The sequence below is a fragment of the Ciceribacter thiooxidans genome (assembly GCF_014126615.1).
GTDB classification, from domain to species: Bacteria; Pseudomonadota; Alphaproteobacteria; order Rhizobiales; family Rhizobiaceae; genus Allorhizobium; species Allorhizobium thiooxidans.
In genome coordinates this window covers 460061-517731 of record NZ_CP059897.1, presented here as the reverse complement: position 1 = coordinate 517731, position 57671 = coordinate 460061, and the positions used below count along the sequence as shown (strand labels likewise).

Genomic DNA, 57671 nt, shown 5'->3' with positions numbered 1-57671 from the left:
GCCGGTCTGGAGGCCGAACCCGGCCGGAAGATCGCCGCGCGAGGATTCGTAGTAACCGCCACCGAAGATCCGTCCGTAAAGGGACCGGTAGACGCGGAATTCTGCGCCGCCACGCAGCCCGGCGCGGATAAAGGCGTCGCGGTCGTCAACCGGCACATCCACATGAACGCCGGCCGTCAGGGCACCGCCAGCCCAGTCCAGCAGTGCATTGTATTGTAGCGAGGCGACGAAACTCGGCCTGTCGCCCGCCACCTCGGCACCGACCAAACCCGTGCCCTGACTGGTGAAATGGAATCCCTGATAGGCGAGCGCGCCGCCGAGCCCGGTCCAGAACCCGACCCTGGTCGCCGGATCGGTATATTCAACCTTGAGCGTGACCGGCCTTCTGTAACCGCTGAGGAAGGCAGCCAGGTCATCGAAGCTCGTCTGGATGTCGATGCAGCCCGAGCTGCCGCGTAACAGCCCGCCATGCAAGAAGAACGCGCTTCGTCCTTTGGCGTTGCCGCATGGTCCCTGCCTGACCGCGACGGGGTTGAGGTGCACCCGCCCTGCCCCCCAGTCGCCGGAATGAATGCTCTGCCCCTGGACCGTGACGTTCATGGCGCCGACGATGCCACTAAACAGAAGGTCCAATTGCTCCCCGGTTGAAAACTCGGTGATGCCCGGCGGCGACAAGGTATAGACGCCCTCGGGAATCGGCCCCTTGTCCTTGATGCCGGTGAAACGCCTATCATTCAGATAGGTGTCAACATCGGCATCTGCGCCGCAGGCTTTTGCATCCTCCTCGGTGATCTTGATCGGCCGACCGGAATCGCCGTCGTAGCGCATGATTTCCTCGCCATCGCCGTAAACGATCAGTTCCTCGCCGTCGAAGACCATTGTGACTTTCTTGAAGTCGGTCGCCTTCCGCTCGCCATCGGGAGCGCATCGGATGGTTTGTTCGCCGGCGGTCTGCTGCAGGGTATGCGTCAACTCGTGCGCCATCAGGCGACGGCCCTCAGCGGTTCCGGGGTTGTACTCGCCCTTGGCGAACGCAATGTCGTTTCCGAGGGTATACGCGCGCGCGCCGATGGCGGCCGCGGCCTGATCGACCTGCGGTCCCTCATGGACGCGCACATGGGACAGGTCCTGCCGGAAACGTGGTGCGAAGAAGCTGGCTTCGGCGGCGCTTAGCGCACGCCCGCCCGAAGAGACCGCCGTGGCCGCCGTGGCAGCGCCGGATGCGCCGGCCCCAGTCCTGCGCCCAGCCCCACCGCCTTCCCGCTGCACCGAAGCGGCGGTCAGTGGCGTGACGGCCCCTGCGGAGCCACCCATTGCGACCGTGCCTGCGACCCGGTCGGCCTCGCGCTCATAGGCGTCATCTGCCGGACCGACCACGGGCTTGCGCTGAAGCACCCCGGGCACCGCGCCGAGCGATCCGGGCAGCCGCATCTTGGATTCGGACCCAGTCGAGCCACCGCGGTTGCGTGCGGCGCGGGACATCGAGCGTCGGGCACGGAGAGCAGCGTGCAGGGACATCAGCCACCTCCTTTCGGGCGGGTGAGCGCTCCGGCGATCTTGTGGCCGGCCAGGCGCCCGAGCGCGGCAGGCCCGTGCCCCGCATGTTGCGGCACGGTCAAACGCAGGTGATCGGTACCACCCTGCCCGGCCAACGCGCCGGCATTGGCGCCAAGCTGCGCGACAAGGGCCGTCCTCAGTCCTTCGGCCAATGCGGCCGCGTCGCCTGCGCATACGCCATGAACGCGAAGCCGGTCGATGTTGAGAATGATCCGTGGCCCGGCAGTCATTGCAGCCACCCCGCGCGCTCGGCATCGGTCATCGACCGGCCGACCTTGTCGTATTCGAGCTGTGCCGCCTGCAGGATCTCAGCCATCGACAGTGCACAACCTCGGTCCGCCGCCAGGAAGGCCGCGCCGAGCGCGATGTTGCGAATCGATCCGCCGGCCAGGTTGAGCTGCGCCAGCTTGTCGTAATCCAGTTGCTCCCGAGGCTGGGCGTCGGGAAAGATCCGCGTCCAGATCGCACGGCGCTCGGCCAGGTTGGGAAAGCGGAAATCGACGATGAAGCGCAAGCGGCGCAGGAAGGCCTCGTCGATGTTGTCGCGCATGTTGGTGGTCAGGATGCAGAGCCCGCGATAGGCCTCGAGCCGCTGCAGCAGGTAGCTCACCTCGATATTGGCGTGACGGTCGTGGCTGTCCTTGACCTCGGACCGCCGACCGAACAGCGCATCAGCCTCGTCGAATTGCAGGATCACCCCGCCGTCCTCGGCCGCATCGAAGACGCGGCGCAGGTTCTTCTCGGTCTCGCCGACCCATTTCGACACCATCGCCGAAAGGTCGACGCGGTAGACATCGAGGTTGAGAGCATTGCCAATGACCTCACCCGCCATCGACTTGCCCGCGCCCGACGGGCCCGAAAACAGCGCCGAGACCCCGAGACCCTTGTTCTGGAGGCGCACGCCGAAGCCCCAGTCTTCATAGACCTGTGTGCGGTTGCGCACCTGGGCGATGATGCTTTCGAGCACATCCTTCTGTCGCCGCGGCAGGATCAGATCGTCCCACTCGGCGGACGAGGCCACACGATGGGCGAGGTCGTCCATTCGCGGCCGCGCGGCGCGGCGGCAGGCCTCCCAGGCACGAGCCGCCAGATGTTTCGGATCGCGATTGCTCTCCAGCGACATTTCGGCGGCGACGGCGCGCGCAGCTTCCGGAGCCACGCAAAAGGTGCCGGCAAGGCGCGGCAGGGCCGGGACGAGATCGGCGTCGTCATCTCCCAGAACGCTGTACCACACGTCAAGCTGCTCGGACGCCTTCAGGCGCGGCATCTCCAGGCGGAGCGCCAATCTGTGACCGACCCGCATCGGCTCGACCGACGCGATGGCCAGCGGCCCGCCATAGGTTTCGGCAAAAAGCTGAGCGGTCCGTGTCTCGCCCATGTCGTCGTGCACCAGCACCAGCCGCGCGGCACAAAGCGTCATATCCCGCGTCAGTCCGGCAGCGAAGTCCACCAATTCGGTGGGCATCTGTGGCAGAAGCTGGGAGTTCAGCGCATAGGTGATGGCGTTGATCCCGGCCGCGGCTTCGGCAAAGGCGCAAAGCTTGCCCTCGGGGTCACCTCCGGTCAGGTGCAACACCGGTGTGTCCAGCAGGGACAGACGGCAGCCGATCTCGCGGGCCAGCGTGGCGCGGTTGGGTGCCAAGGACAGGGGCCGGGGGATGCGGCGCAGCACGGCGGACGCCGCCGCCTCCAGCGACGGTGCACCGAGAAGGCGCAGCAGCACGGTGTCGGCAAGGCGCAGGCGCGCATCGACAAGCGAGCCATTGCCCTCGATCCGGACCAGTCCCGACCGGCGCAGTGGCGCTTCGGCCGACAGCCCCTGCCAATGCGCGCCCGGCAGACGCGTCAACGCCAGCGACAGTGTTGGAGCGGAGATCATAGGATCGTCAAGCAGTCGCGCGACGACCTCACGTCCGTCTGGCTCCAGGGTGACGTAGGCGCACAAGAGCAGGATATTGCGTCCGAACTCATCCAGCCGGAAGGTCTCGGCCAGCTCACAGGCAGCGGTGCGCGGCGGCTGCGTCTCGGCGACCGGGCCGTGTTCGAGCCAGGCCCGGACGACCGGGAAGGCGTCGGCCACGGACGCCATATGTTCGGCGCGGCTCACAGCGAAAGCTCCGGGCCGATGATCTGGCCATAGGTCGGGCTGCCCGCGGTGCTGTCGAGCGCAACCGGGCTTAAAAGCCCCTCGACGTCAGCCCGAACCAGATAGTCAGCACGCCGCAGGTTGGTGAAGGAGAACGTGAGCGAGGCAGCATCTGGCCCGCCCTCCGCCGGGTCGCGGCCGGGCAGAATGACCTGTGCCGGCGATGCCGGGTTGCGGGCATCGAGAAGCAACCGGACCGCCTGATCCGACCGGATCGACGGCGTAAACCCTATATCGACCGTACCGGTCGCCGTGGATCCACCGGGCGGCGCGGTGATCGCGCCGACGACAATGGCCGGGCTGATGGCGAAAGCCAGGGCGTTGGAACGTGCGCGCAGATGATCCGGCTGATCGGGGCTGAACTTTGGCGCGACCGCCTGAAGTCTGTGGACGCCAACGGCAAGCTCCGCTCCTGCGAACGTGGCCGCATTCAGCGGCACCGTCAGCGCCGTCTCCGATTGCTTCACCCCGCCCATAACAAGGCCGTCACCGTCCACTTCCAGCTCGAGCCCCGGCTCGGCCAGGCCCCTGCCCGCGACATGGAGAGCACCGCCCCAGACCGGCGGGATGATACTGCCAGGCGCGCTGCCCGCCGTATCGAGCCGAAGCGTTGAAATCGGCGAGACCCAGAGCCCTGGATGCGCGACCGGCGTCGGAACCGGTGGCATGTCGGAGGTCTCGATCACCACATGGCTGACCTCGTAGGAGAGCGACAGCGCATAGGGGACCTGATAGAAGATCGACCAGATCTTCGAGAAATCATCGATCGTCATCAGCTGGCGCGTCACCCGCAGCCGCGCCAACGCCGCTTCCAGATCGCTATCTTCCAGCTCGTCGTTGTCGTCGATGGCGTTGCGGATCGTGGTCTTGCTGAGCAGAGGCTCATGCTCCAGCGCCAGCATCACCTCGCCGAGCATCAGATCCGGCTCGAACGCATCGTGATTGCCGTAGAAGCTCATGACATAATGCAGATTCAGCGCCAGCTTGCTGGGGCCGCGCATCCGGCCGGCGGCGCCGCGCGTCGGTAGATGGTCGTTGGCATGCGCAGCATTGGGCTCGACCCGGTAGAGATGAAGATTGACCAGCGGCGCGGCGTCTTCGGCAAGCTTGGCCGTAGGCGCGCCCAATCGCACCTTGGCACTTGGCACCGCGGCATTGGCCGCCGACAGGATACGCCGGAGAAAGGCTGCACTGACGGCGGATATGGCCAGTGGATTGCTCATCGCCCACCTCTCCCGTCGAGAAAGTCATCCAGGCTGATTCCCCGGCCGTGGGTCGATGCCGGGGCCGGGTGCGTGGTCCGCGGCGGATCCACCACCACTTCGATCGTACCGATGCGGATCTCGACCTGGGGCGGTTGTCGTGGCTGTGCAGCTCGGGAGGCGTTCTCGCCTCGCGGGATCTGCCCTGCCTTCCTCGACGCGTTATCCTCGCGCGGAAGCAGCGGCGCGGGGGCTTCCGGCACCGCAACCACCGCAACAATTGACGATCGCGATGCCGGGTGAGCATCGGGAGCCACACGGGACGCAGCCGGTTCGGGGTCCGCCCGAGCCCGTTCGCCGGGTATGTCTGGAAGGGCGTCTCCAATGGTGACGGGAGGAATCACCGCCGCCGGAGCGGATCGCACAATGGGCGGCGAAACGGCGGCGTGCGAGACTGGGGATGCCTCGGCGGTCAAGACGGTTTGCGGCGATATCGCCACCGGCGGCGTGACCACCCGTGTCCTGGCAGGGGCGGCCGGGGCAACCGTTGCGGTGCGAGACGCAGGCACCATCCGGCGCGCCGGTGTTGCCGGCGCCGGCGTGGCCGGGGTGATGGGCGGCGCTGCGGAATGCGCCGAACTGGGAACCGTTTCTGCGGCGGACATGGTCGGACCCGGAACCGGAGCGGACACCCGCGCAGGAGGCACGGCCCCATCGGTGCGCGAGGTGCCGGCCGGGACCTCGGTGAAGATCGAAGACACCAGCCTATCGCTCTCGAAGGGATCGGACCTGTCACCCAGCGTCTCGAAGGGGGCCGGCCGGCGCGGCGCCAGGCGGGGCAGCGTGCCACGGGCGCGCGCGGCAAGGTTTGTCAGGAACGCGCTCATGCCAGTGCCTCTGCCACATAGAAGGCCCGCCTATGCTCCGGCAGGGCGAGGATTTCGGCCTCCGACCAATGAAAGACCCGTGCGATGTCCACGACGTCGCGCAGGATCTGCCGCGAGATCTGCCGCAGCTCGTGAGCAACGAAATGCACTGAATCGAACGCCACGGATTGCCTTGCGCCGCACTCCGGGCAGACGGTCTCCAGCCACACATCCGCACCGGGATCGATGGCTTCCAGTGCCTGGGCAAGCGCATCGAGCGGCAGATCCACCGCAGCGTCTTGAACCTGTGCCGCCAACATCCGCACGGCGGTTTCAGGCTGGGCTATGTTCTCGATCTCAAGAATGTCGCCGAGAGTGACCGGGCGCACGACTGCCTCATGGGCACCGATCGTCACCTTGCGAAAACCCGGCTCGGGCCACACCGCCTCGCCCGCCAGCCCGAACTTGGCGGGCTCGAGCGTGAGCTCGTAGATCTCGCCACATGCCTCGCAAAGCGGTTCGGCCCTCAGCGGGCCGGACCTCAGCCGCGCCCGGATCGCCAGGACCAACCGGTCGCGCGCGCCCATCGGCAGGGCCAAGAGGGTCTCGCGCGTGGCCTGCGGATAGGCGCCCTGCAGCAGCGCGACCGACCATTGAGCCGGCGACAGCACGCTCGCGCGGTCGGCGAGGTCGATCACCGCGCACGCGTCCAGCCGTGAGGGGGCTCCGAGGGTCATGGTCAGGCCGGAAGTTCAAAGCTGGGCTCTTCGGGTTCGGTCACATCTTCGTCCCGCTCCCATCCTTCGTTCTCCAGCTTCAGCGTCTGGATCGCAATGGCGCTGGCCGAGGCATCCATGTCGGAGAAGGCGGAAAACTCGGAGGGCCAGCATCGGTAGAGCTTGTAGGCCAGAACGATCTGGCCGGCCTCGTTGTAGATTTCGAGTATCAGGTCCTTGCGGAAATCCTTGAGCGACACCTCCGCCCCGAGACCTGCCCCATAATTCCACACCTTGTTGGCCCACTGCTCGAACTGCTTGGAATGGGTCACCCCACGCTCCAGCGTGATTGCCTCGTATTCGGTCTGGCCGGGCGACTTGCGGCTGGTCGAGGGATCACCGCCTTCGCGGTGCTTGACCACCTCAGTCGAGCGCTTGAGCCCGGAACACTTGCTGACGCCTGCAATGTAGTCTCCATCCGGCAAACGCAAACGGAACTTGTACGTCTTGTAGGGGTCGAAACGTTCGGCATTCGTGGTGAACTGTGGCATCTTTCTCCGCCCTCCCTTTAGGACGCGCTGCGGATCTGCTGGATCGAAATGATGACGAATTCGGCCGGCTGCAGCGGTGCAAAGCCGACGACGATGTTGACGATGCCGCGATTGATGTCGTCCTGCGTGGTCGTCGAGGCGTCACACTTTACGAAATAGGCCTCCTTGGGGCTTGCCCCCTGGAAGGCGCCCTGCCGGAAAAGCCGCTGCATGAACGAGCCCACCGATAGACGGATCTGCGCCCAGAGCGGCTCGTCATTACCCTCGAACACAACCCATTGCGTGCCACGGAACAGGCTTTCTTCGATGAAGAGCGCAAGGCGCCGGACGGACACGTATTTGTAGTCGTCCGACAGCACGTCCGAGCCTGCCAGCGTGCGTGCGCCCCAGACAACGCGGCCGATGTTTTGAAACGACCGCAGGCAATTGACGCCGATCGGGTTGAGAAGGCCATTCTCCTGGTCGGTCAGCTTCACGGTCAGTCCCTGGGTGTTGGACAGCGTCGCGGCCAGACCGGCAGGCGCCTTGAAGACTCCACGATTGACGTCGGTGCGCGAGATCACGCCCGCCACTGCGCCGCAGGGCGCGAAAGCATCGATCTGACCGCCGCGCAGCGGATCGCGTTTGAGAAGCCGCGGAAAATAGAGCGCGGCGTTGCGGGCATTGGTAAGCGGAAGCACCTGGTCCGTGGCGTCGAGCTGGGCATTCCTTGCCGTCGTCGCGGCCGTGTCTGGATTGGCGTCCCATTCGTTCGGCGGATCGACAATGTAAAGCGCGCGCCTCTCGGCGCAAAGCGCCGCCGCGGTTTCCCTGACGGCCTTGGGCAAGGTGGCCTCACGGGTATCCGGAGGAATGCAGAGCAGGTTGAAGATGTCCGCCTTGCGCAGCCCCTGCATGCCCGTCTTCAGCGCCGGGTCACCTTGATAGGTCGCGTCGGCCAGGGTCGTTCCGTCGTCGCCACCGGAAGCAGTGCCGGTGGCCGCATCCGCGGGCCGGCTGTTGGAAAAGGTCGGCGCAGGTGGCGCTTCGACGAGGTTACTCTGGGCAGCGAGGATCCGGTCGAACCGGCGCTGGCCCGCGTCGCTTCTCATCGACAGGGTGCGCAATACTTCCCGCGTATCCGTAGCCGTGTCCACGATTTCCAGATCGAAGATATCGTTCACGGTCAGTCCGTATTTTGCGGCAGCAGCAGCTGCACCCTCGGGATCGGCGACGTCGGGGTGCGAAATTCTCGCCGTCAGCGAGTTGCCCCAGCTACCCGGGCTCTTGGCTCGCAGGATCAGGGTGCCTACCGTCAGCCCCGAATAGCCGTCGCCACCGTTCTGTTCGAACAGCCGTAAGATCAGGCATTGCCCGCCGCCGTTGGCGAAGAAATCGTCCACGGCGTAGGAGACATTGCTGTCGGTCCATAGCCCACCGAAACGGCGATTGAACTCGCCCATGTTGAAACAGGGCGTCGGCTCGCCGACGCCTCCCTTCTTCGTTCGTCCCACGAAGGCGGTAGTCGAGGTCGGCACGCCGGCGACGGTTCGCACGCCAGAGTCGAGCTCTTGAATGTAGACGCCGGGATATGTTGGAGAGATGGGCATGCGCGGCTCCTGTTCCCAAACGGATCGTGAATGCAAGAAGCGGACTACGCATCGGGCGGCCCGTCCGGGCCGCCGAAACCGGATGACGTCAGATCAGACCGTAAGGCCGATCAGAACGGTGACCTTGGCGGGTTTGGCCGCCGATGTGTTGTGGACTGTCAGTGTGGTCAAATCACCCGCAAAGAGCTTGACTGCGTCTCCGAACAGGAGGATCGGGCCGCTCAGCGCGGAGGCATTCGCCCCGTCCGCCTTCACCGTCACCGAGCCGTCGAGGAGGTCGGACGAGATTGCGAGAAAGTCGACATTGTCGACCGTATCGACCTGTAGGGCGAGATCACGCGCGGCGCCTCCGACATCGAGATCGACGGAGACGGAAACGATTCCATCGCCCGTCGATGCGCCTTTGGTCTGGATGGCAGAACCTGACGTGCCGCCCGCGGTTAGGGACCAAGTGATTGTTTCAGACATGAAAGGCACCTCGAAGAAGAATGTTGCGCGATCAGTCGAAGAATCAAATGAGCAATCATAAATTGTGTCAGACAACGCAGACACGTTCAAAATTTTTGCGCTTTAAGGTCCAGCCGCTGGCTAGTGGTTATGGCAGTCGCCAGTCATTTACGCGCCGAACATCGAAACGTGGCGCTTGAGATACTTTCAGGCCGTAAGAGGTTAATTATAAAAATACATAACTATAGAAATGTCAACTGAGATATTTTTGGTTTCGTTACCGATCCATCCATTCAAAAATATCTTTTTACACAATGTAATTATGTCTAAATTTCATATAAATTCTAGGGCTGAATTGTATAAATAGGAGTTCTCCGGACTGACAAGGAAACGCATGTCGCGTGAGTCTTCGAATGAATCGCGCGACGTTCGTGATTTCTGTTGCTTCTTGCGAGATTAGGGTGCGCCAATCGACGGCAGCACTACATCGCTTCGCGGTCGGTTTTCCCGAGCGATTTGGTTAATGTCGGAGGATACATTATGCGGTTATCAGCTGGCGATACTACCTAGGCCATGCCTTGAGCCTTGATCTTTCCCTGACCAAGTCATCAGATTGGAGTGGTGAACGATCGTGTCCCAGGGCGTGGTGTAGCAGGGTATAGGTGGTCACCAGTGTTTTTCCGGTAGGGTCGGGTTGTTGAAGACCAACCTGATGGAAAGACCACCGATGACCGACGACATGATGAACCTGCGCTCACTCGTTGAGAAGAGCGCCGACGCCGATTTGCTGCGGGATATGATCGGCTTTGCTGCCGAGAAGCTGATGGCGCTGGAGGTCGGCACGAAGACCGGCGCGGGCTATGGCGAGAAGAATGGCTTCCGACTGGCCCAGCGCAACGGCTATCGCGACAGGGACTGGGAGACGCGTGCTGGCACCGTCGAGCTGCGCATTCCCAAGCTTCGCACAGGCAGCTACTTCCCGAGCTTTCTCGAACCGCGCCGCATGGCCGAGAAGGCCCTGGCGGCGGTGATCCAGGAAGCCTATATCCAGGGTGTATCGACCCGCTCCGTTGACGACCTGGTCAAGGCCATGGGCATGAGCGGCATCTCCAAGAGCCAGGTGTCCCGGCTCTGCGAGGAGATCGACGACAAGGTGAAGGCCTTTCTCGACAGGCCCATCGAAGGGGAATGGCCCTATCTGTGGATCGATGCTACCTATCTGAAGGTCCGGCGCGGCGGGCGCATCGTCTCTGTCGCGGTCATCATCGCGGTGGGTGTGAACACCGACGGCCGACGCGAAGTGCTTGGAATGGAGATCGGCACATCCGAGGCCGAAGCGATCTGGACGGAGTTCCTACGCAAGCTGACCAGGCGGGGATTGCGTGGCGTCAAGCTGGTCGTCTCGGATGCCCATGAAGGCATCAAGGCGGCTGTTTCCAAGGTGCTTTGCGCCACCTGGCAGCGTTGCAGGGTTCATTTCATGCGCAATGCCCTGGCCCATGCCGGAAAGAACGGACGCCGGGTCGTCTCCGCCTTCATCGCCACGGCATTTGCCCAGGATACACCGGAGGCCGCAAGTGCCCAATGGCGCAATGTCGCCGACCAGATCAGGCCGAAGGTCCCCAAACTCGCCAGTCTCATGGACAGCGCCGAGCAGGACGTGCTCGCCTATATGACCTTTCCCAGGCAGCACTGGGCCAAGCTTCGTTCGACAAACCCGATCGAACGCCTCAACGGTGAGATCAAGCGGCGCACAGAAGTCGTCGGCATCTTTCCCAACGATGATGCCATCGTCAGGCTGGTCGGTGCGCTGCTGCTCGAACAGAACGACGAATGGGCCGTCCAGCGTTCCCGCTACATGACACTGGAAACTATCGCCACGATGAGCGATGATCCTCTCATCAGCCTGCCAGCGGCAAGCTGATCCATTCCCGGCTCTGTCCGGAAGGCACGGCGACCGCCGAACCTACACCACGCCACGGGACACGATCGACTGTTGAGGTCAGACTCCGCCCAGCTCTCGGACGAGCTGCGGTTGGCTGTACTGCCGCAAGCGCCCGCGAGATAGCATTTGAAGTGTTGGAGGATGGCCACCTGTTACCCTGCGCAGCAATCCTTCCTACGAGTGTGTCGAATTCGATTACGGTTTCGCGCGGTAATGCTCCTGGGGAGTCGTACCTCCAGGTCTCTCCATTTTCATGATCTGCCCGTTCCTCGTGTCGTTCATGCAAAGAGCTGCAGCAGATCAGCTCTTTGCGCGGCATGCTTTTCGGGATTTTCGGCAATGAGCTTGCGCAGGTTCACGAGTTTCCATTGGACCGCCGGGAGTGCGGCTGCCTGCGGTAGGCCGATAGCGTCAAAATCCGGCGCCCCGTCATGAAGGCTCAGCAAAAACCTCTGCGTGTCCTTATCAGCAAGTCGGGCGCGGATATCCGCGATAAGCTGGTCTCTTGTCCTCGCGAGCTCATCGATTGTGACTGGGATGGTTGTCATCCCGACAAACTCCAAGGCGTAGGGTTCGTCCAGAGGACTAAGGCTCGGTGAGAGCAGTTCGTGCGCCGGACGCGGCGAACTGGCGACGTAAACGAGAAACGTACGGAACAGCGCGTCGGTCAGCCCCTCATGGTCGTAGAGCAGCTTGACGTCAAAGAGATCGCGTGGGTGCTGGCGATCCACCGCCGCGTGGAGCTTGCCGCCAAACAGATCTTCGAACGATACGACCTGGATAGACGCATACCCGAATTCATCTTCGACTGTGGGCGAGACAGCCCGTAGCTCGGGCTCGTGGACGACTCCACGTGTGACAGGCGAAGTTTCGATCTTGACGTCGGCGCCAGCGAGCCGAGCACGGATGCGGGTGGCGCCGCCACCGCCGCCGGCAATGCGGCGAGCGTCAAGCCCCGCAATGCCGCCGTTGGCGGCGGCGGTGATGCGGTCCAGTGCTTCATCGATCTCGGCCAGGCTCTCCGCGCGGTCCCGGACCGGCAAGTAAGTCAGGTCGATATCGACTGAAAGTCGCGGCATGTCGCGATAAAACAGATTGATCGCGGTTCCGCCCTTCAGCGCGAAGGCCTTCTCAGCTGCGATAAAGGGGAGAAGCCGCACCAACAGCGCGACCTGGGCGGCATAGGGTTCACGGGCCATCACCAGCTCCCGTTGAGGTTTCGACGAACTCCGATGGAACCATGATGCGATAGCGGGGGTGGATCTTGCCGCCCTTAACCAGAGCACGATCGCCAGCTCCAAGCTCAAAGTCATCGGGATTGAGGCGTTCGCGCCAAGAATGCTTATGGCGGTCGGCGAACACGAAGAACAGGCGTCTAACCTTGATCTTCCGGCAGCTCTGTAGCAGCGCCGTCAGGCGGCGCGGACTGAGCGTGGCCAACCCTTGAAATACCATGTCGAGATTGTGGAAGCTCTCATGGGCGGGGAGTTCGTCGAGGGCTTCCAGTAAGGCGCGCTCCGGTGACGACATTCGAAGCGCCCAGCCCCACGGCGTCGTAGGAGCGCTGGCAGATTTGTTCTCGATGAGGCCTAAACCTGGATCGGTGAACAGGGACGTGCCGCGGGTAATTAGGGGCGCGTCGAGTCTCAAGCGCGGTACCCATGACGGGATATCATCGCCATAGAGCCACACAGGGGCGGGAGCTCCCAAAGGCAAATAGTGGCGATATCCTTGCTCGCCGAGGGCAGTGATGCCACCGGCATGGATCTTGTAGCTCATGATGTGCTGGAGCGAGAGTAGGCAGGTCCGCCAGTCGAGCGGCGCTGGCTGCGGCGCCGGGCGACGGAAGACGCCGCGCTCGAGGCGCTCCAGCCAACCGCTGTCAACGTACTTTCGCGTGAGGAAGCGGCTGATGCCTCGGCTGTCTAGCCAAGGTGCGTCCGCGACGAAGCCCGCCGGGACTGCTTCCAAGACATTCTTTAGCTTGGCTTCTTTTGGTGTACTCATGGTACACAAGATAGCACAGATTCGAAGAGATGCACCACCTGTCTTTGCACATCTTGTGAAAAGAGTACCCGGAGGGCACAAATATTGGCTTTTTCAAAGAGGACGATTTGGCTGGGGGACCCAGCTTATTCCTTTTATCGTAGGGGGCTGGAATGCGTTCTTCCTCCTGTCGCGCTGGTATTCGCCTTGAGAGGATATGAACCTACGGCCCCCTATCAAACCGTAACCCAAGCTGTCCGCTTCGCTCACAGTTTGGGATCTTACGCCGGACGGATGACCACTTTGGGGCCGCAAGCTGAAGTTCCGCTGCCGGGGCATCACCAAGACAAGCGAACATCATTGTCTTTACCGCCAGTGCTCCGGGTTCGGTCCATAGAGGACATCGTCCTAAGCTAATGCTGAACTGTTTCTGCAACTGGTTCGGTTGGCGGTCTCGGCTCGAGGTCACTCGGGCAGAACAAGCGGCCGCAGTGCATCTATCAATGACGTAGGGCCATAGCGAACGTCACCGGCGTTCGGCGAAATTTCGACCAGACCACCCTTATTCTTGGCGTCGTTGGCCTTGATCAGCAGGTTGGCAAGGCTTGACGGCATGGTGCGTTCGAACATCGCCTGCCACTGCGACCGGGGCACCGCCCGAGCGCGCACGACCCGGCTCGAGAGTTGACTCACCACCGCCGCAACGTCGTTCGCGCTATATCTGTGCGGTCCCTCGGCATGAATAACCTCCAACTCCTTGCCGCTCTCGGGTCGCAGCAGGAGGTCGGCGGCAATCAGGCCAAGGTCATGGGCGGAGATCGTCGGCTGCGCCATGTCGACCGGATCCTGAAAGGTCGGCAAAATGCCGGAGGCGACAGCCATCGGGATGACGCGCCCCCAGTTGTGCATGTGCTCGGCCGACCGCAGCACAAGCAGCTGGGTTTCGAGTTGGGCGAGCCGCACCTCTAGGTCGCGGAACATGCTGGGCATCCCAATGTCATCGGCGACATGGGCTCCGTAATCGGAGATTGCCAGCACCTGCTTCGGGCGTGCCTGGGCCATCGCCTCGAACAGGCTTTCGATCGAGCGCCGGAGACCGTCAGCCGGGTCCTTTGCCCGTGGCGACACCGGCATGATGATTTGCACGGCGTTGGCACCGTCGATCGCCTTGGCTAGGGCGGCGGCATCATGCAAATCGGCGGTAATAATCTCGCAGCCGATGTCGCTCAGCCGCGCTGCTTTTGTCCTGTCGCGCAGGATTGCCCGGACTGGTATACCCGCCCGGCGCAGGGCCGATGACGTTGAATAGCCGACATTGCCGGCGGCTCCGATGATCGTAAACATGCTCCATCCCCCTGTTGCGATGTCCAAGAATTAGGGAAACAAACTGCCGGCATCGCACCCGTGGTAATGGTTGCGGCGAGGAAAGCGTCGTGATCGGCCTTGCCCAATCCAGGCCAGCCGGATGCTTACGCCTCAACCTGACTCTCGGCAATGCAATCGAATAGCGGCTTCTCGTGATGACCGCTCTTGGCGCATAGTTGCTTCCGCTGAAAGCGACGGCCCCGCTCGGCGCGGGGCCGCACACTTCAAATCTCTGTTATGCTCTGCCAGTTCCAACGCATCCTCTATGTCGACTCCCAAGTACTTGACGGTGTTCTCGATCTTGGTGTGTCCGAGCAGGATTTGTATCGCACGAAGGTTGCCGGTGGCCTTGTAGATCATCGCAGCCTTTGTGCGTCGAAGAGAGTGCGTGCCGTAATCTTCCCGACGAAACCCGATCGCGGTGACCCACTCATCGACCAGCCTGGCGTATTGGCGAGTGCTGAGATGTTCTGCGTGATCAATTCGACTGGGAAAGGCATAGTCATCAACTGTACCTCCTCGCCGCTGAAACCAGACACGCAGGCTTGTCCTGACCTCGGTCGTCATCTCGAACTGTACAGGACGTCCAGTCTTCTGCTGCACGACCATTGCACGATTTCGAATGTCCTTGCCCGTGACCAGGCTCCCGATTTTGATCTTGACGAGATCGCACCCGCGGAGCTTGCTGTCTATGGCGAGATCAAACAGCGCATGATCTCTAATCCGTCGTTCTCGGTCCAGGAAAAAGCGAATTGCCCAAATCTGGCGCTGCTTCAGGGGCTCTTTGACGCCGACTTGTCGACCGGCGTTCCAAGCCGGTCGGCCGAGTGCGGCAGGATCATATTGTGCGGTACCCATTTCAGTTCTCCTTGGCCACCATGGCCGAGGGAAGAACGCTTAGGCTTTTAGGTTATCGAGGGGGCCGCACTCGCGACGGTCCGCTGTGCGTTACGATTTCACGGAGAGCGGCCACTCCGCAGCATGTCCCCTTACGAAGGCCAATCTCCAACCGCAATCTCCCTAGCCCATTTGTGGCCTTTGGCACGGTACGTCAGCCGGGCGATATGGACCGCCCGGCGAGGAGCGGAGCGTACGCGGCGAGCCGGTGGGATATGAACTCTGTGAAAAGCCGCACGCGCTTCGTCTTGCGTGTCTCCCCCTGCGTGAGAAGCCAGATCGTCGCAGGTGCATCGAGTTCGATGCCCGGAACTCTCGCCAGCAGGTGATCGGCATCTCCGACGAAACAGGGCAGTCTGGTCATGCCGATCCCTTGCCTTGTTGCAGCGATCTGCGCATCCGCATCCGGCGTCCTGAACGGAACCCCTGTGACGGGGACCTCCCCTTCGGCGATCCAGTCCGGAACAGCCTGACCGCCGATGACGATGGGCCGGATTGGATCCGGCGCACCCGCATGCCACGCGGCCAGTCGATCGCGGGACATATAGACTCCCGCGAGCAGATCCGGACCTTTCAGGCCATGAAGATTGAGCGGCAGGGTCTTGCGATTAGAGACCATCCGGATCGCCACATCCGCCTCCCGGTTGGTCAGATTCACGACGTCGCCAGTCGATACGATCTCCATCTCGATGTCCGGATGCAGACGCGCAAAATCGGCGATATCTGGCATGAGCAGGTGTGTCGCGAGGAACGGGGGCAGCGTCACTCGCAGAAGCCCGCGTACGCTCTGATCGCGCCCGAAGACGCGCGTCTCCAGTTGGTGCGACGAGGCTTCCATCTGGTTCGCGAACTCGAGGACCTCCTCGCCCGCAGCCGTCAGACGGTAACCTGAAGGCAGCTTTTCGAACATCTGCGTCCCGAGGCGCTCCTCAAGCTGGGCAATGCGTCGCAGCACCGTCGCGTGGTTCACGGCCAGACGTTTGGCGGCAGCCCGCACTGAACCGCCACGCGCAGCGGCAAGAAAGTAACGAACGTCATCCCAGTCGATCATGGTCCATTCCCGCGCCGCATGGAGCGGCTTCCAGACGCTAGCCTACCATATTGGGACGGATTGCGCGTGATCGTCACTGCGTATGCTCAAGTAAGTGGATCGTTTTCGCACCATGGATGCGCGCGAATGCGCACTCACCGCCGGGCGCCGGCGAACCCATATCGAGGCTGCCGGAGGATGTCTCCGCAAAGCGATGACCCGAGAAACGACAGAAGGACCGCACGACATGACCAGATTGAATGGAAAGACCGCCGTGATCACGGGCGGCGCCACCGGTATCGGCCTCGCCGCTGCAAAGCGCTTTATCGAGGAAGATGCCTTCGTCTTCATCTACGGCCGTCGGCAGCAAGCACTCGACGCCGCTGTGGCCGAGCTTGGCCCCAATGCCCGCGCCGTAAAGGGCTCAGTCTCGGATGAGTCCGATCTGGACCGGCTCTACGCGGCGGTGAAAGCCGAGCGCGGAAGCCTCGACATCCTCTTCGCCAATGCCGGGGCCGGAAGCCCGCTTCCTCTCGGCCAGATTACCACCAAGCACATCGACGACACTTTCGACACCAATGTGAAGGGTACGATCTTCACGGTCCAGAAGGCGTTAGCACTGATGGGTCCGGGCGGCTCGATCATCCTGACGGGATCGAGTGCCGGGACCACCGGCGCGCCGGCCTTCACTGCCTACAGCGCCAGCAAGGCAGCCGTGCGCAATCTCGCACGCACCTGGGCGGAGGACCTGAAGGGTACGGGTATCCGGGTCAACGTACTATCGCCCGGGGCGACGGCGACCGAGCTCGCGAAGGAAGCGCTGGGAGAGGAGGGCCAGAGGGCCTACGGCGCGATGACCCCGCTCCAGCGCATGGCCGATCCCGCGGAAATCGCAGCCGTGGCCGCGTTCCTCGCGTCGAACGACAGCAGCTTCATGACCGCCAGCGAAGTCGCCGTCGACGGCGGCCTGGCCCAACTCTGACCCCGGCACAGTTCCGTGCCTAACTCACACACAGCGAAAGACAAAGATTATGAAAGCACTCGAAGGCAAAATCGCAGTCATCACGGGCGGAAGCAGCGGGATTGGTTTGGCCACGGCCAAGCGTTTCGTGGAAGAAGGTGCGCAGGTCGTGATCATTGGGCGGCGCGAGAAAGTCTTACAAGAGGCCGCGGTCCTTATCGCGAAAAACGTGACAACAGTCGTGGGCGACGTCTCGCGCCTGGAAGATCTGGACCAGCTCTACGCCACCGTGAAGGAGAAACATGGTCACATCGACATTCTCTTCGCGAATGCGGGCGCAGGAACGGTCGCGCCGCTCGCGGCAGCTACTGAGGACCATTTTGACCAGACCTTCGATGTGAACGTGAAGGGTCTGTTCTTTACGGTGCAGAAGGCACTTCCACTCTTCAAGGACGGCGGATCGATCATCCTTAACTCTTCGGTCTCGAATGTGATGGGGCTGCCAGCGTTCAGCGCCTACGCAGCAAGCAAGGCGGCTGTCCGCAGCTTCTCCCGGTCCTGGACCCAGGAGCTGAAGGATCGCAATATCCGCGTCAATACGATGAGCCCCGGCGCGATCGAGACTCCCGCCTTGGCGACAACGACCGGCCTCACCGCTGAGCAAGCCGAGGAGGCGGTCGCCCAGTTTACCTCACAGATCCCAATGGGTCGCAGGGGAAAGGCAGAGGAAATTGCGGCTGCGCTCACGTTCCTCGCCTCCGATGAAAGCTCCTACATCACCGGTATAGATCTCGCCGTCGATGGTGGTTGGGCGCAGGTCTGACCCAGAATCAACACAGGATCGGAGAAGCACTGTGAGCTACGCAATTATCGGCTTCGGCAATATCGGCCGAGCTCTGGCCAAGGCCTTCGCACGCAACGGTATAGAAGTGATCGTTGCAACGACGCGCGACCCGGAAAGCTTTGCTGCTGATGCGGCCGCGATCGGGCCCAAGGCTATTGCCAAAACGCTGACGGACGCCATCAAGGCGGACGTCATCTTCTTAGCCGTCCGTTTCGAGGCGCATGCGGATGTCGCGAAGGCGCTTCCCACGTGGCGAGGGAAGACGATCATCGATGTGACCAATGCCTATGGCGTGCCACCCGAGGACCTGGGAGGACAGTCGTCTTCCAAATTCGTCGCGCAAGCCTTCCGTGGTGCAAGGCTGGTCAAGGGTTTCAACCACTTGGGCGCTGCCATTCTTGCCCAAGATCCGGCCGTGCATGGTGGCAGAAGAGCCGTGTTCCTAGCAAGCGACGATGACGACGCTGCGGCGGAGATTGGTACGCTCGCGGAAAATCTGGGCTTCGCGCCGATCAAGCTTGGCGGGCTGTCGGAAGGCGGGCTGCTGGTCCATGCGCGCGGAAAGAGCTGGGGTCATCTGATCTTCAAGGACCTGGTGAAGTTCGACTGATGGACACCACAGCCGAGAAATGGAGACACTACCATGAGCATTGAAAAGAACATCCGGACCGTGAAGGACTTCTTCGCCGCGATCGGCCGCGGCGACAGGGAGGCTCTGCTGGCGCTGGTCACCGGGGATATTGAGTGGATCATTCCGGGCAAGGACTGGCCGCCGGCCGGAACCTACGGCGGACACGCCCAACCGTAAGGGAGATTCCGATGTACGACCAATCCAAACTATCCGAGTTGATCCGGTTCGCACGCATTGATGCGGGCGCCACCGTCATCGACGTTTATCCAGGCGGCGGCGAGTGGACGCGCCTGTTCTCCGAGATCGTTGGACCCGAAGGTCGAGTCACCAGCTTCGTGCCGGCCGAACTCGCGCACTTCAAGAACGATCCGGTCGGCCTCATGCGAACGCTCGCGCAAGAGCCTGGCAGGGAAAACGTCGAAGCCGTCTCAGCGGACCTCGTGGCAATGCCGGAGATGACGCAGCCAGCGGACGTCCTGTGGCTGCACCTGTTCTACCACGATCTCCACACCGCGCTGATGCAGGCTAAGGGGGCGACGGCTGCGGACTTCAATCGAGCTGTCTATGAACGGCTGAAGCCAGGTGGTTTCTACGTCATCATCGATCACGCCGCCGCCGCCGGGGCCGGCACAGCTGATGCCCAGTCATTGCATCGCATCGACCCTGCCTCCGTGTGCGAGGAGGTGGAGGCTGCGGGCTTCGTACTGGATGCGGAAAGCGCCCTGCTGGCGAACAGGAGCGATCCACACGCGACCAAGGTCTTCGATCCCTCGATCAAGGGCGAGACCGATCGCTTCGCATATCGATTCGTGAAGCCCTGACAGAGGTCGGCGCAACGTCAAGTCGACCTTCCAAGGATGCCAGAATAATGCTCGACTGCGCCAGTCTGCAGCAACGTCAGCTTGCGGAACTCGCTGGAGAGCTGGCAAGGGCCAAGCTTGAAGGCGCCAGGCCGTCAGCCCGCATCTTCCCGCATGGCCACGGACCAAAAATGCCTTGCTGGGCGCCTGTCCGATCGTTAATGCTTTTCGGCGCTTCCAATCAAAGAGGATAAAGATGGCAACTGGTACCGTAAAGTTTTTCGCTCAGGACAAGGGCTTCGGCTTCATCACCCCGGATAATGGTGGACCGGATGTGTTCGTCCACATCTCGGCTGTAGGCTTCGGCGCTTCCCTGACCGATGGCCAGAAGGTCAGCTACGACGTGGGCCAAGACCGTAAGACAGGAAAGTCGAAGGCTGAGAACGTTAGCGTCCTCTGAAATCAAATCCCCGGTCTCGTTGAAAACGCGAGATCGGGGCCAATGGGATCGTCTTCGCCTTGAAGGGAACAGAACTGGCGACCCTCTTTGTAACCACGCGATAAGAGCGGTTTATCGTTCTCGCGCTCAGCTAAATTCCGCTTCGTCGAAACATCATTCGTTCAGACGATCAGCGCTGTCCTCGCTGGAACGGCGAGCGTCACCACTAGAACCGCAACTCCGGCTGGCGCTTTAGAGGTGGCATGTCGGGACTGGTGGAGGCGGGGTTCTGCCTTGTTCCCGCGCCAGATGACCTGCGACTTAACCATCATCCGGCAGCGGTGAGTGCCTGGGTGAAACTGAGCGTTCCAGGCTTTTATGTTCACCACAACAACGATGCTTGGGATCAAACACCGGCACATGACGCTTGGAAGTGTCGACCACAGTCAGAACGGAGGCCTCTTTCACGTCGCATGCTGATCGTGAAAGAAGATGCTGGACACATTCAACAAGTGTCGTTCGCAAGACCTGAGTTTGGCCATTCGGACGTAACGTACACAACTGGAATCATGGCGGGGATGCAGACCATCAGGCCACGCTGTTCCTCCCAAGCGCCCGGCGCGCCACCTCGATCCAGTATTGCACACCGACGATAAGCGCTTCGTCGTTGAAGTCGTAATTGGGATTATGCAGGTTGCGCCCGCTCTCGGCGCTGCCATTCCCCATCCAGATGTAAGCGCCCGGCTTCTTCTGCAGCATGAAGGAAAAATCCTCCGCCCCCATGCTCGCCGGCATGTCCTGACGAATGGCGTCCTCGCCGGCCACGGCTTCGGATGCAGCACGGGCGATATCGGTTTCCGCCGACGTGTTGATGGTGGCCGGGTAACGCCGCTGATAGTCGAATTCCACCCGTGCGCCGAAGGTTTCGGCAATCAGCCTCGCCCGGTGCCCCATCTCGACCTCCAGCCGGTCGCGGACGTCGGGCGACAGGGAGCGTGCGGTACCCCTGACCAGCACGCTCTCGGGAATAATATTCCAGGTGTCGCCGGCGTGGATCTGCGTGATGCTGATGACCCCCGCGTCAGCCGGACTCAATGTACGGCTGACGATTGCCTGCCAGGCCGTGTTGACCTGGCCGGCCACCAGGATCGGATCGATGCCCTGATGCGGCATGCCGGCATGGGAGCCCTTGCCGATGATCTTCAGCTCGAAATTGTCCTGCGCCGCCATCATGGCGCCGCTGTGGAGGGCGAACTGCCCGACCGGAAGTCCGGGCCAGTTGTGCATGCCGAAAACGCAGTCGACCGGGAAACGATCGAACAAGCCATCCTCCACCATGACCCGGGCGCCGCCTTCATTTTCCTCGGCTGGCTGAAAGATGAAGACCACGGTGCCACGGCTCGGCGGATTGGCCGCCATATGACAGGCCGCACCCAACAGCATCGCGGTATGGCCGTCATGGCCGCAGGCGTGCATCTTGCCCGGCGTCGTCGATGCATAGGGCACCCCCGCCGTCTCGGTTATGTCGAGGGCATCCATATCGGCCCGCAGGCCGACCGACGGTCCGTCGCCATTGCGCAGCACGGCAACGACGCCGGTTCTGCCGATGCCTTCGTGAACCTCGAGACCGGCGGCCCGCAACTCCCGTGCCACAAAGGCCGCGGTGCGGTGTTCCTCGAAGGCCGTTTCCGGATGGGCATGCAGGTCATGACGCCATTCGATCAGGCGCGGTTCGAGCGCCTTGACGCTATCGGAAACCTTCATCGCTATGCTCCAAAAAACAATGTGCCAGCCACTCCCAGCGCCGTTCCGACGAGCAGCCAGGCGACCCGGTCGATCAGCGCAATGTGCCCGCCACCAGCATGTGTTCCACCTGGCGCAGCGGCGCCAAGCGCACCCGCACCCCGCTGCCGCCTCTCCGACAAACCGTTCCCCCCGGTGACGACGCTGGAAAAGGCCGAAAAGAAATCATCGGCATTCTTCTTGGCAACGCTCTGGATCAGCCGTCCGCCGACACTCGCGAGCTTGCCGCCGATATCGACATCGGCGACATAGGCCAGCCGCGTGCCCTCGCCTTCCGGCGTCAGGCGGATCCTGGCCGAACCCTTGGCAAAACCCGCCGGGCCGCCCTGCCCCCGCCCCGACAAAGTATAGCCGTGCGGTGGATCGAGATCGCCCAATTCCACCTTGCCCTTGAAGGTGGCAGAAACCGGGCCTACCCTCACGACCACGGAGGCCGTAAATTCGCTGTCGCCCGTCTGCAGCATTTCAGTGCAGCCGGGAATGCTGCGCCTGAGGGTCTCCGGATCGTTGAGCCCCGACCAGACCTTGTCGATGGCCGCTGGGATCACGTGTTCGCCAACAAATTCCATTGCCGTCTTCCCTCTTGCGCGGTCTAGTTTCCGTAGACCCTGAAGATCGCCTGGGTTCCTTCTTCGCCAAATCCGCCTGCCGCCAGCTTTTCATAGAGCTGCCTCGCTAGCGCCAGCGCCGGCAGATCGAGCTTCATGCGCTCGGCTTCGTCGATCGCGATCGACATGTCCTTGATGAAGTGGTGGACATAGAAGCCGGGCGCATAGTCATCGTTGAGCATCTTCGGGCCGAGATTGTTGAGCAGAAAGCTCGACGCCGCACCGGTGCCGATTGACGACAGGACCCGTTTCGCGTCGAGCCCGGAGGCCTTGGCGTAGGCAAGGCTTTCACTGACAGCGAGCATGGTCGCGGCAATGGCGATCTGGTTGCACATCTTGGCGTGCTGCCCGGCGCCTGGACCGCCCTGGTGGACAATGTTCTCGCCCATGAGTTGGAACAGCGGGAGCGCCGCTGCGAAGGCTTCTTCGGTGCCGCCGACCATGATCGAAAGCTTGGCCGCCCTTGCACCGATATCGCCGCCGGAAACCGGCGCATCGAGCACGGATACTCCTTTTTCCGCTGCCTTGGCCGCGATCTCGCCCGCAAGGGTCGGGCTCGATGTCGTCATGTCTATGAGGATCATCCCGGCCTTTGCCCGGTCCACGACGCCGCCCGCGCCGAGATAGGTTTCCTCGACGTCCTTCGGATAACCTACGATCGTGATCACAACGTCGCACGCGGCGGCAACGTCTCCCGCCGTGTCGTGCCAGATGGCACCCCTGGCGACCAGTTCGTCCGCCTTGCTGCGGGTCCGGTTGTAGACATGCAATTCATGGCCACCGTCGAGGATATGGCCGGCCATGCTGCGCCCCATGATCCCCAGCCCGATGAAGCCGACCTTTTTCCTGCCGTTCGTAACGTTCATGTCAGTTTTTGTCCTTCTGGCAGGGCCATTAAGCTGCGCTCACGCAGCAACGACCGCAGATATTGTGGAGAAAGCGGCTGGCGATCCGCCACCACGCCAAAGGGCGCCAGCGCGTCATTGATCGCATTCGTCACCGCCCCGATCGCTCCCATCACGCCGCCCTCGGCCATGCCCTTGATGCCGGCGGGCGTGCGCTTGTTCGGCGTGTGATGGTGCAGGATCTCGAAATTCGGCAGTTCGCAGGCTGTGGCTACCAGATAGTCGGCGAAGGTCGCGGACAGATTCTGCCCGTTCTCGTCGTAGACAACCTCCTCCAGCAGCGCGCCGCTCAGGCCCATGGCGATCGCTCCCTGCTGTTGGCCACGCACCACGATCGGATTGATCACGGTGCCGCAATCCTCAGAGACCACGTAGCGGGCGATGTTGAGCGTGCCGGTTCGGATGTCGACCTCCACCTCGCAGGCATGGGATGAATTGGAATAGGTCATCGGCGGTGGATCATAGGTCAGCGAGAAATCGAGCCCTGGCGCCACCCCTTCGGGCAGGTTCGTCGGATCGAGATAGGCCGTGCGGGCGATATCGGTGAGCGACAGACCCGTCCCGTTCCATTCGCCATTGATCAGGCGCTCAACCTGCCCGTCGAGCAGGCGGATATCTTGCGCAGAATTGAGACCAAGCTTGTGGGCGGCGATCCGCAGTACTTGGTCGCGGGCCTTCTGCGCGCAGAGGTATAGCGAGCCGCCACCCGCCGTGCCTCCGCGTGCGCCACGGCTTCCCATGCCATAGGGAGCCACATCGGTGTTGCCGATCTGGATCCTGACATTGGATGGGTCCACCCCCAGGCCCTCGGCCACGGCCTGAGACATAGCCGTCTCATAGCCCTGCCCCGTCGCGCCGAGTCCAACGGATGCATTGACCACCCCGCTCGGCTCGATCCGCACCCACGCCGCCTCGTGCCCCGAGCCGGGAATGCCGGTCGACTTGTAGAAGGCCGATCCATAGGTTGTGGATTCTACCACGGTGCAAAGCCCGAGCCCGACATACCGCCCTTCGGCCCTGAGCGCCTGCTGGCGTTTACGGAAAGCCTCATAGTCTATCGCTTCGACCACGCTTTCGAGCGTCCCGGCCGGAGTGATGTCCTCCAGCACTTCGCCGGTCGCCATGCGATAGGGCAGATCGTCGGGCCGCAGCATGTTGATCCGCCGGACCGCCAGCGGATCGAGACCCAACTGGCGGGCGACGGCGTCGATCGTTCCGTCCATCACCCAACTGGTAATCGCCATCGGCGCCCGCATCGGCCCGTTGCCGCATTTGTTCGTGAGCGCGATCTTCACCTCGAAGGCATAGTCTTCGATCCGGTAGGGACCTGTCAGGATCATCGCGACGACGCGCGACATGTAGTTAGCCGGATAGAAGCAGTACGCACCGAAATCCTCGGTGATCTCCAGTTCAAGCCCGAGGATCCGCCCGTCCGCGGCAACGGAAGCGCGGGTGTGGCACAGATTCTCCCGCGCGTGACTTGCCGCCATCAAATTTTCTGTGCGGTCCTCGCGCCACCGCACCGGGCGATTGAGCTGGCGCGCGAGCGCGGCAACGGTCAGTTCCTCGCGGTAGAGCGCGATCTTCTGGCCAAACCCCCGCCCACGTCGGGCGACATGACCGTGACCTGGCTCTCCGAGAGTCCAAGCCGGGCGGCCAGTTGGCTCCTGAGGGGGTGCGGGACTTGGTTGCCGATATGAAACGTCAGATGTTCGCGCCCTGCGTCCCAGACGGCGGCGCATCCACGCGTCTCCATTGGCACATGGGTTTGGCGATGCTGGAAAAAGGAGGCCTCGACCACGGCATGAGCTTCGCCACGGCGCTGAGCGATGTCTCCGGCAGAAAATGTCTGGTGCGAAACGATGTTCGAAGGCAACGTCTCGTCGACGAGCGCTGCGTCCGACGCAAAAGCGCCCTCCAACGACGCGATCGCCGGCAGCACCTCGTACTCGACCTCGACCAGCTCTGCCGCATCCTCGGCAACATAGCGATCCCGCGCCACCACTGCAGCCACCAAGTCGCCGTGGAACCGCACCTTGTGGATCGGCAGCGTCGCGATCTCAGTCGGGTGAAGCCCTTCAATTGGCGGTGCCAACCGCAGGCGATTGGTCCATTTGTCGAGGTCCTCGCCGGTAAAAACTCCCGTGACGCCGGGCAGATCCCGCGCTGCATCCGTCGAAATTCCCAGGATGCGGGCATGGGCATGCGGCGACCTTACGAAACTGACATGCAGCGCGCCCGGTACGACGATGTCGTCCAGATAGCGACCTTGCCCTGTAACAAGACGCTTGTCTTCTTTTCGCGCCAACGGTTTGCCAATGTAGTGGAAGCTGCTTGCCTTGCTCACGACCGCACCTCCCGCATAACCGCCGCTGCCTTCATGACCGCGGCAACGATGTTCTGGTAGCCCGTACAGCGGCAGAGATTGCCCGAAAGAACATCGCGCACCTCCTCTTCTGTCGGATCCGGCGTATCACGCAGAAAAGCCTCGAAGGTCATAATGATACCGGGTGTGCAGAAGCCACATTGCAGCCCGTGTTCCTCATGCATGGCCTCCTGAAGCGGGCTCAGGCCAATTCCACCCACCGACTCGATCGTCGCGATCTCATGCCCTTCCATCTGGACGGCATAAGTGAGGCACGCCCGCGCCGGCTGGTCGTCGATGAGGACCGTGCAGGCGCCGCAGACCCCATGCTCGCAACCGACATGCGTTCCTGTCAGCCCGAAGTCCTCGCGCAGAACGTCGACAAGCAGCTTGCGCGGTTCAACCATTGTCTCGCGAGTCTCGCCGTTTACGATGAGAGATATCAATCTGGCGTCGCTCATACCGTCTCTCCGCGCGCACGCGCTAGGGCCGCCGCCAACGCCTTTTCCATGAGCGATGCTGCCACTTCACGGCGGAAAACCGCCGGGATCGGCGCACTGTCCTCGAGCGAGATGGATTGTGCAGCGAATGCGGAAACACCCGCGACCCATTTTTCGGTTGGCATTGCTCCGGCTTCTGCCACCGCCGACACATCAAGCCGCACGGGTACGGAACCGACGCCGCCGAACGCCATTTCCAGGGATGCCAATCTTTGGTCCCTGGTCAGCAGCAGCGTCACCGCAGCCGCGACGATGGCAAAATCGCCACGCCGTCGGCTGAAAAGCTCAAAGGCCCAACCAGAATTCGCCGACAAATGGGGAAACCGGACCGAGGTCACCATCTCGCCGTGGCGAACGTCGACCGTCATCACGGAGCGGAAGAAATCGACTGCATCGATCTCGCGCTGTCCGTCAAGCCCACACACTACAATCCTCGCCCCGCCAAGAACGGCAATGAGCGGCATTTGTGCAGCGGGATCCGCGTGAACCAGGCTACCTCCCAACGTGCCGCGCTGGCGGATCGCATAGTGTCCGATCGTCGAAGCCGCCGCCGCAAGCAAGGGATGTGCCCGACGGACCTCGGGCGCTGTCGCCACCCGCTGATGCCGGGTCATGGCACCTATTTCCAACGCACCGTTCGAGACGCGAATGAAATCAAGTTCAACGAGGTCATTCAGGTCGATCAGGTGCTCTGGCCGGGCGAGCCGCATATTCAGCATCGGGCCGAGGCTCTGCCCTCCCGCGATCGGCTTGGCCTTGTCGCCATAATGCGCGAGCAGGCGAAGCGCCGCCTCCAAAGTCTGCGGTCGATGATATTCGAACGACGCCGGTTTCATCCTGCTACCCGATCAGGCTTGCTTCGGTGTCCGCGTCAAAGACATGCAACCTGCCGGTATTCGCCGACAGCTTGATCTTGTCTCCATAATTGTGACGCAGATCCTTGTTGATGCGGAAGAACAGCTCCTCACCCTCCACCTGGAGGCCCAGGAACTGGTCGGACCCGACCGGAAGCACCGACGTCACGGCTCCGGCAATCACCTCTCCGCTGGATGGCTCCGACCGCTCATCGACATCTTCCGCGCGAATGCCGAGCTTCACCTTGCGTCCACTTTGCCCGAGAAGCTTCTTGCCACGCTCCGGCGCGAAATCGAGCCTCGTCTCCCCGCGCACGAAGGTCACCTTGTCCCCCTCGACGACCAGCTCACCGTCGAGATAGTTGATCGGTGGGCTGCCCAGGAATGAGGCGACGAAGGTATTTGCGGGATGCTCGTAGATTTCGTCGGGCGTACCGATCTGCTGTACAAGTCCGTTCCGCATCACCACGATACGGTCTGCAAGCGTCAGCGCCTCGGCCTGATCGTGAGTCACGTAGACGAATGTGGTCTGCATGCTGCGATGCAGTTCCTTGATCTCGGCTCGCATGGAAATACGCAGCGCCGCGTCCAGATTCGACAGCGGTTCATCCATGAGGAACACTGCCGGCTTGCGCACCATCGCGCGTCCAAGCGCGACGCGCTGCCGCTGCCCGCCGGAGAGCTGGCTCGGTCGCCGGTCGAGCAGATGGGTGATCTCCAGCCGCTGCGCCGCGTCACGCACCCGGCGGTCGATGTCGTCCTTGGGGTGCTTGCGCATCACCAGGCCGAAAGCGATGTTCTCGTAGACCGTCTTATGCGGATAGAGCGCATAGCTCTGGAACACCATGGCCACGTCGCGGTGATGCGGCGGCGTGAAATTCACGGTCTCGTCGTCGAAAAAGAGGTTCCCTTCGGAGACCTCCTCAAGGCCGGCAATCATGTTGAGCGTCGTCGACTTGCCGCAACCCGAAGGTCCGAGCAGAACGACGAATTCCTTGTCCTTGATCTCGAGATTGAGATTTTCGAGCGCGACAAACCCGTTCGGGTAGCGCTTCGATGCATTTTCAAAAAGGATACGGGCCACTGGCGAACTCCCTGTTAACCCTTCACCGCACCGGCCGTCAGACCAGACACGATGTAGCGTTCGAATATGATGGCGACGATCACCGGCGGCACGATAGCGAGAAGACCCGCCGCGTTGATGAACGAGAAGCTGATGGTGAAGTCGGATGTGAACGATGCGAGGACGATCGGCAGCGTCTGGGACTGCGCCGTCTGGGTGAACATCAACGCCAGGAGGAACTCGTTCCAGCTGGTCAGGAAGGCGAACAGGATCACCGCGACCAGAGAGGGAAGAGCAAGCGGCAGGTAGACCTTTGTCAGGGTCTGGAAGCGCGAACAACCATCCACGCGCGCCGCCTTGTCCAGTTCATCCGGAAGCCCTTCAAAGTACTGGATCAGGATGAACACCGTAAACGGAACGGTGATCGCTAGATAGGTAATGACCAGCGACATGATGTTGTCGAGTAGGCCGAGATTCTTGATGACCAAGAAGAACGGCACGACCAGCGCGATATCGGGAATGACTCGCGTCGTCAGAATGAAATAGACCGACCCCGATCGTCCGAGGAATCGGATCTTCGCCATCGCATACGCCGCAGGTACCCCGACCAGCAGATTCAGGATGACCACCAGCGTCGCCACCACAAAGCTGTTTCGCATGGCCGGCAAGAGGTTGCGCGCAGTTGAGGGAATATAGTTGCCGGAGGACGGGTCCTGCGTGCTGCGAGTCTCATAGGTGACTTCCTCGTCTCCAGCCGAGAAGATCGCCCGAAAATTCTTCAGCGTCGGCTGGTCGGGTATCCAATGCGGCGGCACCGAAACGATTTCGGCCTCGGTCTGCATCGAAGAGGACACGAGCCAGCCGACGGGCGCCAGAACGATGAACAATATCGTCAGTGAGCCGAGCAAGATGACGCCGCGATGCATCCAGCTGAAGAACTCACTGCGCCGCTTGTAGTTGATGCCACGCCTGTGGCCCGGTCTTCCGACGAAATTCTCGCTGGCAGGGGTCTGGTGAACCGTTTCCATTTAGACGCTCCTGCCAAGGGTTCGAATGATGAAAAAGGCGAGCGCGAAGGTAACCAACGCCAAGAGGTAGGACATCGCCGCACCCGAGCCGAAGGAAAGGTTACGGAATGTCTCGACGTAGATTTCCCAGGAAAGAACATGCGAAGCCGTCCCGGGACCGCCTTCTGTGAGGATGAAGAACAGGTCAAAATGGCGGATGGCGATCATGGTCTCGTAGATGATGACAAGCATGAACCCGGTCCGCATCGAGGGAAGCGTGACGTGGATGAACCTTTGCCACAACGGAGCGCCATCGACACGGGCCGCCTGGTAGAGGTCCTGCGGGATGGACTTCAACGACACCAGCAGCAGGATCGTCGCCAGCGGCACCTCCTTCCAGACGAAGGCGTTGGCGATCAGCGGCAACGTCTTGTTCTGGTCGCCGAGCCAGACCATGTATTTGTCGATAAAATCAAGCTGATAGAGGAGGCCATTAAGCGCGCCGTAGCCTGAATCGTAGATCCATTTCCACATCAGCGCGTCAGCAACATAGGGTATCGCCCAAGGGATCAGCAGCACGGTGCTGACCAGACGCCGTCCACGAAATTTCTCATTCAGCAACAAGGCTGCCAGGAGGGCCAAGACGGTAACGGCCGTCACGGAGATCACGGTAAACGTTACCGTGCGCAATACCGCGGTCCAGAACAGGTCATCGCTGAAGAGTTCGAGATAGTTGTCGAGCCAGACGAACGGAGTGCGATTGGGACGGGTCAGCTTGATCTGGAAAAAGCTGAGATAGAACGAGTATGCGATCGGGAAAACCGCAACAAGGCCAAGGACTGCCATGACCGGCGCTATGAAGAGATACGCCGTTCGCTCCTCATAGTTGAAATGCCGCCGCACGCTCGCGGCCATTCCCCCTGTTGTCTTCACCATAATCCGGGGATCTCCCTCAAGTTCCTGCCGCAAAAGCTAGGCCGCGCTCGACTTCACCAGTCCATTGGCCGACACCAAGCGGGTCGTGCAGAATGAGCTGTGCTCGATCACTGCGCCCGCCTGGCGGCATGTCGCATCACACCTACTACTTATGCCTGAATTGGGTGGCCCGCGCTCGTCATCGCGGGCCAGCAAGCCGCCAACTCATGACTGCGACTTGAGGTCGTCCCATTCCTCGCCTGCCTGCTTCAGGGCATCGGCCGGGGAAGCGTTTCCGAGGATCGCCGATTGCCAGGCCGCGCCATTCACCTCGTTCCAATCACCGAACCAGGGAGTGACGACATCCTTCTTCTGGGCGAGAGCCTGCTGCTGCTGGATCATTTCCACATCGCCATACTTGTTGTATGCGGCGCGCACATCGGCATCCTCGAAAAGCGGCTTCACTCCGAAGCCGGAGCCAAGATCGAGGAAAAGCAGCTTCTGGAACGTGTATTGCCCATCTGCCTTGCCGCCGAACCACTCAATCAGCTTGGCGGCATTGTCGGCGCGAGCCTTGTCGGCAGCAGCCTGCGCAGACATGCCATGGAAACGCATCCAGCCGACCGTTGCGTGGGAACCATTTGCGCCCATCGGCATCAGTGCCTGCTTTGCGCGACCGGCAATCTGCGACTGAGCTGGATCGTTCAGCATGGCAAGACGATATTTCGGCAGCAGCGCGAAAGCGTGATTGCCGGCGGCAAAGGCCTTCAGGCCCGCGAGTTCACCCGTCTCCACGCAGCCCGACGAAACGATCTTGTGCTTGCTGACCGTGTCAACCACCCACTGGAGGGCAGACAAAGCTCCGCCCTTTTCCTCCTGCATGATCGAGTCACCCTTGTCGTCGGTGAAGCGGCCGCCATGCGAGAAGACCATCGCCGACATAAACTCGATAAGCCAGCTTTCCTTGGCCATGGCGAGCATCAGCGGGAATTCGGCAATACCCTTCTGCTTCATCACCAGCGCCTGCTCGACAAGCTCATCCCAGCTCGCGGGAGGAGCAGAGAAGCCGGCGGCGGAGAGCTTTTCCGCATCGTAGATGAAGCCCATGTAGTCGGTATAGTAGGTGAGACCGTACTGCTCACCCTTGTAGGTCATGGAATCGGTGCAGAAGGCCTCGGCATCGCTGTTGTAGGCCATCAGATTGTCGTATGCATTGATCGGAGCAATCCACTTTGCCTCGGCCCATTCCGGCAACCAGGCGTCGGATACCCAAAGGACGTCCAGCGGTGCTGCGCCGACGAACTTGGTGACCATGGCATCGCGATACTGCGCCCATGGCGCGTTTGCATAGTCGACGGTCAGGCCGCTGGCCTTCTCGAAGGCCGCGATATGGCTCTTCACCAGATCGACGGCCGCCGACCACGTCTGATAGTTGATGGTATTGCCGGCAGCAAACGTCATGCCCGGAAATGCCAGCGCGGCGCCGCCGGCCACGGCCGAAGCCTTAAGAAAATCGCGCCGTCCGATTGCGCGTCCAAACCCAGTTTTCATCCTTGCTTTCCCCTTTTTTTCATCGAAACCGCACCTGTCACGGGCGGCAGCCGCGGTGACATTCTCAATCTCGATTAAAAAAAGCTAACAGCGATTTCGTTTGTCGTCAATTGACGACTTTCGAATGAGGAACAACCTCCTGATATGCGTTGTCCTCTACCGAAACCAGACCTCGATCTACTCGAATTGCTCAACCATTGCGTCGAAGCCGCTGAGGAACGCCCGGACATGCATATCGACAACCCGGGTCTGAGGCGTGATCAGACTCGCGCGATAAATGTGACGACGAATTCCGTAGTGAGAGAGCGCCCCGTGAATTGTCCAGCCGATCTCGTGGATAGCCTCCGGCTCCATGCGAAGCGCGATGCCGCGCTCGCGGGCCGTTTCGGTGACGATCGTCTCCGTCAGCTTGGTGATGATGGAGGAGATATAGTTCGGCGCCATATCCGCTTCGGCCAGCGAGGAATAGAGGAAAAGCCGCAGCCACCGTCGTCCGAGCACCGTATCGAGATAATCGTTGTAGAAATCGTTCAGTCGGTCGTGCATCGGTCGGGAACGGTCGCTCAGTTCTGCAAACCAGACAGCCTGGAAAGGTCCGAGGATGGCGGTATCATAGACCTCCCTCAGCAGATCTTCCTTTGTCGGAAAAAAGCGGTACAGCAACCTTTGGGAGATCCCGCATTCAGCTGCAAGAGCCCGCGTCTGCGCCGTGAGACCGTATTCGGCAAACAGTTCGGTCGCCTTTTCCAAGATCTGCGCGCGCCGCTCGGCGTAGGGCATGCGCTTTTCCTTCTTCTTGCCCTTAGCCGCACCGACCTGTCCCGCACCGGTTTGACTTCCCCGCAAATTGGTGGATTTCGCCTTCACGTTGTCCTCGCTCCCGGCGTTTGACGCCCTCTGGCCTTGATCACTCATATCGCCGAACCGTTTCCAACTATCAATAGTGGGCATCATGTCGTCAATTGACGAATTAATGCATGATGGGCATGGTGCAGGAGTTGGTACCGGCGAAGATTGCCGGGCGTTTGAGCGGGAATATTTAGGGGAGAATCCAGATGATCTACGAACAGCGCATTTACGAGATGAAGCCGGGCTCTGCTGGCGCGTTCTTGAAGATCTATGAAGAGGAGGGCCTCGCCATTATCACAAGATATGCAAGGCTTATCGGCTGCTGGACAACAGAGAGCGGCACCCTCAACTCGGTTGTTTTTATCTGGGGGTACGACGATTTCGCCCATCGTACCGCACAGCGCGCAAAGATGGGCGCCGATCCGGAGTGGCAGGCCTTTGTGCCCAGGATTCTTCCCTTCCTAGTCCATCAGGAGAGCTGCTTCATGTTGCCGGCCGCGTTCTCTCCGCAGCGCTGACATTGTCACGCGCTGCGGGGTTCACCAGTCGATCTGAAACGCGGTCCCTGGAGGCGGCGCGATCGCGCCGATCGCAGTGCCTAGGTCGGGCCCGCCGATCTTTGCGAGGAACCGACAGAGGCCTGTCAAATGCCTTTGAACATTTCATGGCGGTCGAAGCGTGCCTCCTGAAGATCAATCCACGGCTCGCATTGAACTTTGCCGAAACAAATAGCAGATTGGTCGCGATGAACCGAAAAAGGCTCCTGTGAGCCACGTGGATATGGTTGTTTCCATCTGCTAAGCGCGCATCCTCAGATAGAGGCCGGGTAGCAGATCGGGCAGACGGTCAATCGAATCGAGCCGCACCATGCCTTTCGGGCCGAAGATCCTTCGCGCGTACGATTCTGCGGCTGAATCAAGGACCACGCTGAAAACGTCGATGCCATCACGGTTGAGTTCGTGAACCGCGGCGCGGGCGTCCTCTGCGAGATAGTCTGGATCATCGACATCAATATCGGAGGGTTCGCCATCCGTGACGATCATCAGCAACCGACGGTAACTCTTCTGGCTGCGAAGGTCATTTCCCGCATGGCGCATGACCGCACCGAGGCGGGTCGAATAGTCGCCTACAAGGCCAGCAAGGCGGTCGAGAGCTCCCGCGTCGAAGGGCCGACCGAAATCCTTTACGCGCTCGTAGCGTACGTCCTCCCGCCCGTTGGAGCAGAAGGCCGCGATGGCGAAGGCGTCGCCTACATCCGTCATCGCGCGCGCCAGAAGGGCTGTCGATAACCGTTCCATCTCCAGCACCGTGCTAGTCGAACCGCGCATTCTTTCCGTCGTCGACCGAGAGGAATCGATGAGGAGAAGCACCGACATGTCGCGTGAGCGCCGCTCGTATCTGCAATACACTCGCGTATCGGGCGCAGCGCCGGCACGGCGCGCAATCATGGCGTCAATACCAGCGTCGATATCGATAAATTCTCCTTCCGTTTGACCGCGAACTCGCTGTTGACGGTTAATCCGCGACGCTTTGATGAGCCCGGTGAGCCGGTCTACGAGATCTGAACGCGCCTCCCTCAAGGCGGCCGCTATCCCGAGGGAGTCGATTTGACCCGGCATTTCACGTACCTGGCACCAGTTGGGCCGATACCGCCCGGTGACGTGATCATACTCCGGATAGTTTGTGACGACCGAGCGGTCGTCGTCCTGTGCCTCGACTAGCTTTCCGCGCTCAGTATCGCCATCCTCGGCCTCCTCGCGTCGCCCATCATCGCCAACCCGCTGGTCGATCCGAGCACCCTCGAGCATTGTTTTGATCTCGACTGGCACCTGGTCATCGTCGCGCTCGAAGTCCCAAATTCCCAAATTGTCGTCACGGTAGGGTGGCTGGACCACGTAGGCCCGCGCATCGAACTGCAGACGCATCTGGCCAATGTCGTTGCCAAGCAGGCCACCAATACGGCGACTGAGCTGCTGATTGTCGACGTCTTCGCGGGCGGCCTTTTCGAACAACGCCCGGCCCTTTTTCACCCAAGCATGCGGATCCTCGTAGTCCGGATCCGCCAGCGCCCGCGAGAGACGCGCCATCAGAGCTATTGCGACAGCAGGGCCTTCCGGCCGCGCAACATGGAAGCGGCGCCAGAGGCGGGAGAGACCCGGCATAGACCGGGAGGCGAGCATTTCGATGCGCGCATCCTCGATAAGAGAAACCAGAGCGATCTGCATTGGCTTCAGCTCGGCGACTGGAAACTTCGTGCGCGTGAAGCGATGGTGGGCGCCAATATGGGCGACCGCTGCCCGGTAGAGCAGCTTGGCCTCGTCGCCGCCGAAGCCCGCGAAGGCGGACGGCAAACGCAAGCCGCCGCCCCCAAAACCAGGCCGACGTCGCATCTGCTCGGGCGCATCCGGCGGAGCCTCGGCGATCGGCGGCGAAATTCCCCACAGAGCACCGAGAAAGAGGCCAAGACCATGCCGCAATTCGGCAAGACCGCCGTCTCCAGCTGTCCCTTCAATAAGTCTGACTGCCTCGGCACTTTCCAGTGCGAAGAAGGCGCGCCTGCGCTCTGGATTCCCATCGGCAAGATGAAGTCCCATGCGCACGAAGGCAATGAAGCCCGGCGCATCGAGCGCCGCCACGAGCTTGCCTGTGTTCTCCAGCAAAGGAAGAACCCCTTCGGGCGCTTGGCGTGCGGTCTGGTCGAGCGCCGCCGCCCAGGAATCCATTGCCACAGTTCCTTGAAAACGCCGCGACGCGAGAAGCGCCGCCTGCGGTACCAGGCTAGCGGCCAGCCGTCCCGATCGGATTGCCACCTGCGAGATTGCCGACGCGAGTCGCACGGCAAAGGCCGGGCCGATTCGCGCAGCGAGCTCCGGTCCGGCCCGGCGATAGGCGGCTGCGACGAGCTCGCCATAGCCGGCCTGTTCGATGCGGCTGTGGGCCACATGCCAGCGATCCTGCCATTCGGGCGGAAATCCGTGAGGTTCGTGCATGGTCACTGCATCCGACATGAAGCCCCTCAGAGACAGGCGGCGATTGCCCCGGTCAGGGCGTCGCGCAGGTCGGGATCATCGGTGATCGGCACGACCATAGCAACTTGGCAGGCTCTCTCGATCGGTATGTCGGCCGCAACAAGCAATCCGGCATTGATTAGCATTCGGGTGGACGCGCCTTCCTCGAGACCATGCCCCTTGAGATTGCGCGAGCGCGCGGCGATGCGGACCAGCGTGTCCGCCGTCCTCCGGTCGACGGCAGCTTCCCTTTTGATGATTTCGGCCTCGACATCCGAGTTCGGATAGCCGAACGCAATCGCAGAAAAGCGCTGCTTGGTCGATTCCTTAAGGTCCTTAAGCACACTTTGATACCCAGGATTGTAGGAAATCACGACCTGGAAATCCGGATGGGCTTTGACGACCTCGTTTCTCTTTTCGAGTGTCAGGATGCGGCGGTCATCTGTCAGTGAGTGGATGACGACGGTGGTGTCCTGTCGAGCCTCGACAATCTCGTCGAGATAGCAGATTGCCCCCCGCGAACAGCGAGCGTCAACGGTCCGTCGTGCCAGGCCGTACCGTGTGAATCCAGCAGGTAGCGGCCGACAAGATCCGATGCAGTCATATCCTCATGACAAGAGACGGTGATCAGCGGCTTGCCGAGGCGCCACGCCATGTACTCGACGAAGCGCGTCTTGCCGCAGCCGGTCGGCCCTTTGAGCATGACGGGCATCCGGCTCTTGTGGGCAGCTTCGAACAGCTCGATCTCGCTGTCGACTGCCCGATAGAACGGTTCGCTGGAAATTCGATAGGCATCGAGGTTTGTCACAACAGGCCTCTTGGAGTTGGCGCCGCAACGCTGCCGGTCATCGCGGCGCAAGGGGATTTCAGGACGCCAGCAGTTCCTTCAGCTTTTCGTCCAGGAATTTGACGTCGACGGGATTTGTGCCGGGCCCGCCTGCGAAGTGACCCCAGATCGAAGGGATCGGCACGAAGCGCGCATTCGGCATGCTAGCGACTTCGTTTTGGCTATCCTCGGTCGGAAAGTAGAGGTCGGTTTCACCCGGCATCACGTAAGTCTTGGCCTTGATCGCGCCGAGTGCCGCCTTGTAGTCGCCATTGTAAAGTTCGTTTGCCGAAATGTCGCCGTGCTGCCACGTCCAGAGCATCGCAAGCAGGTTGTTTGGGTCTTTCGGAAGGAAGAAGCCTTCCCAGAAGGATATAAGAAAATCCTCCAGGGAGGCATAGCCCAGCGTTTTCAGGTCGAGTTCCTCACGGTAGAAGGATTGGGAAAAACCCCAGCCGGCATAGACACGGGCGGCCGCGCGAAGCCCCTTCTGCGGCTTCTCCGTGTACCAGCCGTTGCGAAACGCGTCGTCCGCCGTCAGAGCCGCCTTCACGCCTTCGAGAAAAACGAAGTTGTGGCGCGAGCATTTTGCCGAGCCGCAGAAGGGCGCAAGCAGGTCAACCATATCGGGATACATGGCACCCCAGTGGAAAGTCTGGAGCGCGCCCATGGACCATCCCGTTGCCATCCGCAGATGAGAGATTCCTAAATGTTCGGTGACTAGCCTGTGCTGGGCACGGACATTGTCATAAGCCGTCACCCTCGGAAAGCGGGCGGCGTTATAGGGCTCCGGCGTATTGCTCGGCGAGGAGGAAAGACCATTTCCGAACATGTTCGGGATGATAATAAAATACCTGTCGGGATCGAGCGCCATGCCTCGGCCAACAAGCCATTCGTTGTCATAGTGCTGGCCGGAGTACCAGGTCGGGTAGATGATGGCATTGTCCCGCTCGGCGCTGAGGGATCCGAATGTCTTGTAGGCGAGTTTGGCCTCACGCAGGATCGCACCGTTCTGCAAGGCGAAATCCCCGAGCTCGAAAATTTCATAGTCGATCGTCATTCTATGCTTCCTTCTTTGGAAAGGGGTGTTCGGGGCGCACGAGCGCGCGCCGCCGGTCTCAGATAGATGCGCCTGCGGCGGACCGCCGATCCTTCAGCGAAGAGAGCGCGAGATGGGCAACTCCAGCAACCATACCCGCGCTGATCGCGGTGGAAAGCTGCGGTGCGTAGAACTCAACGATAAAGCCTACGGTGGCCCCGATTGCCCAGGAGATGAAGGGAGTCGAGCGCCATTCCTTTTCGATTTTGCCACTGTTCTTGAATATGTAGGCCTCGACGAGAAGGATCATGCCGATGGGCGGAACGACGATACCGAGCAGCGAGAGCCACTGAATGAAGAAGGCCCAGACATTGCCTGCGGCAATTGCGATGCCGATTATACCGAGCACGACGGCCAGCAGTCGCATTCTCGAATGGAGGATACGCGACCAGCCGGTTGCCGCATTGTAGAGGCAATGCGAGCAGACCGAGCCGAGATTGATATAGAGGAACAGGAAGGCGAGCACGCTGAGCCAGCCGATCTGCATCTTGTTCATGTAACCGAACATATTATCCGCGCCGAAAGGGTTGGCATTCGGCACCGCCAGAGCTGCTGTCAGGATACCGCCCACCAGCATGGCGACGAGGTTGGAGAGCGGAAAAGCCGAGAAGGTCGCGATAAGAGAATGGGTGCCGGTCTTGGCCCAACGGTTGAAATCGGCGGTTACGGTGCCAGCGTCGATGAAAAGGGCGATGACGACCGTCAGGCCAACGCCCATCGACATCGTCGCAACACCGTTGTTACCAGCATAGGTCCAGATCGCCTCGAACGTCGTGGTCGAGGCGGAATGGAGCACGACGAAAAGGCCGAGCACCAAGAAAAGCGGCACGGATACGAGTCCGATCAAATGCAGGCCGCGGACACCAATGAAGGTGATCGCTATGTAGAGGAGACCCGCCACAACAGACATTGCGACATAGTTCATCTCGTAGGTACTGGCGATGAGAGCGCCGGTAATGCCGGTCTGTACGGCGAACCAGCCAAGGAGCAGTGTCGAAAGCAGACCGGAAGCGAGCATATAACCCTTTGTCCCGAAGACCTGGGAGGCGGTCAACGCGAAATTCCTGCCACACTTCGTCGCCGAAACGCCGAGCGCTCCGACATAGGCAAACATGATCAGGTTACCGAGGATCATTGCGACGAGCGCGCGAGAAAAGCCCATGCCGAGAACGAGAATCGACCCCGTCATGGAACCCGTGATGATCATCGGGAAACCGGCCCAGACCGCCACCATCGAAAAGAGGCTGTGCCGGGCCGCAATAGGCACGGGCACATGTTCATATTCTTCGCCGAGCACATGGTCGGCATCGAGCGGCGAGGCTTCGCCGGGTTGTGTGGAGTGTCTGGACACGTTCGTTCCCTCGTTTGTTTTGATGAATGGGTCTACCCGGCGCCGGGGCGCCGGACTGCCTTGGCGGGATCACCGATGTGCGGTAGCGTGCGGAAGTCCGTCGATCGGGCACTCGTCCGTGCCGACCGTGCTGCGCGTGATGGCTTCCACTCTGTCGCGCGTCCCTTCCGGATCGTTGATCCAGTTGGCGTAGAAGTTATAGGGGCAGGCGGCGACGCCCCTGTCGCCTTCGCCCGAGTTGATTACGCCCGTGTAGCCGCGATGCAGGAGCTTGAAGAGGTGGTTTTGCGACTGACCGTTGCGGCGAGCATCGCGGATGGCGGAGACGGAGAGCTGCGCATACTGGATGCCGTACTCCTCGGTTCCGCATTCGCCGAGCGTGCGGCCGTCGAAACCGATGATCGCGGAATGGCCGAAATAGGAATAGACGCCATCGAAGCCCGCTGCATTGGCGACAGCGACATAGACATTGTTCGCCCAGGCCATCGACTTCGAGATCTGCACCTGCTGTTCCTTGGCTGGGTACATGTATCCCTGGCAGCGGATGATCAACTCGGCACCGCGCATCGCGCAGTCACGCCAGATTTCCGGGTAGTTGCCGTCGTCGCAGATGATGAGGCTGATCTTCAGGCCCTTGGGGCCCTCTGAAACATAGGTGCAGTCGCCGGGGTACCAGCCCTCGATCGGCACCCAAGGCATGATCTTGCGGTATTTTTGCACGATCTCGCCTTTGTTGTTCATGAGTATTAGTGTGTTATAGGGTGCTTTGTGGGGGTGCTCCTCATGGCGTTCGCCCGTCAGCGAGAAAACGCCCCAGACATTGGCCCTTCGACAAGCTTCGGAAAAGACCGCCGTCTCATCGCCGGGGATCTGCGAGGCAGTTTCGTACATCTCCTTGGAATCATACATGATTCCATGCGTCGAATATTCCGGGAAGATTACGAGATCCATCCCGGGCAGACCGACCTTCATGCCCTCAATCATCTCCGCGATATTGCGAGCGTTCTCGAGGACTTCGGCCTTCGTATGCAGCCGCGGCATCTTGTAGTTCACGACAGCAACGCCAACGGTGTCTTTGCTGCTGCTGATATCACCATGGTACATCTCTGTTCTCCTTTCACGTCTAGACGACGAGGTGGCTGTGGATGAGGTCATCACTGAGCGCCCCGATGCCATCAGACACCGCCACGCTCCCGCGATTGAGGATCGCGAAGCGGTCAGAGGCTCGCCGCGCGAAATTGATGTTCTGCTCGACCAGGATGATGGTTAGGCCGTGCTTACGGTTTAGGTCGATCAATACGTCTTCGATCTGCTCAACAATGTTGGGCTGGATGCCCTCCGTCGGCTCATCCAGCAGCAGGATCTTCGGCTCCGAGAGCAGTGCCCGGGCAATCGCGAGCTGCTGCTGCTGACCACCGGAGAGATCGCCGCCGCGCCGACCGAGGAAATCCTTCAGAACCGGGAAAAGGTCGAACACGTGGCCGGGGATCGAGCGTGCTGGCTTCTGGGCCGCGAACGTGCCGAGCAGTAGGTTTTCGCGCACGGTAAAATTCGGGAGGATGCCGCGCCCCTGCGGCACGTATCCGAGCCCTGCACGGGCTCGTTTGTGCGTTGCAAGGTGATTGATCTCCGCGCCGTCGAGACGGATCGAGCCGGTGCACCGCGACATAAGTCCGAGAATGGTACGCAGCAGCGTTGTCTTTCCGACTCCGTTGCGCCCGAGCACGCTCAGGAACTCGCCCTCCCCCACCGTCAGTGAGACGGACTGGAGGGCCCTACTGCGGCCATAGAAACCATCAACATCAGAAAGCTCAAGCACGGCCGATACCTCCCGAGCCGAGATAGGCTTCGCGGACGCGAGCGTCGTCGGAGACTTCGTCTGCAGTTCCCTGTGCCAGCAGCTTGCCCTGGTGCATGACCGAAACCGTCTCGGCAATGTCGCGCACAAAACCCATGTCGTGCTCGACGACGATGAGCGTGTGCTTGCCACGCAATTGATTGAAGAGTTTAGCCGTCATGTTCGTCTCATGCGCCGTCATGCCGGCCGTCGGCTCGTCCATGAGAATGAGCGCTGGGTCCTGGGCGAGGATCAGCGCGATCTCCAGCCATTGCGTTTGCCCATGGGAAAGCTGCCCCGCTTGGATGTCCAAATGGTCCTCAAGACCGACGAGAAGCGCCAGACGCTCCACCCGTTCGGTGTCCAACCCGCCGGAGAAGCGGAAAAGGTTGCGCAAGACACCTGGATCGCGCGAACAGCCGATCTCAAGATTTTCGCGCACAGTGAGTTCGCGGAAAACACTCGGCACCTGGAACTTGCGGCCAATGCCGGCACGCGCGATGTGGAACTCCTTGAGAGCGTGGACCGGCTTGCCCCGAAAGGCGATCTCGCCAGCGATGATCCGCGATTTGCCGCAGATGAGGTCAAGGGTCGTGGACTTGCCAGCTCCGTTGGGACCGATGAGACATCGGAGTTCGCCGGAAGCTACCTCGAAATCGAGCTGGTCGACCGCGAGGAAACCCGAGAACGATACAGTGACCGCTTTCAGACCGAGAAGCTGTTCGCGTGCGGGTGTCATAGCGCACCTCCGAGATGGGGACGGGACTCGGATTGCTGGTCGCTGGCGTGGCGCGTGCCCTGCTCGCCGTTCGGAGAAGGCAAACGACGCGCGAAGGTTTCGAAGACGCCCGCCAACCCCTTCGGCATGAACAGCACAATGAGGACGAAGAGCCCGCCCATGACGAGAGTCCAGGTTTCGAGGAAAGCCTCGGATTCCGACAGAGCGCCCTGGACACCGGTTACGAGCAGCGCGCCAAGCATTGCGCCAAGGAGGCTCTGCCGGCCGCCGACAGCGACCCAGATCACGATGGACAAGCTGAGCGGCACGCCAAGAAAGGTCGGCGAGGCAAATTCCATGACGATTGTGTAGAGCATGCCCGCAAGGCCGGCGATTGCAGCGGACAACGCAAAGACGAAGGTCTTGTAGAGTGCAACGTCGTAACCGAAGAAACGCACCCGTTCCTCCTGGTCGCGTACAGCCTGCAGGATGAGGCCAGTCTTGCTGCGCGAGATTGCGAACGCCAGGAAAAGCGTCACGGTAAGACAGGCGGCGACGAGGTAGTAGGTCGAGGTGGAATAGGCGTCGAACGTAAGGCCGACGATTTCGAACTGGGCGAGATCGGTGATGCCGTTGAACCCGCCGGTGTAGCTCTGCTGGTCGATGATAATGAGGTTCATCACTACCATAGCAGCGAGTGTTATGATCGCGGCGTAGACTCCCGTGACTCGGCCACCAAACATGAACCAGCCGAGGAGCGCGGCAAACAGCGCCGGAATGAGGATGCCTGCGAGCAGCGCGAACGACACCGACTGGAACGGCACCCATATCCAGGGAAGTTCGGTAACGTTGTTCCAAACCATGAAATCGGGGAGCCCGTCGCTGCCCGTGTGGATCGGCACGGTCTTCAGCTTAAGGAACATCGCCATGCAGTAGGAACCGATACCAAAGGTCGTCGCCTGACCGAGGTTGAGGATGCCGGCATAACCCCATGAGAGACTGAGCGCGATCGCGAGCATGCCGAAGATGAGGTAGCGGGCATATTTGTTGAGCAGGAACGCGTCGTCGATCAGGACCGGCGCCAGCAGGAGCAGCAGGCAGACCGCGCCGTATAGCAGGATTTGGCGTGAGACTTTTCCAGACAAGGGTATACCTCTCTTTGGTCGGGCGATCAGGCGCGGACGTTATGGGCGAACAGGCCCTGTGGCCGGAATCGGATGACGATGACGATGGCGAGGAGAACGAGCGCCTTGGCGATCGTATCGTTGCTGTAAAAGGCGATGAGGCCTGTCGTCTCGCCGAGCAAGGCCGAGCTTGCCAACGTGCCGAGCAGGCTCTGTACCCCGCCGAGCACAACCACCATGAAGGCGTCCACCACATAAGTTGTGCCCATTTCCGGCGACACGCTCTTCAAAGGCGAGATCAGCGCGCCAGCGAGCCCCGCAATGCCCGCTCCATAGGCGAAGGTCATCCGGAAGGCAGAAGCAGAATTGATGCCGAAGCTCGACGCGATGGCGCGGTTCTGGGTAATTGCCCTCAGCTTCAGCCCGAAAGACGTGTAGCGGTAGATGCACCAGGTAACGAGGAAGAGGCCGACTGCTACGGCCAGAACGAAGACCCGGTAGGCCGAGTCCGTCGCTCCAAGAATATCGACGCTGCCGGAGAGCGACGACGGCATCTGCACGTAGCGAAGCTCGCCGCCGGCTGTCAGCCGAACGATCTGCTGTGTCATTACGCCGAGCCCCCACGTTGCGAGGATCGTATCGAGCGGCCGATCATAGAGGTGACGGATCACCGTAAGCTCTATCAACCAGCCCAGGGCGGCAATCAGGACGAAAACGACGGCGAGGCTTGGAAGCAGACTCAAACCAAACCCGGTCTGCAGCAGCCAAGTGCAATAGGCACCAAGCATCACGAATTCGCCATGGGCAAGGTTGATAACGCCGGTGACCCCGTAGATTATCGCAAGCCCCAAGGCCACAAGAAGCAGGATTGATGACAGGCTGAGACCGGTCAGAATCTGTGAAACGACGAAATCCATCTCCACCTCCTCCGCAGGTTTGGCCGGCGACCGACAATCAGTCGCCGGCGGCTCGTGGTATCAAATCTGCTTGAGGCCTTCGGCTGTGCACTTCTGGTTGGGGTAAGCGCTGTAGGGGTTGGGCTCGAGCCAGTCGGCGGACTGCGTCAGAATGTCGAATTGCCCATCTGGTTTGCACTGACCGATCTTCGGGCGCAGCCAGCAATGCAGGTTTTCTGGCTCGACCTTCACAAGGCCCTGCGGCGCCTTGTATTCCTCTCCTTTCACGGCTTCGCGGATGGTGAGCGGGTTAATGTCGCCCGCCGTGAGCTTGGCGACGGCTTGCTTGAAAAGATGCACCTGGAAGTAGGCGGATTCCGAAACGAAGTGCGTGACCTTGTCGCCACCCCACCGCGACCGGTAGGCCTCGACGAATCGCTGGTTCTCGGGCGAATCGAAGACCATAAAATATGGGGCCGAGGTAAAGTGACCGGCCGCTGCATCGCCTCCCATCGCCGCCACCTCGTTCTCCGAAGTGGTGAGGCTAGCCATCGGCATCGCCGCCGGGTCAAGGCCTGCAGCACGGTACTGTCTGTGCAGCGCGACCACCGAGTCACCCACGACCGTCGAGAAGATGACGTTCGGTTTTTCCGAGCGGAACTTGTTGATGACGGAGGAGAATTCGGAATGGCCGAGCGGCACATATTCCTCTGCAATTACCTCAGCGCCGAGCCCTTCGAGCAGCTTCTTGCAATAGTTGTTCTCTTCCTTCGGATAAATGTAATTGGAGCCGATCAGGTACCAACGCTTGCCGAACTTCTCGACGAGCCAGGGAATGAAGTCGTCCTGCTGCTGGTTGGGGACTGCGCCCGTATAGATTACGTTTTTTGAGCACTCGCGCCCCTCATAGAGCGTAGGATACCAAAACAGGTTTTCCTGTTTCTCGAAAACCGGAAGTACCGCTTTGCGGCTCGCGGATGTATAGGAGCCGAAGACGGAGACGCAATGATCACTGAGCACCAGCTTGCGGGCCTTTTCCGCAAACGTCGCCGGATCGGAGGCGGGGTCCTCGACTACCGGAGTAATCTTCAGCCCATTAATGCCGCCGCTCGCGTTGATCTCCTCGATCGCCATCAGCGTCGCCTTGTTGAGCGACTCCTCGATGATCGCAGTCGTGCCCGTAAGCGAGAAGAGAACCCCGACCTTGATCTCGCCGCCCTGTGCGAAGGCCAGCGAGGAATTCTTTGACCAGATATGTGGAAAGCCGACCAACGAGAATGCGCCAACTGCCGCGCTGGTCTTGAGAAATTCACGCCTGTTTTTGTTCACCCTCTGTCTCCATCAAAAACAAAGGCCCCGCACTGCTCCGTCGGAAGGACGGACGTGTCGGGGCCTCTTCGCCTCTGGATTTTAACTGCGGCATCCTCGCCGCGGGAATGCACTAGGTCATGTAGAAAAACAAAAAACCCCGCATTCCGTTTCCACGGACTTGCGGGGGTTTCGTCACCCTTGATGTGCGCAGCTCCTTTGCTGCGTACAGTGAAAGAAAGCTAACTGAGAAGTTCGTGGGAGTCAATCACCGCCGCTGCGACAGCCCCAATCGTCACACGTTTCTCCATCGCCTGCTTGCGAAGGAAGTTGTAAGCCTCCTCCTCGCTGACGTTCTTCAGCCGGATGAGCAGCGCCTTTGCCCGCTCGACGAGGCGCATCGTCCGAAGGTTTTCGTCGAGCTTATCGATGCGCCCGCGGAGGCGCCGCTCATACTGGAAATGCTCGCGCCCCAGCATGAACACCGACTGGATCATCCGGGATGTGGCTGGGTAGTGCAGGAGGCCATGTGCGGCACAATTGTGGATCAGCTTTAAGTTAAGTGGCGCTTTGCCATCATCGACCAGGATTAGGGCCGACGACGGTTCGCCTGGCACCCAGGGAATCCGTTGCGGAAGATCGTCCGACAACTGGCAGAAGATCGCGTCATACTGCAGTGGGATCTGCGCCGGCTTCGGCCAGATGTGTCGAACGGTGACGCGCTGGCGCTGCAGCTCCCGAATCAGGAATTCGCCATTGTCATCCCGCTCGACAATGACAGCAACGGTGAATTCAGCAGGTAAAGCGCCCTGTTTGGATGCGCGCTCTTCCGCTCCTGTTCGGTTTTCTGGCCTCTGGCCGCCGATCCAGCGGTCATGTCCGTGGTCTGCCCTCGACATGTCAGGCATTTGCTCCTCCCGCCCGGGACGATCCGTTCCCGTTATTCGCATTCAACAATTCTCCAGAGAACGACCGTAGCCGATAAGATACGGATCGGCCTTCACGCTTGCCGACGACTGGAAGACGATGTCGAATTGACCATGGCGGTTCGCCCGTCCGATGCGCGTCCAGACGTCCGCGTGCCCCCAGACTGGATTGATCGAAACGCAGCCCTGCGGCGCCTCGAATTCCGCTCCCATCACAGAGGTACGCAATTGTCTTGTATCGAGCGAGTTTGTCTGCTCGAGCGTACGCGCGAAAAGGTTCACCTGAAAATAGGAGGCTTCGAGGCACATGTTGGTTGGCTCGTCATCGCCATAGCGCTTCTGGTATTGGCTAACGAAGCTGCTATTGCTCGCAGTGTCGACGCCTTGAAAATAGGACGCGGCCGTATAATGGCCTTCGCCCACATCATAGCCCATCGCCCGGATTTCCGCCTCGGTCGTTGTAAGGCTCGCAATCGGCACGGTTTTCGGGTTTAGGCCGAGGTCGTGATAGGCCTGATAAAGGAACGTGGTCGATTCCCCAACCACTGTCGAGAAAATGACGTCGGGCTGGGCATGCTTGATTTCGCGCACGAGCGGCACAAATTCGCTGCGATCGGCCTCCAGCCGCAGATAGCGCTCGCCGACGACGGTCCCGCCGTTGTTGCGCACCAATTCGCGCATCACGCGGTTGGATTCCCGTGGGTAGACATAATCCGAGCCGACGAAGAAGAACCGGTTACCGAACTGGCTCATCAGCGCTCTGCAAAGCTGCACTGAATTCTGGTTCGGCGTCGCGCCCGTGTAGATGACATTCGGCGAAAATTCGAAACCCTCGTAAAGTGTCGGATACCACAGGAGACCGTCGAGCCGCTCGACCACCGGCAGCACCGCTTTGCGGCTGGAGGAGGTGTAGCAGCCGAAGATCGTACTGACACCGTCCTCGACCATCAGGCGCTTGGCATACTGTCCGTACGAGCGAACTTCCGAGCCTGGATCGTAGACGACGGCCTCGATCGGGCGCCCGTTGACGCCTCCGCAGTCATTGATTTCATCGATGGCTATTAGGGTGCCGCGCAGTTGTGTTTCCTCGATAACGGACATGAATCCGGTCTTCGAGAAGAGGACACCGACACGCCATGGCGCGGAACTTCGCTGGAATCGGTTGGTAGCTCCCATTTTCTCTGTTCATCCCTGTTCTTGATCCCCTTTTTTTGTCGGCTGGCGCTGGTAAGGTCTTATCGCCTTGTCGCCACAGCCTGCCGAAGTACCGTCAGTCCGGGTTCTGCTATTCGCGTTTGTTTTCATTCTCTCGTGAGAAAACAAAAAACCTCCCAGCCTCGAAAGGATGCGAGGCATAGGAGGCGACATTGCGCTCAGAAGTATGGCGGCAGCCCTGCCACCCGTCACCGACCTGACGTAGGTTCACGATAGGATCGAGATATGAGGAATGTCAACACGAGGTGATCTGGTCAATTCCTGGCGCCGGCACGACTGCCATCCCTTGAGCATGTCCCCCCCTTTAGCACGAAGGGAACGAAGCGGGAATTCCGTAACCAGAAGCGATTGCGTTTGAAGAGCCTGGACCAGTCTCGCTTCGCACCTGAGTTGTTTTGCTGGGACGCCTGATGCACCCCCCGTCGCGCCTTGCCGCCCTGCCTGTCCGGCCGAGTGCCGTTCAGGCGGTCTAGTTGTCTTACAAGCAGGCGCGGCGCATAAATATTAGGCAACTCCAAAGTTTGCGCAAAAACGGCTTGACAGCTGCAAGCCCAACCCGTTTATTCAGTGTAAATCTAGGAAAGCGGGCATTTGCGCCTCACCGGGGAGATTATCCCCTGTGGGGTTTTTTGCTTTTGGGGCCATCGAAATTGTCAAAGAACGTCATCGAAATCGGCATCCTGTTTTCGCGCTCCGGTCCTTATGCCGAGCTTGGCGAACAGGGATTCCGCGGAGCGATGGCCGGCATAGACGAGGTCAACCGTCGCGGCAGCCCGTTTGCCCTTGCCCCGGCTATTGCCGATCCACAGGGGAATGCTGACCGTTACGCTGTTCTGGCCTCCGATCTAATCAAAGACAGATCGCTCCAGCATGTCGTCGGCTGCACGACGTCGTGGAGTCGCAAGGAAGTCATTCCCGTGATGGAGAAGACGCAGGCGCTCCTCTGGTACCCTTGCGTCTACGAGGGCTTTGAAGCAAACGAGAACGTCGTTTATGTCGGAGCCTGCGCCAACCAGCACATCCTGTTGCTGCTCGAGCACGTGTTGCCCACATACGGCCGCAACGCCTTCCTTCTGGGCTCCAACTACGTGTGGGGCTGGGAGACGTGCCGCCTCGCGCGTGACGTGGTGACACGTTCAGGCGGAACTGTGCTCGGCGAAAGACACATCCCGATCGGTGACACCGACATCGATCGCATCATCGAAGAGATCCGCCTTCGGGTGGAACAACGCGATCGCTCCGGTCGAAAAGGTGGCCCCTGGATCGACCATCCGCTTCGAGTGTCTCGATAGCAGCGCCGGCCATTACACGCGCGAAAGCACCGTCGCGGACGTGTCGTCGATGGACTTTTCGAAGGTCAATCCGGTCACCGGCCCCATCCATCTGGATGGGGCCGAGCCCGGCGACGTGCTGAAGATCACCATCCACGAGTTCGAACCGTCGGGCTTTGGCTGGACCGCCAATATTCCTGGCTTTGGCCTGCTGGCGGACCAGTTCAAGGATCCGGCTCTTCTTCTGTGGAACTACGAGAAAACCATGGAGCCGGCGCTCTACGGCAAGAATGGACGCGTTCCGCTCAAGCCGTTCGCCGGCACGATCGGCCTTGCTCCGGCAGAGCCCGGGCCGCACAGCATTGTGCCGCCACGGCGAGTTGGTGGAAATCTTGACATTCGCGACATCACTGCGGGCACGACACTCTACCTTCCGGTTGAGGTCTCGGGCGGTCTGTTCTCGATTGGAGACACCCACGCAGCGCAGGGCGATGGCGAGGTTTGCGGAACGGCGATCGAAAGCCAGATGAACGTGACCGTGACGCTCGATCTGGTCAAAGACACCAGACTTGCCATGCCGCGGTTTACAACACCGGGACCCGTCACCCGCCACCTCGACACGAAGGGATACGAGGTGACGACCGGGATCGGGCCAGACCTGATGGAAGGCGCAAGGGCGGCCGTCGCCAATATGGTAGACCTTCTGGTCCAGACCCACAACATGCCGGCGGACGAGGCCTACATGCTCTGCTCGGTTTGCGGCGATCTGCGTATCAGCGAGATTGTCGACATGCCGAACTGGGTGGTCTCCTTCTACTTCCCGCGCAGCATCTTCGAGTAAGACAGCGACGGCGGCCGCGAATCGTCCGCGGCCGTCAACCATTCTCCTCCGTGAACGTTCGCGTGTGCCATGACCTCTGAAGCCAAGACCCCATCAGACCTTCTTCTCTCGATCAGAGGCCTGACAACCCAGGTCGCAACGCCGAGCGGAGCCAAAACCGTCGTCGACGGATTGTGCGTAGATCTCGTGCGCGGTGAGACGCTGTGCATCGCCGGTGAAAGCGGCTCGGGAAAGTCGATGACCGCCCTGTCGCTCATGCAACTCTTGCCGCAGCCGATGGCGCGCGTGTCGGCGGGAGAGGTAGTGTTCAAGGGTCGGGATCTGATGACGCTCGACGAAGAACGGCTACGTGCCGTCCGCGGACGCGAAATCGGTATGATCTTTCAGGAGCCGATGACGTCTCTTAATCCTGTTCTGACGATTGGCCGCCAGCTCACCGAAGCAATCATGGCACACAGGGCGATCAGTCAACGGCTGGCGCTCGCAGAAGCGCGCAAGTTGCTGGAACAGGTGCAAATCACCGATGCAGCTCGGCGGCTGGGCCAATATCCACACGAGCTATCCGGCGGAATGCGCCAGCGCGTGATGATTGCAATTGCGCTCTCACAGGGGCCCGACATTCTTATCGCCGACGAGCCAACCACGGCCCTTGACGTCACGGTGCAGGCACAAATCCTCAGCCTGATCCGCCATCTTCAGAAGAAATGGGGCACGGCGGTCATCATGATCACACACGACATGGGCGTGGTCGCGGAGATGGCGGATCACGTACTGGTCATGCGTCACGGCAAGGCGGTCGAATATGGTACCGTGCGCGAGATCTTCGAGAATCCCCGGCACCCTTACACCCGCAGTCTGCTTGCGGCCGTGCCCAAGCTCGGCGAGATGGAGGGCACCGACATGCCCAAGCGTGCACGGGCCTGTGCGGATAAGGCCCTTGCCGAAAGCCCGATGCCAACTTGTGTCCCGATCATCGACGTTACGGACCTCACCGTCCGCTTCGATATCAAAGGCGGCATTCTCCAGAGACCGGTCAGCCGCGTGCATGCAGTCGAGGGGCTGACCTTCTCGATCCACAGCGGCGAGACCCTGGCCCTGGTCGGCGAAAGCGGCTGCGGCAAGTCGACGACTGGCAAGGCCCTTATGAACCTCGTTCCGTGGAGCGGCTCTGTGAGGATCGCGGGCAAGGAGACGAAAGGCCTGTCCCGACGCCAGATGGCGCCCGTCCTGCGCGACATACAGATGGTGTTCCAGGATCCGTACGCGTCGCTCGACCCCCGGTTCAGGGTCGGAGATCTGGTGGCCGAACCCCTGATCATTCACGGCGTATCGTCCGGCTCGGAACTGAAGGACAGGGTGGAGTACCTGTTCAGGCGTGTTGGTCTCTCACCAGACCAGATCAAGCGATACCCACACGAGTTTTCGGGCGGTCAGCGTCAGCGTATCTCGATCGCCCGGGCGCTCTCACTGTCTCCCAAGGTCATCATTGCCGACGAGAGTGTCTCGGCGCTCGACGTCTCTATTCAGGCGCAGGTCCTCGATCTGCTCCAGGACATCCAGAATGAGACAGGCATCGCCTATCTTTTCATCTCGCACGACATGGCCGTGGTGGAACAGATCAGTCATCGCGTGGCGGTAATGTACATGGGCAGACTCGTCGAAATCGGGAGTCGTCGTCAGGTTTTCGAGAATCCGCAGCATGATTACACCCGGCAGCTCATGAGTGCCGTGCCTGTCCCCGATCCGCGACGTGAGCGGCGGCTTTACAATGAAAACGTTCGAGAGCTCAAAAGCCCAATCCGGCCGCTTTATTATGTCCCGGAGGACAATACCTTCGATGAGGTCGGGAATGGCCACCTCGTCTCCAAGCTGTCACTCTCTCGTTCAGCCTGACCGGCACCATGAGACAGAGGCTGGACCGGCCAGGCGGCGAACCCGGTGCGTTTCGCCAGTTCTCACGATTTCAGTTGCTGGCGGCCATCGACGTCCGGGAACTCGGCAACCAGTCAGCCATCGTGGGAGGTTTGCTCGAAAAGTCAGCTTCTGCGGGGACGGACACCGGCGGCCCTGTGACTGGTCAGATGACCTCATACACATGTTCCGCGATCAGGCTGCTCATCAAGCGATAAGATTCTCGATACGGATCGGGAACTTGCGCACCCTGAACCCGGTTGCGTGCCATACAGCGTTCGCGACGGCGCCCACGGTACCGGTGATGCCGATCTCGCCAACGCCCTTTACCCCGAGAGGGTTCACGTAAGGGTCCACCTCGGGGACGAGGATGGCCTCCAGGGAAGGGATGTCGGCGTTGACCGGCACGTGGTACTCGGCAAGATCGCCATTCATGACTCTCCCGGTACGACGGTCGACGACTGCCTTCTCGTGCAGGGCGAAGGACGCTCCCCAGATCATGCCGCCGAAGTACTGGCTTTCGACGAGACGCGGATTGATGATCCGGCCCGCTGCGAACGCACCAACCAGACGCGTCACGCGCACCTGCCCGAGGTCCGGGTCCACCTTCACTTCGGCAAAGACTGCGCCGTGCGAGTACATGGCATAGGCCTGGGCAAGTTCCGGATCCCGGGCGGACCGACCCGATCCAATCACTTCCGATTGTCCGGCGCGTTTCAGGATCTCCACGTAGCTTTCGCTGCGGCTCTCGTCATCGCGACGATGAAGCCTCCCGTTCCGCGCAACGACGCCGATGTTGCCGGCGCCGAAGAGTGGAGACTCCGGCTCGGAGGTAGCGAATGCCGCAAGCGTTTCGATAGCATCCCTTCCGGCGTTATGAAGTGCAAGACCTGCACTTGCGGTATGGGCCGAACCTCCCGCCACGCCGCCGTCCGGCAGTGTCGACACGCCCGAATGAAACTCGACCCGATCCGGATCGAGACCCAAGGCTTCGGCGGCGATCTGCGCAAGCGCCGTCCAGGCGCCCTGCCCCATGTCGGCGCCGGCTGTCTCTACCAGGGCGGTTCCATCGGCCCGGAGTGTGGCACGGGCTTCGGCGGGAAAGTGCGGACAGGGAAAGAGTGCCGTTCCCATGCCCCAGCCGACCAGAAAACCATTGTCATCGCGCATCTGGCGCGGGGCGAGCGGGCGAGATGCCCAACCAAAGCGTCTGGCGCCTTCGGCATAGCACTCCCGCAACGCCTTGGAGGAATAGGGTCGTCCTGTGCCCGGCTCCGTTTCGGCATAATTCCTCAGCCGGAACTCCAGGGGGTCGATGCGCACTGCTTCGGCAGCCTCGTCCATCGCGACCTCCAGTGCAGCAGATCCCGATGCTTCCCCCGGCGCCCGCATCGGCCCCGGAGTACCGACGTCCAGTCTCAATCCCTCGTGCTCAGCGCGCAGAGCGGGACTCGCATAGAGGTGAGTGGATGCATTGGCCGAAGGCTCGAGGAATTCGTCAAAAGTGGAAGTTGCAGATATGGCGCGGTGGTGCAGCGCGGTGAGGTGTCCGCGCTCGTCGACGCCAATCCGCAGCTTCTGCCAGGTATTACCACGGTGTCCGACGGGGCCGTACATCTGTGCGCGGCTGAGCGCCAGCTTGACCGGCCGTTTCAGCATGCGGGCGGCGATAATCGCCAGCATCTGTGGCCCGTTGAGGATCGCCTTTGATCCAAACCCGCCGCCAAGGAACGGCGAACGGATGACGACGTTTTCCGCTGGAATGCCGAAATAGGCCGCGTAGGACGCGCAACTCATTGCGAGCGCCTGATTTGGCATGTCGAGGGTCAGCCGATCACCCTTCCATTCGGCCACCACCGCGTGAGGTTCCATTGCATTGTGATACTGGGCGGGAGTCTCGTACTCGGCCTCCATCACCCTCGCAGCGGCGGCGAGACCCGCCTCGACGTCACCGTGCTCGACCTTCGGTGGACTGCCGATGCCGACGGCAGGCGGCTGGAACCGGACTCCGTTGAGAAAGTCGGTGCGCGGCGCCTCGGCCTCAAACTGCGGGTTCAGCAGTGCGGCGCCCTCAGTCGCGGCTTCGAGAGTTTCGGCGACCACGAGAGCGATGGGCTGGTTGGCATAACGCACGGTGTTGTCCTGCAGGACCTCGATCCGGAAGCCGAAGGGCGGCATCTTGTCATTCGGATCGTGTGCGAGAGGCGGCCGGTTTTCCGGCGTGAGGACCTCGACGACGCCAGGATGAGCCTTGGCTGCGGCGACATTGAGCGACGTCACGCGGCCGCGTGCGATCGTGCTGACAGCCGTAACTGCGTAGAGCAGACCCTCGGGATTGTTGTCGGCCGCATAGGTCGCGCCCCCTGTAACCTTGAGCAACCCGTCTCTGCGGGTGAGCGGCTGGCCCGCATTGGAACCATAGCGGGTGATTTGGGCGGATGGAGCATCATGCGACATGGCTCACTCCTGGGTTTGTCGAAAAGGGCGAAGCCGGCAGGGCAGGCATGACGTCCGGCGTTCCGTCGGCCGCAAGGGCAAGCGCGCGCACTATGATGCGGCGTGCCAGTTCGATCTTGAAGGCATTGTCTCCTGATGGGCGTGCGCTCTCGAGCGCGACCTCGGCAGCTTGGGCAAAGGCTTCGGCACTGGGAGGGCTGCCGACAAGAACCTTCTCCGCCTCGCGAACGCGCCAGGGCCTGGCAGCCACCGCACCCAACGAGAGCCGTGCCTGTCGGATCACGCCGCTTTCGAGATCAAGTGCCGCGGCCGCAGAGACTACGGCGAACGCGAATGACGTGCGCTCGCGAAGTTTCAGATATCGGGCATTTGCTTTGAAGTGGGTGGCCTCCGCGGGGAGGTAAATGGCGGTAATGAGCTCACCGGGTGCAAGGGCCGTCTCGTTCTCAGGCGCGTCTCCCGGAAGGCAGTGAAAGGTTTCGAGCGGGATCGTTCGCTTTCCTTCCGCGCCTTCGACCTCGACGATCGCATCAAGCGCCACCAACGGAACACAGAAGTCAGAGGGGTGCGTTGCAATGCAATGTTCTGACCAGCCGAGGATCGCGTGGAGACGGTTTTCGCCTTCGAGCGCATCGCAGCCGGACCCCGGATTACGCCGGTTACACCGGCTGGCGGTGTCCTGAAAGTAGGCGCAGCGCGTGCGTTGCATCAGGTTACCGCTAACGGTCGCCGCGTTGCGGACTTGCGCCGAGGCTCCCGAAAGGAGGGCTTCCGACACCGCCGGGAACGCTTTTCCGAAACGGACATCGTAGGCGAGATCGGAATTTCGGACCATGGCGCCCACCCGAACGCTGCCGTCGGGCCGCCACTCAATGGCGTCGAGGCCGGGAAGCCGGGAGATGTCGATCAGGCGGCGGGGGCGAGAAATGCCGACCTTCATCAGGTCGAGAAGATTGGTACCGGCTGCAAGATAAACGGAACCTGACTCCGTAGCGGCAGACAATGCGTCAGCAATGCTGACGGGCCGAATGTAGTCGAACCTGTTCACGCTGCATCCCTCCCCTTCTCTTCCGTGAGCGTTTGATGCGCCTTGAGGATGGCTTCCGTGATGCCTTGATAGGCACTGCATCGACAGAGATTGCCGCTCATCAGTTCACGCACGCGTTCGGGGTCGCCGCCGGCATGTCCTTCCGAGATCAGACCCATGGCACTCATGATCTGCCCGGGCGTGCAGTAACCGCATTGAAAGGCGTCGCACTCGATGAAGGCTTGCTGGAGCGGATGCAAGGCAGTGCCCTCTGCAAGACCTTCAATGGTCATAACATCGGCGCCATCGACACTGACGGCGAGCAAGAGGCAGGCGTTGACGCGCCGTCCATCGACAAGCACGGTGCAAGCACCGCACTGACCGCGGTCACAGCCCTTTTTCGTGCCCGTGAGGTGAAGCCTCTCGCGAAGGAGATCGAGCAGCGTCACACGCGGGTCATCGACAGGGATAATGCGCGGCTGGCCATTGATGGTAAGGCTGATGGAGAGTGTCATGGGATACTCCATTCAGTGATCGTGGGATATATGGATTAGAGCCGTCGGATCGACGGGAATGCAAAACGGGCGCGGAAGAGGCGCCGCCAGGGCCGGATCGGTCTATGATTGTCCGGCCGATGGATTTATACGGAGGCATCCTCCGTTTAGCAAGAGGAAAAAATCCTGCCTACGGATATGGAACCACGAGTCGGAAAGACAAGGCGACCTCGGGCGGACTCGATCCGTAACCGGGAGCGACTTCTCGAAGCCGCAACTGAGATCTTCAGTGCTGGGGGGCAGCATGCCAGCCTGGAGGCTGTGTCACGCCGGGCCGGCGTCGGGATCGGTACGCTCTATCGACATTTTCCCACGCGGGAGAGCTTGTTCGAGGCGGTCTACCGGCATGAGGTGGACCTGCTTATCGATCTCGCCGAGCAGCTTGGCGGGGAAACCGATCCTGTCGATGCGCTCAAGCGCTGGCTGCAGGCGAACGTGCGCCTGGCGGCAACGAAGAAGGGAATGATCCAGGCCCTACAGCTTGCGGCGGCCGGGTCATCCGAACTCAAAGCCTATTCTTCGGAACGAATGGTGGGAGCAATCCGTCTCTTGCTCGAGCGCGCTGTGAGAGCCGGCAAGGTGCGTGACGACGTGCAGCCCGAGGACTTGTTTCGTACACTCATTGGGATCTTCTACTCCCAGGGACCTGGCGATTGGCAGCCGACAGCGTTGCGCATGGTCGACATTTTCGTCGACGGGCTGCAAAAGCGTTGAGTCTGGGTCCCAGGTGTTTAGGCCCTTCTGAACCGGCGAATCGTATGTGCTGGTAAGCGCGGTCGAGATGTGCGAACTGGATTCGCAAAGCAGCACAGTTGCGAGCCGCAGGGCCCCGATGCTCGAGCCCAACCATCAGTCCGGCACGGGCTACCCTGTTAAGTGTTGCGGGCGCAGATAGGAGGTTGCGCGCGCGGCCGTTCGGAAATAGTTTTGTCTCGCGGCACGCGAGCTGCGCATTTGAAGAGGAAGACAATGGCCACGGGGATCGTCAAGTTTTTCAGCCAGGACAAAGGTTATGGCTTCATTACACCAGATACGGGCGGCCCGGATGTGTTCGTCCATGTGTCGGCGGTGCAGGATTCCGAGCCTCTTCGGGATGGACAGAAAGTCGCGTACGACGTTGGTCAGGACCGCAAGACCGGAAAGTCCAAGGCAGAAAACGTCAGGACCGTCTAATCGGTATTCCATGTCGTAGGGCGGATGCTGAAATCGGCTCGTCAGCGAACAAGACGGACAGCCTCACCCAAAGGGGAGGACTCTAGGCGCACTCGGCATCGCTGCCCGGTATCGGGCATCGAGGCGCCGATGCCTTGAGACGTCAAGCTGACACTATCGACCAGCCGCTTCCCCAAGACCGATCGAACCTTCAAGCAGAAGGTTCGCCGCTGCCGCCCGACGGTTCATGTTGCCGGCGATGGTGCTTGGACATGCGATCTTCATCGAGGCTCGCGTGGGCAAGGCACGCGTCGCAGGGTTGGATGTGCGGACGGCATCCCCAACGCGCCTGTACTCCCATTGATCGAACTCGAGCCCTCGCCTTACCTTGGTTCGGGGTCTCGGCCTTGACCGCATTGGATACCGAGACGCTCTTGACTTGAGCTTGCCTCACCGCCGAGCCGCGGCCTTGCTCATCTCTCTCCGCTCACGGGCCGCGGAATCGCGGATTTCCGCAGGTGTCCTGTTATATGCTCGCCGAAACTCCCTCGTGAAATGCGAGGTGCTCGAGAAGCCGACGTCCAGAGCGACTTCGATGATGGGCTTTTCGCTGGCAAGCAGGATCTGTCGTGCACGCTCCATGCGAAGACGACGGAACGCCGCAGCAGGGGACATTTTTGCCGTTTCGTGGAACACCCGCTCAAGCTGGCGCCTGGAAAGACCCACCGATGCCGCGAGCTTTTCGATCGGAATCCCCGCCTCGATGTGTTGCTCCATGGTTATCAGGACGGCAGCGACACGCGGATCGCTGACGTGCTCGCGCAACGGCTGCCGCGTCTGGATGTCGAACTGCGTGCGGGCCTTTTCGATCTGCAGGACTTCGAGCGCATTGCGCTCCGCATCCCGGCTGATGTGCCGCCTGACGAGCGCGGCCGCAAGATCGGCGGCACTGCTGCCTCCCGCGCATGAGCCGCGCCTGCGGTCCAGGTTGAACAACCGGTCCGCCCGGACCTCGAGATCGGGAAAGCGGTCGCGAAATTCCTGGAAGTGAAGCCAGCTTACACAGGTCGCGTGTCCTTTCATCAGACCGGCGTCCGCCAGGATGAAGGTTCCCGTGCAGAGGCCGATCAAGGGTACCCGCTTCGATGCGGCGTCCTTTAGAAACCGGACGGTTGCCTGGTCGACCGGCTGGTCGACGCTGAGAAGCCCACCGACGACCGCAATATAGTCGAAATGGCCGGGGTCGACGAAGTCGGACGTGGGGGCGACCTGAATGCCGCAACTCGAGCTGATCAGGTTGCGGGTGCTGGCGAGAACCTGCCAATCAGCGAAAATCCGGCCCGACCGGTCGAGCTGATCGCTCGCCAGTCGAAGGGTGTCGACGAAGAGTGCGAAGGCCGACAAGGTGAAGGATCGCGCCAGAACGATACCTATTCTCAGGCGGCGCGGCGGCGCGACACCTCCTGACGGCGCGCCGGCCAGACTCGATTGTCCCATTGCACCTGCTCCTTCCGGCCCTCGGAAGAGCCGCCGCCGAGAACAGCATTCCTCCACTTCCAAGGGCAGTCTTTCACGACTTCTCATCTCGTTCCTAATCCATGCGCCAGGGAATCGTGGTCGTCAACGACAACGCCGTCTGGATCGGTGACCTGCACGCCCCACTCCAAGGTCCGGCGGCCGCTAACGGCGGTCCGCTGCCCAACCCAGGTCTCAGAGATTGCTGGCAAGGCGCAGGGCATCGTAAATGGCGGCGTGAGT

At 61.1% G+C, this 57671-nt stretch carries 50 protein-coding genes and 6 pseudogenes (2 of these 56 running past the window's edge); 14 read left to right on the top strand and 42 right to left on the bottom strand.

The features are described 5' to 3' along the window. From H4I97_RS20405 to H4I97_RS20370, 8 genes are all read right to left on the bottom strand, one after another. Window positions 1-1395, bottom strand: partial view of an eCIS core domain-containing protein gene (locus tag H4I97_RS20405; RefSeq protein WP_244658888.1) — the 5' portion only. 150 nt of this gene lie to the left of the window's left edge; the window shows 1395 of its 1545 coding nt (coding positions 1-1395); its start codon is at window positions 1393-1395; the stop codon falls past the left edge of the window. A 122-nt stretch (window positions 1396-1517) separates the two neighbouring features. Beyond that, window positions 1518-1787, bottom strand: coding sequence for a hypothetical protein (locus H4I97_RS20400; protein ID WP_182308797.1), 270 nt, complete (start codon window positions 1785-1787; stop codon window positions 1518-1520). Then, window positions 1784-3664: an ATP-binding protein gene (locus H4I97_RS20395; protein ID WP_182308794.1), complete on the bottom strand. Its 1881-nt coding sequence runs from the start codon at window positions 3662-3664 to the stop codon at window positions 1784-1786. Before H4I97_RS20395 ends, H4I97_RS20400 begins: the two co-directional genes overlap by 4 nt. Continuing rightward, a complete protein-coding gene (locus tag H4I97_RS20390; RefSeq protein ID WP_182308792.1) occupies window positions 3661-4926 on the bottom strand; it encodes a Pvc16 family protein in 1266 nt (421 codons plus the stop codon). The genes H4I97_RS20395 and H4I97_RS20390 overlap by 4 nt, the downstream gene beginning before the upstream one ends. A gap of 862 nt (window positions 4927-5788) precedes the next feature. Beyond that, on the bottom strand, window positions 5789-6469 hold the full coding sequence (locus H4I97_RS20385; RefSeq protein WP_182308790.1) for a hypothetical protein: 681 nt from the start codon (window positions 6467-6469) through the stop codon (window positions 5789-5791). 41 nt (window positions 6470-6510) lie between these two features. Next, complete coding sequence (locus H4I97_RS20380) at window positions 6511-7038, bottom strand: phage tail protein (protein WP_148155187.1); 528 nt, start codon at window positions 7036-7038, stop codon at window positions 6511-6513. A gap of 17 nt (window positions 7039-7055) precedes the next feature. Further along, on the bottom strand, window positions 7056-8627 hold the full coding sequence (locus tag H4I97_RS20375) for a phage tail sheath family protein (RefSeq protein WP_182308788.1): 1572 nt from the start codon (window positions 8625-8627) through the stop codon (window positions 7056-7058). Between the two features lie 93 nt (window positions 8628-8720). Further along, entirely contained in the window at window positions 8721-9095 is a 375-nt protein-coding gene (locus tag H4I97_RS20370) for a hypothetical protein (RefSeq protein WP_182308786.1), read from the bottom strand. A 706-nt stretch (window positions 9096-9801) separates the two neighbouring features. Between H4I97_RS20370 and H4I97_RS20365 the strand changes: the two genes are divergently transcribed. After that, on the top strand, window positions 9802-10998 hold the full coding sequence (locus H4I97_RS20365) for an IS256 family transposase (RefSeq protein WP_182309012.1): 1197 nt from the start codon (window positions 9802-9804) through the stop codon (window positions 10996-10998). Between the two features lie 299 nt (window positions 10999-11297). On the opposite strand, the gene H4I97_RS20360 is transcribed toward H4I97_RS20365, so the two are convergent. The 5 genes and pseudogenes from H4I97_RS20360 to H4I97_RS20340 form a co-directional block, all read right to left on the bottom strand. Beyond that, the gene (locus H4I97_RS20360) at window positions 11298-12218 is read right to left on the bottom strand and encodes a nucleotidyl transferase AbiEii/AbiGii toxin family protein (protein WP_182308784.1); all 921 of its coding nucleotides are present in this window, start codon (window positions 12216-12218) and stop codon (window positions 11298-11300) included. Next, window positions 12208-13026: a type IV toxin-antitoxin system AbiEi family antitoxin domain-containing protein gene (locus tag H4I97_RS20355; protein ID WP_182308782.1), complete on the bottom strand. Its 819-nt coding sequence runs from the start codon at window positions 13024-13026 to the stop codon at window positions 12208-12210. Before H4I97_RS20355 ends, H4I97_RS20360 begins: the two co-directional genes overlap by 11 nt. Window positions 13027-13470: 444 nt before the next feature. Beyond that, window positions 13471-14349, bottom strand: coding sequence for an NmrA family NAD(P)-binding protein (locus H4I97_RS20350; protein ID WP_182308780.1), 879 nt, complete (start codon window positions 14347-14349; stop codon window positions 13471-13473). Between the two features lie 261 nt (window positions 14350-14610). Further along, window positions 14611-15228 (bottom strand): annotated as a pseudogene (locus tag H4I97_RS20345) (tyrosine-type recombinase/integrase); the annotation flags it as partial. Between the two features lie 193 nt (window positions 15229-15421). Further along, window positions 15422-16318, bottom strand: coding sequence for a LysR family transcriptional regulator (locus tag H4I97_RS20340; RefSeq protein ID WP_182308776.1), 897 nt, complete (start codon window positions 16316-16318; stop codon window positions 15422-15424). Between the two features lie 226 nt (window positions 16319-16544). Here H4I97_RS20340 and H4I97_RS20335 point away from each other — a divergent pair, with 226 nt between their 5' ends. The 6 genes and pseudogenes from H4I97_RS20335 (at window position 16545) to H4I97_RS20310 (ending at window position 19993) form a co-directional block, all read left to right on the top strand. Continuing rightward, window positions 16545-17279 (top strand): SDR family NAD(P)-dependent oxidoreductase, encoded by a 735-nt coding sequence (locus H4I97_RS20335; protein WP_182308774.1) that lies wholly within the window; start codon window positions 16545-16547, stop codon window positions 17277-17279. A gap of 49 nt (window positions 17280-17328) precedes the next feature. Further along, window positions 17329-18081 (top strand): SDR family NAD(P)-dependent oxidoreductase, encoded by a 753-nt coding sequence (locus tag H4I97_RS20330; protein WP_182308772.1) that lies wholly within the window; start codon window positions 17329-17331, stop codon window positions 18079-18081. 31 nt (window positions 18082-18112) lie between these two features. Beyond that, window positions 18113-18712 carry an NADPH-dependent F420 reductase gene (locus tag H4I97_RS20325; RefSeq protein WP_182308770.1) on the top strand — a complete coding sequence of 200 codons (600 nt, stop codon included), beginning with the start codon at window positions 18113-18115 and terminating at the stop codon, window positions 18710-18712. Between the two features lie 33 nt (window positions 18713-18745). Then, window positions 18746-18901 (top strand): annotated as a pseudogene (locus tag H4I97_RS20320) (nuclear transport factor 2 family protein); the annotation flags it as partial. A gap of 20 nt (window positions 18902-18921) precedes the next feature. After that, window positions 18922-19554 (top strand): class I SAM-dependent methyltransferase, encoded by a 633-nt coding sequence (locus H4I97_RS20315; RefSeq protein WP_182308768.1) that lies wholly within the window; start codon window positions 18922-18924, stop codon window positions 19552-19554. A 235-nt stretch (window positions 19555-19789) separates the two neighbouring features. Further along, complete coding sequence (locus H4I97_RS20310) at window positions 19790-19993, top strand: cold-shock protein (protein ID WP_148171087.1); 204 nt, start codon at window positions 19790-19792, stop codon at window positions 19991-19993. Between the two features lie 567 nt (window positions 19994-20560). On the opposite strand, the gene H4I97_RS20305 is transcribed toward H4I97_RS20310, so the two are convergent. The 12 genes and pseudogenes from H4I97_RS20305 to H4I97_RS20255 all read right to left on the bottom strand — a co-directional run bounded on the left by H4I97_RS20305 (window position 20561) and on the right by H4I97_RS20255 (window position 32458). Then, the gene (locus H4I97_RS20305) at window positions 20561-21736 is read right to left on the bottom strand and encodes a M20 aminoacylase family protein (RefSeq protein WP_182308766.1); all 1176 of its coding nucleotides are present in this window, start codon (window positions 21734-21736) and stop codon (window positions 20561-20563) included. Window positions 21737-21738: 2 nt separating this feature from the next. Next, on the bottom strand, window positions 21739-22344 hold the full coding sequence (locus H4I97_RS20300; protein WP_182308764.1) for an SRPBCC family protein: 606 nt from the start codon (window positions 22342-22344) through the stop codon (window positions 21739-21741). A gap of 23 nt (window positions 22345-22367) precedes the next feature. Beyond that, window positions 22368-23249, bottom strand: a complete 882-nt coding sequence (locus H4I97_RS20295; protein WP_182308762.1) for an NAD(P)-dependent oxidoreductase — start codon at window positions 23247-23249, stop codon at window positions 22368-22370. Further along, window positions 23246-25230, bottom strand: a pseudogene (locus H4I97_RS20290) (xanthine dehydrogenase family protein molybdopterin-binding subunit). Before H4I97_RS20290 ends, H4I97_RS20295 begins: the two are co-directional and overlap by 4 nt. A gap of 51 nt (window positions 25231-25281) precedes the next feature. Further along, window positions 25282-25635: pseudogene (locus tag H4I97_RS24870) on the bottom strand (xanthine dehydrogenase family protein molybdopterin-binding subunit); the annotation flags it as partial. Next, on the bottom strand, window positions 25632-26114 hold the full coding sequence (locus H4I97_RS20285) for a (2Fe-2S)-binding protein (protein WP_182308760.1): 483 nt from the start codon (window positions 26112-26114) through the stop codon (window positions 25632-25634). The gene H4I97_RS20285 and the pseudogene H4I97_RS24870, both read right to left, overlap by 4 nt. Continuing rightward, window positions 26111-26989 carry an FAD binding domain-containing protein gene (locus H4I97_RS20280; protein WP_182308758.1) on the bottom strand — a complete coding sequence of 293 codons (879 nt, stop codon included), beginning with the start codon at window positions 26987-26989 and terminating at the stop codon, window positions 26111-26113. The genes H4I97_RS20285 and H4I97_RS20280 overlap by 4 nt, the downstream gene beginning before the upstream one ends. A gap of 4 nt (window positions 26990-26993) precedes the next feature. Then, on the bottom strand, window positions 26994-28091 hold the full coding sequence (locus H4I97_RS20275) for an ABC transporter ATP-binding protein (protein WP_182308756.1): 1098 nt from the start codon (window positions 28089-28091) through the stop codon (window positions 26994-26996). A 14-nt stretch (window positions 28092-28105) separates the two neighbouring features. Further along, window positions 28106-29098, bottom strand: coding sequence for a carbohydrate ABC transporter permease (locus H4I97_RS20270; RefSeq protein ID WP_244658887.1), 993 nt, complete (start codon window positions 29096-29098; stop codon window positions 28106-28108). Beyond that, window positions 29099-30013: a carbohydrate ABC transporter permease gene (locus H4I97_RS20265; RefSeq protein WP_244658886.1), complete on the bottom strand. Its 915-nt coding sequence runs from the start codon at window positions 30011-30013 to the stop codon at window positions 29099-29101. Between the two features lie 204 nt (window positions 30014-30217). Continuing rightward, window positions 30218-31543 (bottom strand): extracellular solute-binding protein, encoded by a 1326-nt coding sequence (locus H4I97_RS20260; protein WP_182308754.1) that lies wholly within the window; start codon window positions 31541-31543, stop codon window positions 30218-30220. Between the two features lie 177 nt (window positions 31544-31720). After that, window positions 31721-32458: a TetR/AcrR family transcriptional regulator gene (locus H4I97_RS20255; RefSeq protein WP_244658885.1), complete on the bottom strand. Its 738-nt coding sequence runs from the start codon at window positions 32456-32458 to the stop codon at window positions 31721-31723. Between the two features lie 140 nt (window positions 32459-32598). On the opposite strand from H4I97_RS20255, the gene H4I97_RS20250 reads away from it, so the two are divergent. Beyond that, complete coding sequence (locus tag H4I97_RS20250) at window positions 32599-32910, top strand: NIPSNAP family protein (RefSeq protein ID WP_182308752.1); 312 nt, start codon at window positions 32599-32601, stop codon at window positions 32908-32910. Window positions 32911-33189: 279 nt separating this feature from the next. On the opposite strand, the gene H4I97_RS20245 is transcribed toward H4I97_RS20250, so the two are convergent. From H4I97_RS20245 to H4I97_RS20190, 12 genes and pseudogenes are all read right to left on the bottom strand, one after another. After that, window positions 33190-35400 carry a nitric oxide reductase activation protein NorD gene (locus tag H4I97_RS20245; protein WP_182308750.1) on the bottom strand — a complete coding sequence of 737 codons (2211 nt, stop codon included), beginning with the start codon at window positions 35398-35400 and terminating at the stop codon, window positions 33190-33192. 8 nt (window positions 35401-35408) lie between these two features. Beyond that, window positions 35409-36208 (bottom strand): annotated as a pseudogene (locus tag H4I97_RS20240) (AAA family ATPase). A gap of 58 nt (window positions 36209-36266) precedes the next feature. Next, window positions 36267-37286, bottom strand: coding sequence for an alpha/beta fold hydrolase (locus tag H4I97_RS20235; RefSeq protein ID WP_182308748.1), 1020 nt, complete (start codon window positions 37284-37286; stop codon window positions 36267-36269). Between the two features lie 58 nt (window positions 37287-37344). Next, window positions 37345-38676, bottom strand: a complete 1332-nt coding sequence (locus H4I97_RS20230) for a purine-cytosine permease family protein (RefSeq protein WP_244658884.1) — start codon at window positions 38674-38676, stop codon at window positions 37345-37347. Window positions 38677-38745: 69 nt separating this feature from the next. After that, complete coding sequence (locus tag H4I97_RS20225) at window positions 38746-39780, bottom strand: aliphatic amidase (protein ID WP_182308746.1); 1035 nt, start codon at window positions 39778-39780, stop codon at window positions 38746-38748. Window positions 39781-39799: 19 nt separating this feature from the next. Next, window positions 39800-40495: an urea ABC transporter ATP-binding subunit UrtE gene (gene urtE / locus H4I97_RS20220; protein WP_182308744.1), complete on the bottom strand. Its 696-nt coding sequence runs from the start codon at window positions 40493-40495 to the stop codon at window positions 39800-39802. Continuing rightward, a complete protein-coding gene (urtD, locus tag H4I97_RS20215) occupies window positions 40488-41252 on the bottom strand; it encodes an urea ABC transporter ATP-binding protein UrtD (protein ID WP_182308742.1) in 765 nt (254 codons plus the stop codon). The genes urtE and urtD overlap by 8 nt, the downstream gene beginning before the upstream one ends. After that, window positions 41249-42376, bottom strand: coding sequence for an urea ABC transporter permease subunit UrtC (gene urtC, locus H4I97_RS20210; protein WP_244658883.1), 1128 nt, complete (start codon window positions 42374-42376; stop codon window positions 41249-41251). Before urtC ends, urtD begins: the two co-directional genes overlap by 4 nt. Before the next feature lie 26 nt (window positions 42377-42402). Then, window positions 42403-43272 (bottom strand): urea ABC transporter permease subunit UrtB, encoded by an 870-nt coding sequence (gene urtB, locus H4I97_RS20205; protein ID WP_182308740.1) that lies wholly within the window; start codon window positions 43270-43272, stop codon window positions 42403-42405. 60 nt (window positions 43273-43332) lie between these two features. Then, window positions 43333-44580 carry a transporter substrate-binding protein gene (locus H4I97_RS20200; protein WP_182308738.1) on the bottom strand — a complete coding sequence of 416 codons (1248 nt, stop codon included), beginning with the start codon at window positions 44578-44580 and terminating at the stop codon, window positions 43333-43335. A gap of 221 nt (window positions 44581-44801) precedes the next feature. Beyond that, a complete protein-coding gene (locus tag H4I97_RS20195; protein ID WP_182308736.1) occupies window positions 44802-45467 on the bottom strand; it encodes an ANTAR domain-containing response regulator in 666 nt (221 codons plus the stop codon). Between the two features lie 42 nt (window positions 45468-45509). After that, window positions 45510-46586 carry a transporter substrate-binding domain-containing protein gene (locus tag H4I97_RS20190; RefSeq protein WP_244658882.1) on the bottom strand — a complete coding sequence of 359 codons (1077 nt, stop codon included), beginning with the start codon at window positions 46584-46586 and terminating at the stop codon, window positions 45510-45512. A 587-nt stretch (window positions 46587-47173) separates the two neighbouring features. Here H4I97_RS20190 and H4I97_RS20185 point away from each other — a divergent pair. From H4I97_RS20185 to H4I97_RS20175, 3 genes are all read left to right on the top strand, one after another. Then, the gene (locus H4I97_RS20185; protein WP_244658881.1) at window positions 47174-47992 is read left to right on the top strand and encodes a transporter substrate-binding protein; all 819 of its coding nucleotides are present in this window, start codon (window positions 47174-47176) and stop codon (window positions 47990-47992) included. Then, on the top strand, window positions 47877-48812 hold the full coding sequence (locus H4I97_RS20180; protein ID WP_182308732.1) for an acetamidase/formamidase family protein: 936 nt from the start codon (window positions 47877-47879) through the stop codon (window positions 48810-48812). The genes H4I97_RS20185 and H4I97_RS20180 overlap by 116 nt, the downstream gene beginning before the upstream one ends. 69 nt (window positions 48813-48881) lie before the next feature. Further along, window positions 48882-50705 carry an ABC transporter ATP-binding protein gene (locus H4I97_RS20175; RefSeq protein ID WP_182308730.1) on the top strand — a complete coding sequence of 608 codons (1824 nt, stop codon included), beginning with the start codon at window positions 48882-48884 and terminating at the stop codon, window positions 50703-50705. A 225-nt stretch (window positions 50706-50930) separates the two neighbouring features. Here the strand turns inward: H4I97_RS20175 and H4I97_RS20170 are convergent, their stop codons facing one another. From H4I97_RS20170 to H4I97_RS20160, 3 genes are read right to left on the bottom strand one after another with little or no spacing between them, the layout of a single operon-like run. After that, on the bottom strand, window positions 50931-53180 hold the full coding sequence (locus H4I97_RS20170; RefSeq protein ID WP_182308728.1) for a xanthine dehydrogenase family protein molybdopterin-binding subunit: 2250 nt from the start codon (window positions 53178-53180) through the stop codon (window positions 50931-50933). Further along, window positions 53170-54228, bottom strand: a complete 1059-nt coding sequence (locus H4I97_RS20165) for an FAD binding domain-containing protein (protein WP_182308726.1) — start codon at window positions 54226-54228, stop codon at window positions 53170-53172. Before H4I97_RS20165 ends, H4I97_RS20170 begins: the two co-directional genes overlap by 11 nt. Further along, window positions 54225-54722, bottom strand: a complete 498-nt coding sequence (locus H4I97_RS20160; RefSeq protein ID WP_182308724.1) for a (2Fe-2S)-binding protein — start codon at window positions 54720-54722, stop codon at window positions 54225-54227. Before H4I97_RS20160 ends, H4I97_RS20165 begins: the two co-directional genes overlap by 4 nt. A 177-nt stretch (window positions 54723-54899) precedes the next feature. Between H4I97_RS20160 and H4I97_RS24945 the strand changes: the two are divergent. The 3 genes and pseudogenes from H4I97_RS24945 to H4I97_RS20150 form a co-directional block, all read left to right on the top strand. Continuing rightward, window positions 54900-55040, top strand: a pseudogene (locus H4I97_RS24945) (TetR/AcrR family transcriptional regulator); the annotation flags it as partial. A gap of 45 nt (window positions 55041-55085) precedes the next feature. Continuing rightward, window positions 55086-55475 (top strand): SbtR family transcriptional regulator, encoded by a 390-nt coding sequence (locus H4I97_RS20155; RefSeq protein ID WP_425306247.1) that lies wholly within the window; start codon window positions 55086-55088, stop codon window positions 55473-55475. A gap of 255 nt (window positions 55476-55730) precedes the next feature. Then, the gene (locus tag H4I97_RS20150; RefSeq protein ID WP_182308720.1) at window positions 55731-55934 is read left to right on the top strand and encodes a cold-shock protein; all 204 of its coding nucleotides are present in this window, start codon (window positions 55731-55733) and stop codon (window positions 55932-55934) included. Between the two features lie 429 nt (window positions 55935-56363). On the opposite strand, the gene H4I97_RS20145 is transcribed toward H4I97_RS20150, so the two are convergent. Both H4I97_RS20145 and H4I97_RS20140 read right to left on the bottom strand, forming a co-directional pair. After that, the gene (locus H4I97_RS20145; protein WP_182308718.1) at window positions 56364-57410 is read right to left on the bottom strand and encodes a GlxA family transcriptional regulator; all 1047 of its coding nucleotides are present in this window, start codon (window positions 57408-57410) and stop codon (window positions 56364-56366) included. A gap of 213 nt (window positions 57411-57623) precedes the next feature. Then, window positions 57624-57671, bottom strand: the final stretch of a protein-coding gene (locus H4I97_RS20140) for an NADH:flavin oxidoreductase (protein WP_182308715.1). The gene runs 1989 nt beyond the window's last position; 48 of the gene's 2037 nt are visible here — the last part of the coding sequence; its start codon lies off the right edge, out of view — the gene reads right to left on this strand; its stop codon occupies window positions 57624-57626.

Coding starts and splice junctions, on each gene's coding strand:
- H4I97_RS20270 (WP_244658887.1), bottom strand. CDS start 29,098: ATGGAAACGGTTCACCAGACCCCTGCCAGCGAGAATTTCGTCGGAAGA.
- H4I97_RS20365 (WP_182309012.1), top strand. CDS start 9,802: ATGACCGACGACATGATGAACCTGCGCTCACTCGTTGAGAAGAGCGCC.
- H4I97_RS20280 (WP_182308758.1), bottom strand. CDS start 26,989: ATGAAACCGGCGTCGTTCGAATATCATCGACCGCAGACTTTGGAGGCG.
- H4I97_RS20310 (WP_148171087.1), top strand. CDS start 19,790: ATGGCAACTGGTACCGTAAAGTTTTTCGCTCAGGACAAGGGCTTCGGC.
- H4I97_RS20260 (WP_182308754.1), bottom strand. CDS start 31,543: ATGAAAACTGGGTTTGGACGCGCAATCGGACGGCGCGATTTTCTTAAG.
- H4I97_RS20195 (WP_182308736.1), bottom strand. CDS start 45,467: ATGCCTGACATGTCGAGGGCAGACCACGGACATGACCGCTGGATCGGC.
- H4I97_RS20265 (WP_244658886.1), bottom strand. CDS start 30,013: ATGGTGAAGACAACAGGGGGAATGGCCGCGAGCGTGCGGCGGCATTTC.
- H4I97_RS20285 (WP_182308760.1), bottom strand. CDS start 26,114: ATGAGCGACGCCAGATTGATATCTCTCATCGTAAACGGCGAGACTCGC.
- H4I97_RS20235 (WP_182308748.1), bottom strand. CDS start 37,286: ATGACGATCGACTATGAAATTTTCGAGCTCGGGGATTTCGCCTTGCAG.
- H4I97_RS20190 (WP_244658882.1), bottom strand. CDS start 46,586: ATGTCCGTTATCGAGGAAACACAACTGCGCGGCACCCTAATAGCCATC.
- H4I97_RS20305 (WP_182308766.1), bottom strand. CDS start 21,736: ATGAAGGTTTCCGATAGCGTCAAGGCGCTCGAACCGCGCCTGATCGAA.
- H4I97_RS20150 (WP_182308720.1), top strand. CDS start 55,731: ATGGCCACGGGGATCGTCAAGTTTTTCAGCCAGGACAAAGGTTATGGC.
- H4I97_RS20145 (WP_182308718.1), bottom strand. CDS start 57,410: ATGGGACAATCGAGTCTGGCCGGCGCGCCGTCAGGAGGTGTCGCGCCG.
- H4I97_RS20400 (WP_182308797.1), bottom strand. CDS start 1,787: ATGACTGCCGGGCCACGGATCATTCTCAACATCGACCGGCTTCGCGTT.
- H4I97_RS20250 (WP_182308752.1), top strand. CDS start 32,599: ATGATCTACGAACAGCGCATTTACGAGATGAAGCCGGGCTCTGCTGGC.
- H4I97_RS20335 (WP_182308774.1), top strand. CDS start 16,545: ATGACCAGATTGAATGGAAAGACCGCCGTGATCACGGGCGGCGCCACC.
- H4I97_RS20295 (WP_182308762.1), bottom strand. CDS start 23,249: ATGAACGTTACGAACGGCAGGAAAAAGGTCGGCTTCATCGGGCTGGGG.
- H4I97_RS20160 (WP_182308724.1), bottom strand. CDS start 54,722: ATGACACTCTCCATCAGCCTTACCATCAATGGCCAGCCGCGCATTATC.
- H4I97_RS20225 (WP_182308746.1), bottom strand. CDS start 39,780: ATGTACCATGGTGATATCAGCAGCAGCAAAGACACCGTTGGCGTTGCT.
- H4I97_RS20360 (WP_182308784.1), bottom strand. CDS start 12,218: ATGGCCCGTGAACCCTATGCCGCCCAGGTCGCGCTGTTGGTGCGGCTT.
- H4I97_RS20300 (WP_182308764.1), bottom strand. CDS start 22,344: ATGGAATTTGTTGGCGAACACGTGATCCCAGCGGCCATCGACAAGGTC.
- H4I97_RS20340 (WP_182308776.1), bottom strand. CDS start 16,318: ATGATCGACTGGGATGACGTTCGTTACTTTCTTGCCGCTGCGCGTGGC.
- H4I97_RS20380 (WP_148155187.1), bottom strand. CDS start 7,038: ATGCCACAGTTCACCACGAATGCCGAACGTTTCGACCCCTACAAGACG.
- H4I97_RS20390 (WP_182308792.1), bottom strand. CDS start 4,926: ATGAGCAATCCACTGGCCATATCCGCCGTCAGTGCAGCCTTTCTCCGG.
- H4I97_RS20245 (WP_182308750.1), bottom strand. CDS start 35,400: ATGTCGGATGCAGTGACCATGCACGAACCTCACGGATTTCCGCCCGAA.
- H4I97_RS20315 (WP_182308768.1), top strand. CDS start 18,922: ATGTACGACCAATCCAAACTATCCGAGTTGATCCGGTTCGCACGCATT.
- H4I97_RS20175 (WP_182308730.1), top strand. CDS start 48,882: ATGACCTCTGAAGCCAAGACCCCATCAGACCTTCTTCTCTCGATCAGA.
- H4I97_RS20350 (WP_182308780.1), bottom strand. CDS start 14,349: ATGTTTACGATCATCGGAGCCGCCGGCAATGTCGGCTATTCAACGTCA.
- H4I97_RS20330 (WP_182308772.1), top strand. CDS start 17,329: ATGAAAGCACTCGAAGGCAAAATCGCAGTCATCACGGGCGGAAGCAGC.
- H4I97_RS20370 (WP_182308786.1), bottom strand. CDS start 9,095: ATGTCTGAAACAATCACTTGGTCCCTAACCGCGGGCGGCACGTCAGGT.
- H4I97_RS20375 (WP_182308788.1), bottom strand. CDS start 8,627: ATGCCCATCTCTCCAACATATCCCGGCGTCTACATTCAAGAGCTCGAC.
- H4I97_RS20255 (WP_244658885.1), bottom strand. CDS start 32,458: ATGAGTGATCAAGGCCAGAGGGCGTCAAACGCCGGGAGCGAGGACAAC.
- urtB (WP_182308740.1), bottom strand. CDS start 43,272: ATGGATTTCGTCGTTTCACAGATTCTGACCGGTCTCAGCCTGTCATCA.
- H4I97_RS20170 (WP_182308728.1), bottom strand. CDS start 53,180: ATGTCGCATGATGCTCCATCCGCCCAAATCACCCGCTATGGTTCCAAT.
- H4I97_RS20355 (WP_182308782.1), bottom strand. CDS start 13,026: ATGAGTACACCAAAAGAAGCCAAGCTAAAGAATGTCTTGGAAGCAGTC.
- urtD (WP_182308742.1), bottom strand. CDS start 41,252: ATGACACCCGCACGCGAACAGCTTCTCGGTCTGAAAGCGGTCACTGTA.